The 57,671-nt window shown below is 68.0% G+C and carries 47 protein-coding genes and 1 tRNA gene (1 of these 48 running past the window's edge); 36 read left to right on the forward strand and 12 right to left on the reverse strand.

Annotated elements, in window-relative coordinates; translation table 11 throughout:
- Positions 1-193 precede the first annotated feature (193 nt).
- The 17 genes from G5S38_RS03825 to pyk all read left to right on the forward strand — a co-directional run bounded on the left by G5S38_RS03825 (position 194) and on the right by pyk (position 19,385).
- Positions 194-1,561, forward strand: a complete 1,368-nt coding sequence (locus tag G5S38_RS03825) for an RsmB/NOP family class I SAM-dependent RNA methyltransferase (protein ID WP_235928888.1) — start codon at positions 194-196, stop codon at positions 1,559-1,561.
- Positions 1,562-1,570: 9 nt separating this feature from the next.
- Positions 1,571-2,233 carry a ribulose-phosphate 3-epimerase gene (gene rpe / locus G5S38_RS03830; RefSeq protein ID WP_165064534.1) on the forward strand — a complete coding sequence of 221 codons (663 nt, stop codon included), beginning with the start codon at positions 1,571-1,573 and terminating at the stop codon, positions 2,231-2,233.
- Positions 2,234-2,410: 177 nt separating this feature from the next.
- On the forward strand, positions 2,411-2,779 hold the full coding sequence (locus tag G5S38_RS03835; protein WP_165064537.1) for an FKBP-type peptidyl-prolyl cis-trans isomerase: 369 nt from the start codon (positions 2,411-2,413) through the stop codon (positions 2,777-2,779).
- 129 nt (positions 2,780-2,908) lie between these two features.
- Entirely contained in the window at positions 2,909-3,172 is a 264-nt protein-coding gene (locus G5S38_RS03840; RefSeq protein WP_165064541.1) for a phosphoribosyl-ATP diphosphatase, read from the forward strand.
- A gap of 93 nt (positions 3,173-3,265) precedes the next feature.
- Positions 3,266-4,105: an ATP phosphoribosyltransferase gene (gene hisG, locus G5S38_RS03845; protein ID WP_165064544.1), complete on the forward strand. Its 840-nt coding sequence runs from the start codon at positions 3,266-3,268 to the stop codon at positions 4,103-4,105.
- Positions 4,106-4,107: 2 nt separating this feature from the next.
- Positions 4,108-4,869 carry an imidazole glycerol phosphate synthase subunit HisF gene (hisF, locus tag G5S38_RS03850; RefSeq protein ID WP_165064547.1) on the forward strand — a complete coding sequence of 254 codons (762 nt, stop codon included), beginning with the start codon at positions 4,108-4,110 and terminating at the stop codon, positions 4,867-4,869.
- 27 nt (positions 4,870-4,896) lie between these two features.
- On the forward strand, positions 4,897-5,295 hold the full coding sequence (hisI, locus tag G5S38_RS03855) for a phosphoribosyl-AMP cyclohydrolase (protein WP_165064550.1): 399 nt from the start codon (positions 4,897-4,899) through the stop codon (positions 5,293-5,295).
- Entirely contained in the window at positions 5,292-6,818 is a 1,527-nt protein-coding gene (locus G5S38_RS03860) for an anthranilate synthase component I (protein ID WP_165064553.1), read from the forward strand. The genes hisI and G5S38_RS03860 overlap by 4 nt, the downstream gene beginning before the upstream one ends.
- Entirely contained in the window at positions 6,819-7,508 is a 690-nt protein-coding gene (locus G5S38_RS03865; RefSeq protein WP_165064556.1) for a Trp biosynthesis-associated membrane protein, read from the forward strand.
- A 37-nt stretch (positions 7,509-7,545) separates the two neighbouring features.
- Positions 7,546-7,776 (forward strand): DUF6704 family protein, encoded by a 231-nt coding sequence (locus G5S38_RS03870; protein ID WP_165064559.1) that lies wholly within the window; start codon positions 7,546-7,548, stop codon positions 7,774-7,776.
- Between the two features lie 3 nt (positions 7,777-7,779).
- Positions 7,780-8,553, forward strand: coding sequence for an indole-3-glycerol phosphate synthase TrpC (trpC, locus tag G5S38_RS03875; RefSeq protein WP_165064562.1), 774 nt, complete (start codon positions 7,780-7,782; stop codon positions 8,551-8,553).
- Positions 8,550-9,815 (forward strand): tryptophan synthase subunit beta, encoded by a 1,266-nt coding sequence (trpB, locus tag G5S38_RS03880; protein ID WP_165064565.1) that lies wholly within the window; start codon positions 8,550-8,552, stop codon positions 9,813-9,815. Before trpC ends, trpB begins: the two co-directional genes overlap by 4 nt.
- Positions 9,812-10,609 (forward strand): tryptophan synthase subunit alpha, encoded by a 798-nt coding sequence (gene trpA / locus G5S38_RS03885; RefSeq protein WP_165064568.1) that lies wholly within the window; start codon positions 9,812-9,814, stop codon positions 10,607-10,609. The genes trpB and trpA overlap by 4 nt, the downstream gene beginning before the upstream one ends.
- 110 nt (positions 10,610-10,719) lie before the next feature.
- Positions 10,720-11,736: a prolipoprotein diacylglyceryl transferase gene (gene lgt, locus G5S38_RS03890; protein WP_165064571.1), complete on the forward strand. Its 1,017-nt coding sequence runs from the start codon at positions 10,720-10,722 to the stop codon at positions 11,734-11,736.
- A gap of 123 nt (positions 11,737-11,859) precedes the next feature.
- A complete protein-coding gene (gene gltB / locus G5S38_RS03895; RefSeq protein WP_165064574.1) occupies positions 11,860-16,437 on the forward strand; it encodes a glutamate synthase large subunit in 4,578 nt (1,525 codons plus the stop codon).
- Positions 16,430-17,884, forward strand: coding sequence for a glutamate synthase subunit beta (locus G5S38_RS03900; protein WP_165064576.1), 1,455 nt, complete (start codon positions 16,430-16,432; stop codon positions 17,882-17,884). Before gltB ends, G5S38_RS03900 begins: the two co-directional genes overlap by 8 nt.
- Before the next feature lie 46 nt (positions 17,885-17,930).
- Complete coding sequence (gene pyk / locus G5S38_RS03905; RefSeq protein WP_165064579.1) at positions 17,931-19,385, forward strand: pyruvate kinase; 1,455 nt, start codon at positions 17,931-17,933, stop codon at positions 19,383-19,385.
- 117 nt (positions 19,386-19,502) lie between these two features.
- Here the strand turns inward: pyk and G5S38_RS03910 are convergent, their stop codons facing one another.
- Complete coding sequence (locus G5S38_RS03910; protein WP_165064582.1) at positions 19,503-20,219, reverse strand: DedA family protein; 717 nt, start codon at positions 20,217-20,219, stop codon at positions 19,503-19,505.
- Between the two features lie 79 nt (positions 20,220-20,298).
- A tRNA-Leu gene (locus G5S38_RS03915) sits at positions 20,299-20,381 on the reverse strand.
- A 39-nt stretch (positions 20,382-20,420) separates the two neighbouring features.
- On the opposite strand from G5S38_RS03915, the gene G5S38_RS03920 reads away from it, so the two are divergent.
- Positions 20,421-21,023: an ANTAR domain-containing response regulator gene (locus G5S38_RS03920; protein WP_165064585.1), complete on the forward strand. Its 603-nt coding sequence runs from the start codon at positions 20,421-20,423 to the stop codon at positions 21,021-21,023.
- 41 nt (positions 21,024-21,064) lie between these two features.
- Here G5S38_RS03920 and G5S38_RS03925 read toward each other — a convergent pair whose 3' ends face one another.
- Positions 21,065-21,490 carry a hotdog fold thioesterase gene (locus G5S38_RS03925; RefSeq protein WP_165064588.1) on the reverse strand — a complete coding sequence of 142 codons (426 nt, stop codon included), beginning with the start codon at positions 21,488-21,490 and terminating at the stop codon, positions 21,065-21,067.
- Between the two features lie 96 nt (positions 21,491-21,586).
- On the opposite strand from G5S38_RS03925, the gene polA reads away from it, so the two are divergent.
- The 3 genes from polA to G5S38_RS03940 all read left to right on the forward strand — a co-directional run bounded on the left by polA (position 21,587) and on the right by G5S38_RS03940 (position 26,470).
- On the forward strand, positions 21,587-24,253 hold the full coding sequence (gene polA / locus G5S38_RS03930) for a DNA polymerase I (protein ID WP_165064591.1): 2,667 nt from the start codon (positions 21,587-21,589) through the stop codon (positions 24,251-24,253).
- Between the two features lie 157 nt (positions 24,254-24,410).
- On the forward strand, positions 24,411-24,683 hold the full coding sequence (locus G5S38_RS03935) for an HPr family phosphocarrier protein (RefSeq protein WP_165064594.1): 273 nt from the start codon (positions 24,411-24,413) through the stop codon (positions 24,681-24,683).
- 122 nt (positions 24,684-24,805) lie between these two features.
- Positions 24,806-26,470, forward strand: a complete 1,665-nt coding sequence (locus tag G5S38_RS03940; RefSeq protein ID WP_165064752.1) for a DUF885 domain-containing protein — start codon at positions 24,806-24,808, stop codon at positions 26,468-26,470.
- A 78-nt stretch (positions 26,471-26,548) separates the two neighbouring features.
- Here G5S38_RS03940 and acs read toward each other — a convergent pair whose 3' ends face one another.
- Positions 26,549-28,585 carry an acetate--CoA ligase gene (acs, locus tag G5S38_RS03945; RefSeq protein WP_165064597.1) on the reverse strand — a complete coding sequence of 679 codons (2,037 nt, stop codon included), beginning with the start codon at positions 28,583-28,585 and terminating at the stop codon, positions 26,549-26,551.
- Positions 28,586-28,821: 236 nt separating this feature from the next.
- Here acs and rpsA point away from each other — a divergent pair, with 236 nt between their 5' ends.
- On the forward strand, positions 28,822-30,273 hold the full coding sequence (gene rpsA / locus G5S38_RS03950; RefSeq protein WP_165064601.1) for a 30S ribosomal protein S1: 1,452 nt from the start codon (positions 28,822-28,824) through the stop codon (positions 30,271-30,273).
- A gap of 87 nt (positions 30,274-30,360) precedes the next feature.
- Here the strand turns inward: rpsA and G5S38_RS03955 are convergent, their stop codons facing one another.
- Complete coding sequence (locus G5S38_RS03955; RefSeq protein ID WP_165064604.1) at positions 30,361-30,951, reverse strand: DUF4126 domain-containing protein; 591 nt, start codon at positions 30,949-30,951, stop codon at positions 30,361-30,363.
- Between the two features lie 130 nt (positions 30,952-31,081).
- Between G5S38_RS03955 and coaE the strand changes: the two genes are divergently transcribed.
- From coaE to G5S38_RS04015, 12 genes are all read left to right on the forward strand, one after another.
- The gene (gene coaE / locus G5S38_RS03960) at positions 31,082-31,681 is read left to right on the forward strand and encodes a dephospho-CoA kinase (protein WP_165064607.1); all 600 of its coding nucleotides are present in this window, start codon (positions 31,082-31,084) and stop codon (positions 31,679-31,681) included.
- A gap of 77 nt (positions 31,682-31,758) precedes the next feature.
- Positions 31,759-33,825 (forward strand): excinuclease ABC subunit UvrB, encoded by a 2,067-nt coding sequence (uvrB, locus tag G5S38_RS03965; RefSeq protein WP_165064610.1) that lies wholly within the window; start codon positions 31,759-31,761, stop codon positions 33,823-33,825.
- 170 nt (positions 33,826-33,995) lie between these two features.
- A complete protein-coding gene (gene uvrA / locus G5S38_RS03970; RefSeq protein WP_165064755.1) occupies positions 33,996-36,839 on the forward strand; it encodes an excinuclease ABC subunit UvrA in 2,844 nt (947 codons plus the stop codon).
- Positions 36,840-36,844: 5 nt separating this feature from the next.
- Entirely contained in the window at positions 36,845-38,719 is a 1,875-nt protein-coding gene (gene uvrC / locus G5S38_RS03975) for an excinuclease ABC subunit UvrC (RefSeq protein ID WP_165064613.1), read from the forward strand.
- Between the two features lie 100 nt (positions 38,720-38,819).
- Positions 38,820-39,689, forward strand: coding sequence for an RNase adapter RapZ (gene rapZ, locus G5S38_RS03980; RefSeq protein WP_165064616.1), 870 nt, complete (start codon positions 38,820-38,822; stop codon positions 39,687-39,689).
- 155 nt (positions 39,690-39,844) lie between these two features.
- Positions 39,845-40,825 (forward strand): DNA-binding protein WhiA, encoded by a 981-nt coding sequence (gene whiA / locus G5S38_RS03985; protein WP_165064619.1) that lies wholly within the window; start codon positions 39,845-39,847, stop codon positions 40,823-40,825.
- A 141-nt stretch (positions 40,826-40,966) separates the two neighbouring features.
- A complete protein-coding gene (locus tag G5S38_RS03990) occupies positions 40,967-41,593 on the forward strand; it encodes a superoxide dismutase (protein WP_165064622.1) in 627 nt (208 codons plus the stop codon).
- Positions 41,594-41,722: 129 nt separating this feature from the next.
- Positions 41,723-42,730 carry a type I glyceraldehyde-3-phosphate dehydrogenase gene (gene gap, locus G5S38_RS03995; protein WP_165064625.1) on the forward strand — a complete coding sequence of 336 codons (1,008 nt, stop codon included), beginning with the start codon at positions 41,723-41,725 and terminating at the stop codon, positions 42,728-42,730.
- A gap of 18 nt (positions 42,731-42,748) precedes the next feature.
- Positions 42,749-43,966 (forward strand): phosphoglycerate kinase, encoded by a 1,218-nt coding sequence (locus G5S38_RS04000; RefSeq protein ID WP_165064628.1) that lies wholly within the window; start codon positions 42,749-42,751, stop codon positions 43,964-43,966.
- A complete protein-coding gene (tpiA, locus tag G5S38_RS04005; RefSeq protein WP_165064631.1) occupies positions 43,963-44,757 on the forward strand; it encodes a triose-phosphate isomerase in 795 nt (264 codons plus the stop codon). The genes G5S38_RS04000 and tpiA overlap by 4 nt, the downstream gene beginning before the upstream one ends.
- Positions 44,758-45,017: 260 nt before the next feature.
- A complete protein-coding gene (secG, locus tag G5S38_RS04010) occupies positions 45,018-45,269 on the forward strand; it encodes a preprotein translocase subunit SecG (protein WP_165064633.1) in 252 nt (83 codons plus the stop codon).
- A gap of 8 nt (positions 45,270-45,277) precedes the next feature.
- Positions 45,278-45,637, forward strand: coding sequence for an RNA polymerase-binding protein RbpA (locus G5S38_RS04015; RefSeq protein ID WP_165064637.1), 360 nt, complete (start codon positions 45,278-45,280; stop codon positions 45,635-45,637).
- A 104-nt stretch (positions 45,638-45,741) separates the two neighbouring features.
- Here the strand turns inward: G5S38_RS04015 and pgl are convergent, their stop codons facing one another.
- The 6 genes from pgl to tkt all read right to left on the reverse strand — a co-directional run bounded on the left by pgl (position 45,742) and on the right by tkt (position 54,037).
- Complete coding sequence (pgl, locus tag G5S38_RS04020) at positions 45,742-46,527, reverse strand: 6-phosphogluconolactonase (RefSeq protein WP_165064640.1); 786 nt, start codon at positions 46,525-46,527, stop codon at positions 45,742-45,744.
- Positions 46,524-47,489, reverse strand: coding sequence for a glucose-6-phosphate dehydrogenase assembly protein OpcA (locus G5S38_RS04025; RefSeq protein ID WP_165064643.1), 966 nt, complete (start codon positions 47,487-47,489; stop codon positions 46,524-46,526). The genes pgl and G5S38_RS04025 overlap by 4 nt, the downstream gene beginning before the upstream one ends.
- Positions 47,486-49,027, reverse strand: a complete 1,542-nt coding sequence (gene zwf, locus G5S38_RS04030; RefSeq protein ID WP_165064646.1) for a glucose-6-phosphate dehydrogenase — start codon at positions 49,025-49,027, stop codon at positions 47,486-47,488. The genes G5S38_RS04025 and zwf overlap by 4 nt, the downstream gene beginning before the upstream one ends.
- Positions 49,028-49,097: 70 nt before the next feature.
- Positions 49,098-50,693 carry a glucose-6-phosphate isomerase gene (locus G5S38_RS04035; protein ID WP_165064649.1) on the reverse strand — a complete coding sequence of 532 codons (1,596 nt, stop codon included), beginning with the start codon at positions 50,691-50,693 and terminating at the stop codon, positions 49,098-49,100.
- Positions 50,690-51,871, reverse strand: a complete 1,182-nt coding sequence (gene tal, locus G5S38_RS04040) for a transaldolase (RefSeq protein ID WP_165064653.1) — start codon at positions 51,869-51,871, stop codon at positions 50,690-50,692. Before tal ends, G5S38_RS04035 begins: the two co-directional genes overlap by 4 nt.
- Before the next feature lie 72 nt (positions 51,872-51,943).
- Entirely contained in the window at positions 51,944-54,037 is a 2,094-nt protein-coding gene (tkt, locus tag G5S38_RS04045) for a transketolase (protein WP_165064656.1), read from the reverse strand.
- Between the two features lie 326 nt (positions 54,038-54,363).
- Between tkt and G5S38_RS04050 the strand changes: the two genes are divergently transcribed.
- Positions 54,364-55,284, forward strand: coding sequence for a heme o synthase (locus G5S38_RS04050; RefSeq protein ID WP_165064659.1), 921 nt, complete (start codon positions 54,364-54,366; stop codon positions 55,282-55,284).
- 151 nt (positions 55,285-55,435) lie between these two features.
- On the opposite strand, the gene G5S38_RS04055 is transcribed toward G5S38_RS04050, so the two are convergent.
- Positions 55,436-56,425 (reverse strand): COX15/CtaA family protein, encoded by a 990-nt coding sequence (locus tag G5S38_RS04055; protein WP_328796155.1) that lies wholly within the window; start codon positions 56,423-56,425, stop codon positions 55,436-55,438.
- A 245-nt stretch (positions 56,426-56,670) separates the two neighbouring features.
- On the opposite strand from G5S38_RS04055, the gene sufB reads away from it, so the two are divergent.
- Positions 56,671-57,671, forward strand: the 5' portion of a protein-coding gene (gene sufB / locus G5S38_RS04060) for a Fe-S cluster assembly protein SufB (RefSeq protein WP_165064662.1). Its footprint extends 418 nt past the window's final position; 1,001 of the gene's 1,419 nt are visible here — the first part of the coding sequence; its start codon is at positions 56,671-56,673; its stop codon lies beyond the right edge, outside the window.

The raw sequence follows: 57,671 nt of genomic DNA on the forward strand, positions 1-57,671 counted from the left end.
TGCAACCGGCGGGCAAGAAGCCGAGGGCCGCCCCGGACTGGTGGAGGGGCAGGCCCGCCGGGGCTGGGACAATCGCAGGATGAGCGACACCCGCAACACCCCACCGAGAGCCGGCGGCCGCGGCCCCGCCGCGCCCGACCGCGCCGCCGAGCGCAGCACCGTGCAACCTCCCAGGCGCGTCGCCTGGGAGGTCATGGAGGCGGTGCGCGAATCCGACGCCTACGCCAACCTGCTGCTCCCGGTGCGCCTCGAACGAGCCGGGCTGAACGGTGCCGACGCGGGCCTCGCCACGGAGCTCACCTACGGCACCCTGCGCATGCAGGGCTACTACGACCAGGTCATCGCGATCGCGGCCGGCCGCGACACGAGCAAGATCGACGCGCCGATCCTCGACGTGCTGCGCATCGCCTGCCACCAGCTGCTCTCCATGCGCACCGCCCAGCACGCCGCGGTCGACGAGGCGGTATCCCTCGCCCGCGAGGTGGGGTCGCGTTCCGCGACCGGGTTCGTCAACGGCGTGCTGCGCACCATCACCCGCACCGACCCCGCCGACTGGCACGACCGTGTCATGTCGACCCCGCGCAGCGACGACGAACGCCTCGCGAGCGAGTATTCGCATCCGGTGTGGATCGTCCGGGCGTTCCGGCGGTCGCTGGCCGCCGAGGGGCGCGAGGTCGAACTCGAAGACCTCCTCGCCGCCGACAACGTCGCACCGCGGGTCAGCCTGGTCGCCCTTCCGGGGCTCTCCACCGCCGACGACCTGCCCCGCAGCCGGTCCGCTGAGTACTCACCGATCGGCGTGGTCAGCGAGGGAGGCGACCCAGGCAGGTGGCCCGTCGTCCGCACCGGCAGGGCACGCGTGCAGGACGAAGGCTCTCAGCTCGCCGCGCTCGCCGTCAGCCGGGCACGGCCGGCGACGCCGGGGGAGGCGTGGCTCGACATGTGTGCGGGCCCCGGCGGCAAGGCCGCGCTGCTCGCGGCGGAGGCATCCATCGCCGGCGCCACCCTGGTCGCGAACGAGGTCGTACCGGCCAGGGCGGAGCTCGTGCGCTCGTCGCTCTCCGCACTGCCCGACGCCCCCGAGGTCACGGTGCTCGACGGCACGAAGATCGGCGAAGCGATGCCCGAACGGTTCGACCGCATCCTCGTCGACGCGCCGTGCACGGGCCTCGGTGCCCTGCGTCGCCGCCCGGAGGCGCGCTGGCGCAAGCAGCCGTCCGACGTCGCGTCGCTGCAGGTGCTGCAGGCCGCCCTGCTGGCCTCCGCCGTCGCCGCCCTGAAGCCCGGCGGGATCGTCGCCTACGTCACGTGCTCCCCGCACCTCGCCGAGAGCAGGCTCATCGTCGACCAGCTCATCGGGCGCTCCGACGGCGAGGTGTCTCGGCTCGACACCGCCGCGGTGCTGCAGCAGGTCACGGTCGCGCCCCTCGACCTCGGCACCACGAGCGGGCACGTGCAGCTGTGGCCGCATCGCCACGGCACGGATGCCATGTTCATCTGCCTGCTGCAGAAGGCCGGCCAGCAGAGCGACCAGCCCGGCCACGCCGGCAGGGCTGGCTAGGCTCGATCCATGGTCGTTCGCATCAATCCCAGCATCCTCGCCGCCGACTTCGCGAACTTCGAGAGCGAGCTGCAGCGCATAGCGTCGGCGGACCTCGTGCACGTCGACATCATGGACAACCACTTCGTACCCAACCTGACGTTCGGCCTCACGATGGTCGAGCGCCTGCAGCAGGTGACCCCGCGCCCGCTCGACATCCATCTGATGATCGACGACCCCGACCGGTGGGCACCCGGGTACGCCGAGGCCGGGGCGTTCTCGGTGACATTCCATGCCGAGGCGGCGGCCGACCCCGTCGCGCTGGCCCGTCGGCTGCGATCGATCGGAGCCCGCGCGGGCATCGCGCTCAAGCCGGACACCCCGGTGGAGCCATACCTCGAGCTGCTGGCCGAGTTCGACCAGGTGCTCGTCATGACGGTGGAGCCCGGATTCGGCGGCCAGTCGTTCATGGAATCGACGATGCCCAAGCTCGGGGCCATGCGCTCCGCGATCGCGGCGTCGGGGCTCGACGTCTGGCTGCAGGTCGACGGCGGCATCACCGAAGAGACGGTCGTCACGGCGGCGGAGTCCGGGGCGGACACGTTCGTGGCTGGCTCGTCGGTGTTCCACGCCGATAACCCGGCCACCGCGATCGAGATCCTGAGGTCGGCGGCGTCTGCGCACTCGCACTGAGCGCAGCATCCACCCTGCCTGCCTGCCCTCCCTCGGTCTGCTTGGATGGTCGTATGACTAACAAGACCCGGTCAGCACAGCGTTGAGCCCTCCCTCGGTCTGCTTGGATGGTCGTATGACTGACAAGACCCGGTCAGCACAGCGTTGAGCCCTCCCTCGGTCTGCTTGGATGGTCGTATGACTGACAAGACGAAACCAGAAGTTGAACCATACGACGGCGGCGAGCCGACCGAGCTCGTGACCATCGACATCGAAGAGGGAACCGGCGAGGCCGCCACCGCAGGCGCGACCGTCGACGTGCACTACCTCGGAGTGGACTTCGAGTCCGGCGAGGAATTCGACTCCTCGTGGAGCCGCGGCCAGTCGGTGAACTTTCCACTGAAGCAGCTCATCGCGGGCTGGCAGGAGGGCATCCCCGGCATGAAGGTCGGCGGACGCCGCCAGCTGATCGTGCCCCCGGCCCTCGCCTACGGCCCCGCGGGAAGTGGCCACCGCCTCAGCGGGCGCACCCTGATCTTCGTGATCGACCTGATGGGCGTCAGCTAGCCACGAGCAGGTCATTCCGGGGCGCGCGGCACGCCGCCGCCCCGGGACCCGCCGCCCCACGGGAGCCTCGCGCCGGACCCGCGCCCGGCCCGCACCAGACCCCCGGCGCCGCACAGTACCCTTGAGCCTGTGAAAACGTTCGACGACCTCTTTGCGGAGCTGACCCACAAGGCCAACACCCGACCCGAGGGATCCGGCACCGTCCGCGAGCTCGACGCCGGGGTGCATTCCATCGGCAAGAAGATCGTCGAGGAGGCCGCCGAAGTGTGGATGGCCGCCGAATACCAGTCGACCGACGAGGCGGCCGAGGAGATCTCGCAGCTGATCTACCACCTGCAGGTGATGATGATCGCGAAGGGCCTCGAGCCCGCCGACATCTACCGGCACCTCTAGCAGCCAGCACTGCCGCAGTACCGGCACCACCCATCACCCGTTCCGGGTACCGACCACCTCGCCGCCCGAGGCGCGCGAGAGTAAAGAGCAACCATGCTGCGTATCGCAGTGCCCAACAAGGGCTCCCTCTCCGAGATCGCCGCCGACATGCTCGTCGAGGCCGGCTACACCGGGCGCCGCGACCCGCGCGCCCTCAACGCGGCCGACCCGCGCAATGGCGTCGAGTTCTTCTACCTCCGCCCGCGGGACATCGCCACCTACGTCGGATCCGGCGCGCTCGACGTCGGCATCACCGGGCGCGACCTGCTGATCGACTCCGGCTCCACCGCGCAGGAGATCACCAGCCTCGATTTCGGCGACTCGACGTTCCGCTTCGCCGGTCCCGCCGGGCGCTTCTCCGAGCTCACCGACCTCGAGGGCATCCGCGTCGCCACCAGCTACCCCGGCCTCGTGGGCGGGTTCCTCGCCCGCAACGGGGTCACCGCAGAGCTCGTGCGCCTCGACGGCGCCGTCGAGTCGGCGGTCAAGCTCGGTGTGGCCGACGCCGTCGCCGACGTGGTCGAGACCGGCTCGACGTTGCGCGCCCAGGGCCTCGAGATATTCGGTCCGGTGATCCTCGACTCGACGGCCGTGCTCATCAGCTCCGGAACCGGTACGCCAGGCATCGACACCCTGCTACGCCGCCTCCAGGGCGTGCTCGTCGCACGCCAGTACGTGATCATGGACTACGACCTGCCGGCGCGGCTCGTCGACGAGGCATCCACCATCACCCCCGGCCTCGAGTCGCCGACCGTCTCGCCCCTGCGCGACCCGGAATGGGTCGCCGTGCGCGTGATGGTGCTGCGGGTCGACACCAACCAGATCATGGACCAGCTGTACGCGCTCGGCGCGAAGGCGATACTGGTCAGCTCGATCCACGCCGCGAGGATCTGACCGTGTCGCTCGCCGTCCGAATCATCCCGTGCCTCGACGTCGCCGCGGGGCGCGTCGTCAAGGGCGTCAACTTCCTCAACCTCCGTGATGCCGGCGACCCGGTCGAACTCGCCGCCCGCTACTACGAGCAGGGCGCAGACGAGATCACCTTCCTCGACGTGACCGCGACCGTCGACGAGCGCGACACCATGTACGACGTCGTGACCGCCACCGCTGAGCAGGTGTTCATCCCGCTCACCGTCGGCGGCGGCGTGCGATCGGTCGAGCACGTCGCGAAGCTGCAGGCGCACGGCGCAGACAAGGTCGGCGTGAACAGCGCCGCAATCGCGCGCCCCGCACTGCTCAGCGAGATCGCCGACCGGTTCGGGTCGCAGGCACTCGTGCTGTCGCTCGACGTCAAGCGCGCGGGCGGCACGGACAGCGGCTGGGTGGTCACCACCCACGGCGGTCGCACCGCCACCGACATCGACGCCATCGCCTGGGCGCGCGAGGCCATCGAGCGCGGCGCAGGCGAGCTGCTCGTCAACTCGATCGATGCCGACGGCACCCGCAACGGCTTCGACCTCGAACTGATCCGCGCCATGCGCGAGGTCAGCAGCGTGCCCGTCATCGCCTCGGGCGGGGCGGGTGACGTGAGCCACTTCGCACCCGCCATCCAGGCCGGCGCCGACGCCGTGCTCGCGGCGTCGGTCTTCCACGACGCCGACCTCACCGTCGGCGACATCAAGCGGGAGCTCGCCGCGGCGGGCCTCACCACGAGATAACGCACCACGAGACAAGAGAACGCCACCATGCCAGAACTGCAGACCGACATCGACAGTGTGCTCGCGCGGGCGAGCTTCGACGGCAACGGACTGCTCCCTGCCGTAATCCAGCAGTGGGACACCCGCGAGGTGCTCATGGTCGGCTACATGAACGCCGAGGCCATGCGCCGGACCCTCACCGAGGGCCGCGTGACGTTCTGGTCGCGATCCAGGCAGGAATTCTGGCGCAAGGGTGACACCTCCGGCCACGCCCAGTACGTGAAGGATGCCGCGCTCGACTGCGACTCCGACGCGCTGCTGGTCTCCGTCGACCAGATCGGCGCCGCCTGCCACACCGGAGCGCACGCCTGCTTCGACGTCGACCCGCTCACCCCGGTGGTCGGCCTGGCCCCGGCTGCGCAGCCAGACGGTGTGGCGACCGCATGAACGACACCACGACCCGCGAGCAGTTCGACACGCTCCTCGACGGGCACCGCGTCGTCCCCGTCATCCGCGAGGTATTCGCCGACGGGGAGACCCCGATGGGCATCTACCGCAAGCTCGCGGCGGGCGAACCCGGCACCTTCCTGCTCGAGTCCGCGGAGCCGGGCGGCATGTGGACGCGCTTCTCGTTCATCGGCGTCTCGAGCTTCGGCGTATTGACCCAGGACGTGGATGCCGCCGTCTGGCTCGACTACGGACTCTCCGAGGCCCGCGCGCTCGGCGACGCGTGGCCGACCGCACCCCTCGAGGCCATCGCCCACCTCTACGCGCGCTGGGGCACCCCGCACATCGAGGGTCACCCGCCGCTCACCGGGGGGCTGGTCGGATTCATCGGCTGGGAGGCGATCCGGCAGATCGAACGCCTTCCCGACGTGCCGCCCGCCGACTTCGCGATCCCCGGCCAGGCCATGAGCTTCGTCTCCGAGCTGGTCGTCGTCGACCACCGCACCGGTTCGGTGCTGCTCATCGCCACGACGCTGAACGACGGGGCAGAGGCATCCACCCCCGACCTTCTCTGGGAGCAGGCGCAGGCCCGCCTCGACGCCATGCAGGCGAAGCTCGCCGCCCCCACCGAGGCGTGGCTCGCCGACGTCGACCTCACCACCATGCCGTCGCCGACCCCGCGCATCCGGCAGGAGGAATACCACGCCGCCGTCGAACGGTCGAAGCAGTACATCATCGACGGCGACGTGTTCCAGGTGGTCATCTCGCAGCGGTTCGACCACGAGATCACCGCCCACCCGATCGACGTCTACCGGGTGCTGCGCACGCTCAACCCCAGCCCGTACATGTACCTGCTGTCGCTGCACGAGCCGGGGGGAGAGCCGTACTGGATCGTCGGCTCGTCGCCCGAAGCGCTCGTCAAGGTCGAGAACGACCGGGTGTCGATGCATCCCATCGCGGGCTCCAAACCACGCGGCGCGACGCCCGAAGAGGACCAGGGCCTCGCCGACACGCTCGAGAACGACCCCAAGGAACGCGCCGAGCACCTCATGCTCGTCGACCTCGCCCGCAACGACCTGCTCAAGGTGTGCGCGCCTGGCTCGGTCGAGGTGACCGAATTCATGCAGGTCGAGCGATTCAGCCACATCATGCACCTGGTCTCCTCGGTCGAGGGCGACCTGCGGCCGGAGGCGTCGTCGATGGATGTCTTCACCGCGACCTTCCCGGCCGGCACCCTGTCTGGTGCCCCGAAACCCCGTGCCCTCCAGATCATCGACGAGCTCGAGGTCGCGCAGCGGGGTGTGTACGGCGGCGTGGTCGGGTACTTCGGCTTCGCCGGCGACCTCGACCTGGCGATCGCCATCCGCACCACCACGATCTCCCGCGGCGTCGCGCGCGTGCAGGCCGGCGCCGGGCTCGTCGCCGACTCCGACCCCGTCGCCGAGGGCCGGGAGACCCACGACAAGGCGGCTGCACCGCTCCGCGCGATCGCGGTCGCCAACGCCATGCGGCGGGTGACCTGAGTGAGCGGCGCACGCCTCAAGTCCATCGCCCTGATCGCGGGTATCGCTCTCGGGGGCCTCACCCTCATCTCGTGGACGCAGCAATGGTTCACCGTGACCCTCGTCGCCGACGAGCTCGGCGGCGGCAGCTTCGCCGTCGGGGGAGACATCGCCGCGGGTAGCCTCGCCGCCCTCGGACTGTCGTCGCTGGCCCTGGTGGGCGCGCTGTCGATCGCCGGCCGCCTCTTCCGCATCATTCTCGGCATACTCCAAGTGCTACTCGGAGCGACCGTCACGCTGACCGCGGTGCTCGCCACCACGAACCCCGTCTCGGCCTCTGCCGGGGCCGTCTCCGAGGCCACCGGTATCTCCGGAGCGGAATCCGTTGCCGCCCTCGTCGACAGCACAACCGCCACCCCGTGGCCATTCATCGCCATCGCGCTCGGCGTCGGTGCCGTGATTCTCGGCATCCTCATCGTCGTGACCTCCCCCCGCTGGCCGGACTCGGCCCGCAAGTACCAGGCCGTGCGCTTCGACCACGCCGACGGCGACACCGGGTCCGACACCGTCGACCCGTCTCGGTCCGCACGAGGCGCGGCGGGGCAAGCGGCCGTCGAACCCCGCACCGGCGCCCGCGCGAGCGACTCCCCGCCCGACGCCGTCGCCGACTGGGACGCGTTGAGCGACGGCTCCGACCCAACCGCCCGCTAGACTGAAAAGCCTGCCCGTCCCGACTTACAGGAGCGTCATGAGCGCCGACAACTCAGAGCCAGGCCACGGCAATTCGCCCGCCGCATGGACCGCAATCGTAATCATGCTGGTGGCGTTCTCCGTCGGCACGATCGCCTTCTTCTTCTCCATCGCGTGGCTCGTCTGGGCCTCCGCGGGGTTCGTGCTGATCGGACTCCTCGTCGGCAACGTCCTCGCCCGCATGGGCTACGGCGTCACCGGCGACAAGTCCTTCGGCAAGTCCCACTAGTCCGTGCTCGCCGATCTGACCGCCGGCTCCCTCGCCGACGCCCACGCGCGTCGTGAGCTCCTACCGCTCGCCGACGTCGAGGCGGCCGCGCTGGCCGCGCCTCCCGCCCTCGATGTGCTCGACCTTCTCGCCCCGGCCGAGCGCGTCAAGATCATCGCCGAGATCAAGCGCGCGAGCCCATCGCGCGGTACCCTCGCCGAGATCCCCGATCCCGCCGTGCTCGCGGCGGCGTACGAGACCGGCGGCGCCAGCGCCATCAGTGTGCTGACCGAGCAGCGCCGGTTCGGTGGCTCGCTCGCCGACCTCGAAGCCGTGCGCGACGTGGTCTCCCTGCCGGTGCTGCGCAAGGACTTCATCTCCGATCCCTACCAGGTGTTCGAAGCCCGCGCCGCGGGTGCCGACTTCGTGCTGCTCATCGTGGCTGCACTCGACCAGCCCACCATCGCGGAGCTCTATGCCCTCGCGCTCGACCTCGGCATGGCTGCCCTCGTCGAGACCCACAACGCCGATGAGGTGGCCAGGGCGGTCGACCTCGGCGCCGGCCTCATCGGCGTCAACGCGCGCGACCTCTCGACGTTCGAACTCGACCGCGACCTGTTCGGCACCCTCGCCGACCAGATCCCCTCCGGCGTCATCCGGGTGGCGGAATCCGCCGTTCTCACAGCAGAGGATGTTGCACACTATCGTCACGCCGGAGCCGACATCGTGCTCGTCGGCGAGGCCCTCGTCACCGGTGACCCCATCGACACCCTAGAAAGATTCCTGGACATCTCATGACCCTGTTGCGCAACGAAGTCGGTCCCTATTTCGGTGAGTACGGAGGCCGGTTCGTTCCGGAATCCATCATCCAGGCGCTCGACGAGCTCGACGCGGCCTACCAAACTGCGAAAGCCGACCCGGAGTTCCAGCGGGAGCTCGCCGAGCTGCACAAGACCTACACCGGCCGGCCGTCGATCATCACCGAGGTCACCCGCTTCGCCGAACATGCCGGCGGCGCCCGTATCCTGCTCAAGCGTGAAGACCTCAACCACACCGGTTCGCACAAGATCAACAACGTGCTCGGCCAGGCGCTGCTCGCCCGGGGGCTCGGCAAGACCCGCCTCATCGCCGAGACCGGCGCCGGCCAGCACGGCGTGGCCACCGCAACCGCGGCCGCGCTCTTCGGCATGGAGTGCCTGGTCTATATGGGCGAGGTCGACACCGAGCGCCAGGCCCTCAACGTCGCCAGGATGCGCCTGCTCGGCGCGACCGTGGTTCCCGTCACCGCCGGCTCCCGCACCCTCAAGGACGCCATCAACGAGGCCTACCGCGACTGGGTCGCCAACGTCGACTCGACGCACTACCTGCTCGGCACCGTCGCCGGCCCGCACCCGTTCCCCGCGATGGTGCGCGACTTCCACAAGGTCATCGGCGAAGAGGCCCGCGAACAGGTGCTCGCCCTCACCGGAAGCCTGCCCGACGCCGTCACCGCCTGCGTCGGTGGCGGATCCAACGCCATGGGAATCTTCCACGCGTTCCTCGACGACCCCGGCGTCGCCCTCATCGGCTACGAGGCAGCGGGCGAGGGTGCAAACACCCTCAAGCACGCCGCCACCATTACCAAGGGGCGCCCCGGCGTGCTGCACGGCGCACGCACCTACATGCTGCAGGACGACGATGGCCAGACCGTCGACTCGCACTCCATCTCCGCGGGACTCGACTACCCGGGCGTCGGACCCGAGCACGCCTGGTTGTCCGACATCGGGCGCGCTACCTACCTGCCCGTGACCGACGACGAGGCGATGAGCGCACTGCGCCTGCTCGCCCGCACCGAGGGCATCATCCCCGCCATCGAATCCGCCCACGCCCTCGCCGGAACGCTGGAGCTCGGAAAGACCCTGGGGCCGGATGCCGTCATCCTCGTGAACCTCAGCGGCCGCGGTGACAAGGACATGGAGACCGCGGGCAAGTACTTCGACATCCTCGACACCGAGCAGCTAGCCGCCGAAGCCGTCGGCGACGTGCCGGACGAATCCGGCGCCAGCGGAGACCTCGCGTGAGCACCGTCACCGGGAGCTCGGTCGAGCGCGCCATCGCCGCCCGCACCGCCGCCGGCAGCGGCGCCCTCATCGGCTACCTGCCCGCCGGCTTCCCCGATATCGACACGAGCATCGAGGCGGCCGTCGCCCTCGCGGAGAACGGCGTCGACGTCATCGAGCTCGGCTTGCCGTACTCCGACCCCGTCATGGACGGCCCGATCATCCAGCACGCCACCCAGCAGTCCCTCGCCGGCGGCTTCAAGCTGCGCCACGGCTTCGAGGTGATGGCCGCGATCACCTCGCGCGTCGAGGTCCCCGTCGTCTTCATGAGCTACTGGAACCCGGTCGTGCAATACGGCACGGAGCGGTTCGCCGACGACATGGTCACCGCGGGCGGTGCCGGCATGATCACGCCGGACCTGATCGTCGATGAGGCAGCCGCGTGGCTCGCCGCATCCGAGCGCACCGGCCTCGACCGCATCTTCCTCTCGGCGCCGTCGTCGACCGAGGATCGCCTGCGCTCCGCCGTCGAGCACAGCCGCGGGTTCGTCTACGCGGTCTCCACCATGGGCATCACCGGGGCACGGCAGGACGTCGACATCGCCGCCAAGGCGCTGGTCGCCCGGCTGCGCGCCGTGGGCAGCACGAGCGCCTGCGTCGGGCTCGGCATCTCCTCCGCCGACCAGGTACGCGAAGTGCTCGGCTACGCCGACGGCGCCATCGTCGGCTCGGCACTGGTTTCGGCCCTGCGCGACGGGGGAGTGCGCGGCGTCGCGTCGACCGCGGCCAGCCTCGCCGCCGGCACTAGGCTCTGACCTAGCCGTCGGCGCCCCGGGCGCGCCACAGGCGTGCCCCGCCCGCGTCGTACCCCGCAGCAGTTCGCAGCAACCCCAGCAGAAAGGCGACCAGTCACGTGTTCGCTCCCATGAGTATTCCCAGCCCGAGTGCCGACTGGCGGGTGTTGTTCTCGTTCGACCTCGGCCAGGCCGTGCAGAACCTGGGACTCACGTGGTTCCCCGACATCGTGCTGAGCGTCCACGCCTACGCCATCTGCATCATGATCGGCATCCTCGCCGCAGCGCTGCTCACCCACCACCGCCTCACCGCGCGCGGCGCGGAGCCCGGCATCGTGCTCGACGTCGCCCTCTGGTCTGTGCTGCTCGGTATCGTCGGGGCGCGGATCTACCACGTGCTCACCCATCCGGACGACTACTTCTTCGAGGGGGCCGACCCCTGGGCCGTCATCCGCATCTGGGATGGCGGAATCGCGATCTTCGGTGCGCTCATCGGCGGCGCGATCGGCACCTGGATCGGTTGCCGCCTCGTTGGCCTGCGATTCTGGAGCTTCGCCGACGCCCTCGCGCCCGGGCTCCTGCTCGCGCAGGCATTCGGCCGTCTCGGCAACTGGTTCAACCAGGAGCTCTACGGGCTCCCCACCGACCTGCCGTGGGGGCTCGAGATCGACTCTCCCAACCCCGCACTGCCGATCGGGCTGCCAGAGGGCACGCTGTTCCACCCCACCTTCCTCTACGAGATCGTCTGGAACGTCGCCGGGGTCATCGTCATCCTCGCCGCCGACCGCCACTTCCGGCTGCAGTGGGGCAGGGCGCTCGGCCTCTACCTCGTCTGGTACGGCGTCGGCCGCTCGGTGTTCGAGTCCATCCGCATCGACCCGAGCGAGATCATCCTCGGCCTCCGCGTCAACGTCTGGGCCTCCATCGTCGCGGTGCTCGTCGGCCTCGCGATCATCTATCTCCAGCACCGCCGCCACCCTGGGCTCGAGCCGAGTGTCTACCTGCCGGGTAAGGAGTGGGCACAGTCCACTGGGGTAGACTCCGAAGGCACTTATTCGGACACCGATGATGACGGCAGCGACGCCGCAGAGGACACCGGATCGGCGCCGCAACAGGTTTCCGCCACAAGCGGGGCGGGAGCGAAATAATAGGGTGGGAATGGCGCTACACGCCTGATCGATTCCCACCCACCCAGTGCGTCACTCCCGGGAGGGCGCAGTCCCAGGGCCAGTGACGTCCCACATCCCACACCTTCGTGAGGACGGTTCTCGATGGCTCTTAAGCCACCCTTTTCCCGCTTCGGCACCACCCCACCGGCCGCTGGCCTCTATGACCCCCGCAACGAGCGCGACGCCTGTGGCCTCGCCATGGTCGCCACGCTCCGCGGCACCGCGGGGCACGACATCATCGATGCCGCTCTCGGCGCCCTCCGCAACCTCGAGCACCGCGGTGCCATCGGCTCCGACGCCGGCACCGGAGACGGCGCGGGCATCATCACGCAGGTCCCCGACGCGTTCTTCCGCGCCGTCGTACCGTTCGAGCTGCCCGCGGCAGGACGCTACGCCGTCGGTACCGCGTTCCTGCCCACCGACGACGAGGAACGCGCCGCCACGAAGACCGCCATCGAGGCCATCGCCGCCGAGGAGAGCCTGACCATTCTCGGGTGGCGCGAGGTTCCCGTGCGCCCCGCCGAGGTCGGCAAGCTCGCCCGCGGCGCCATGCCCGCGTTCGAGCAGCTGTTCGTCTCCAGCACCAGAACCGGCGACTCCGGCCGTCCCCTCGAGGGCATCGCCCTCGACCGGCAGGCGTACCGCCTCCGCAAGCGCGCCGAGCGCACCCAGGAGGCCTACTTCCCCTCGCTCTCCAGCCGCACCATCGTCTACAAGGGCATGGTCACCACGCTGCAGCTCGAGCCGTTCTACCCCGACCTGTCCGATGAGCGCTTCGCCAGCCGCCTCGCGCTGGTGCACTCGCGTTACTCGACCAACACGTTCCCGTCGTGGCCGCTCGCCCAGCCGTTCCGCATGGTCGCGCACAACGGCGAGATCAACACGGTGCAGGGCAACCGAAACTGGATGCGTGCCCGCCAGTCACAGCTCGAATCCGAGCTCCTCGGCGACATGGGCCCGATCCTCCCCATCAACACGGCGGGAGCGAGTGACTCCGCCTCCTTCGACGAGGTGGTCGAGCTCCTCGACCTCGCGGGCCGCTCGCTGCCGCACGCGATGATGATGATGGTGCCTGAGGCCTACGAGAACCAGGTCGACATCGACCCGGCCCGCCGCGACTTCTACGAGTACCACTCCATGCTCATGGAGCCGTGGGACGGCCCGGCCGCCCTCGTCTTCACCGACGGCACGCTCGTCGGCGCGACCCTCGACCGCAACGGGCTGCGCCCCGGCCGCTACCTCGTGACCGACGACGGCCTCGTCATCCTCGCCAGCGAGATCGGCGTGCTCGACATCGACCCCAGCCGCGTGGTGCGCAAGGGTCGCCTGCGCCCGGGCAAGATGTTCCTCGTCGACACGGCGGAGGGTCGCCTCATCGAGGACGACGAGATCAAGGGTCAGCTCGCCGCTGCCGAACCGTGGGGCGAGTGGCTCGACGCCGGCCGGATCAACCTGAAGGACCTGCCGGAGCGCGAGCACATCGTGCACACGCCGGCGTCGGTCGTGCGCCGCCAGCGCACCTTCGGGTACACCGAAGAAGAGGTGCGGATCCTCCTGCTGCCGATGGCCAACGCGGGTGCGGAGCCGCTCGGTGCGATGGGCTCCGACACCCCCATCGCGGTGCTCTCGACGCGGCCGCGGCTGCTGTTCGACTACTTCTCCCAGGCGTTCGCGCAGGTCACGAACCCGCCGCTCGACTCCATCCGCGAGGAGGTCGTGACCTCGCTCGCGGTCGGCCTCGGCCCCGAGCGCAACCTGCTCGACGCGACACCAGAGCACGCCAGGCAGGTCATCCTCGACTTCCCCGTGATCGACAACGACGAGCTCGCCAAGATCCAGCACATCGACCCGCACCCCGGCAGCCACACCACCACCACGGTGCGCGGCCTGTACCGGGTCGACGACGGTCCGCAGGCGCTGCAGAAGCGCATCGCCTCGATGTGCGACGAGGTCGACGCGGCCATCGCGAACGGCGCGAGCTTCATCGTGCTCTCCGACCGCGACTCCACCAAGGACCTCGCCCCCGTACCGTCGCTGCTGATGATCGCCGCCGTGCACCACCACCTCATCCGCGAAGAGAACCGCATGAAGGTGGGCATCATCGTCGAGGCCGGAGACGTGCGCGAGGTGCACCACGTCGCCCTGCTCATCGGCTACGGAGCATCGGCAGTCAACCCTTACCTCGCCATGGAGAGCGCCGAGCAGCTCGTGCGCAGTGGCATGCTCACCGGGATCACCCCCGAGGCGGCCGTCAAGAACCTGATCAAGGCGCTCGGCAAGGGCGTGCTCAAGATCATGTCCAAGATGGGCATCTCGGTCGTCGGCTCCTACGGAGGCGCCCAGGCGTTCGAGGCCGTCGGCCTCAGCCAGGAATTCGTCGACCAGTACTTCACCGGCACCTCGAGCCTGCTCGGTGGGGTCGGTATCGACGTCATCGCCGCGGAGAGCGCAGCACGACACCGCGCCGCGTACCCGGAGGTCGGACCGACCAACGCCCACGAACGCCTCGCCGTCGGAGGCGAGTACCAGTGGAGGCGCGACGGGCCGCCCCACCTGTTCAACCCCGACACGGTGTTCCGCCTGCAGCACTCCACCCGCGCGCGCCGCTACGACATCTTCCGCGACTACACGCGGCTCGTCGACGAGCAGTCCGAGCACCTCATGACCCTGAGGGGCCTGTTGACCCTCCAGGAGGGCCTCAGGCGCCCGGTTCCCCTCGACGAGGTGGAGCCCGTCTCCGACATCGTCAAGAGGTTCTCGACCGGTGCCATGAGCTACGGGTCGATCAGTGCGGAGGCCCACGAGACGCTTGCGATCGCGATGAACAGCATCGGCGGCCGCAGCAACACCGGCGAGGGTGGGGAAGACGAGGATCGCCTCCTCGACCCCGCCAGGCGCAGCGCGATCAAGCAGGTCGCATCCGGCCGGTTCGGCGTCACCAGCATGTACCTGACGCACGCCGAGGACATCCAGATCAAGATGGCGCAGGGCGCGAAGCCCGGCGAGGGCGGCCAGCTGCCCCCGAACAAGGTGTATCCGTGGATCGCACGTACCCGGCATGCGACCGCTGGTGTCGGGCTGATCAGCCCGCCGCCGCACCACGACATCTACTCGATCGAAGACCTCAAGCAGCTCATCTTCGACCTCAAGCGCGCCAACCCCAGCGCCCGCATCCACGTCAAGCTCGTCAGCCAGAAGGGCATCGGGGCCGTGGCCGCCGGCGTCACCAAGGCCCTCGCCGACGTGGTGCTGGTATCCGGCCATGACGGCGGAACCGGAGCCAGCCCACTCAACTCGCTGAAGCACGCCGGCACGCCGTGGGAACTCGGCCTCGCAGAGACGCAGCAGACCCTGATGCTCAACGGCATGCGCGACCGCGTGGTCGTGCAGGTCGACGGCCAGATGAAGACGGGGCGCGACGTCATCGTCGCGGCGCTCCTCGGGGCGGAGGAATTCGGTTTTGCGACCGCGCCGCTCGTCGTCTCCGGCTGCATCATGATGCGGGTCTGCCACCTCGACACCTGCCCGGTCGGCGTTGCGACCCAGAACCCCGAACTGCGTGCCCGCTTCACCGGTAAGCCGGAGTTCGTGGTCAACTTCTTCGAGTTCCTGGCGCAGGAGGTGCGCGAGTACCTCGCCAAGCTCGGATTCCGTTCCCTCGACGAGGCGATCGGCCACAAGGAGATCCTGCAGGTCGACCGTGCCATCGAGCACTGGAAGGCCGACGGGCTCGACCTGTCGCCGATCCTCATCGGACCGGAGTTCGCCGACGACGAACCGCGCCTCAACCTGGTGTCTCAGGACCACGAGCTCGAGTCGCACTTCGACGTCGAGCTGATCAAGCGCAGCGCCGAAGCGCTCGAGCACGGCACGCCCGTCTCCATCTCGCTGCCCATCCGCAACACCGAACGGGCCGTCGGCACCATGCTCGGCCACGAGGTCACCATGCGGCACGGCGCCAACGGCTTGCCGACCGGCACCATCACGATCACCCTCTCCGGGTCGGCCGGGCAGTCACTCGGTGCGTTCCTGCCCGCGGGCATCACCCTGCGCCTCGAGGGCGACAGCAACGACTACGTGGGCAAGGGGCTCTCCGGCGGCCAGATCGTCGTGCGCCCCGACCGCCGCAGCGTGTTCCCGGCCGAACGCAACGTCATCGCGGGCAACGTCATCGGCTACGGGGCGACGCAGGGCAGCATGTTCATCCGCGGCATCGTCGGCGAGAGGTTCCTGGTGCGCAACTCCGGGGCGACCGCCGTCGTCGAGGGCGTGGGCGACCATGCACTGGAATACATGACGGGTGGCCTGGCGGTCATCCTCGGGGCCACCGGGCGCAACCTCGGAGCCGGCATGTCCGGCGGCACCGCCTACGTGCACAAGCTGCGCACCGAGCGGGTCAACGCCCAGGCGCTGGCCAGCGGCGAGCTCGAACTGCACCCGCTGGGAAGCGCCGACGCCGAGATCCTGCGCGACGTGCTCGAGAAGCACCGCACGGAGACGGACTCCGCCTTGGCCGCGCGCATGCTCGACGACTTCGAGCAGGCGTTGACCGAGTTCGTCAAGGTACTGCCGCGCGACTACGCGGCAGTACTCGAGACCAGGGCGACCGCCGTCCAGGAGGGTCTCGACCCCGACGGCGACGTCGTCTGGGGACGCATCATGGAGGTAACCGGTGGCTGATCCCCGAGGATTCTTGAAGACGCGCGAGAGGGAACTGCCGCCGCGGCGACCGGTTCCCCTCCGCCTGATGGACTGGAAAGAGGTCTACGAGCAGGGCGACACCGCAACCGTCCGCGCGCAGGCCGGGCGCTGCATGGACTGCGGCATCCCGTTCTGCCACCAGGGCTGCCCGCTCGGCAACCTGATCCCGGAGTGGAACGACCTCACCTGGCGCGGGGAGGGACGCCAGGCCATCGAGCGCCTGCACGCCACCAACAACTTCCCGGAGTTCACCGGCCGACTGTGCCCTGCACCGTGCGAGAGCTCCTGCGTGCTGGCCATCAACCAGCCCGCCGTGACGATCAAGCAGGTCGAGCTCTCGATCATCGACCAGGCCTGGGCCAACGACTGGGTCGACCCGCACCCCCCGGAGCGCCTGACCGGCAAGACCGTCGCGGTCGTCGGATCCGGACCGGCCGGCCTCGCCGCCGCCCAGCAGCTCACGCGCGCCGGCCACACCGTCGCCGTGTTCGAACGTGACGACCGGATCGGTGGACTGCTGCGCTACGGCATCCCCGACTTCAAGATGGAGAAGAAGCACCTCGAGTCGCGGCTGCGCCAGATGCAGGCAGAGGGCACCCGCTTCCGTGCCGGCGTCAACATCGGCGTCGACATCTCCTGGCCCGACCTGCGGTCGCGCTACGACGCGGTCATCGTCGCGACCGGGGCCCTCGAGCCCCGCGACCTGCCGATCCCCGGCCGTGACCTCTCCGGGGTCCACTACGCCATGGAATACCTTGTACAGCAGAACCGGGTCGGCGCGGGCGACTCGATCGTCGACCAGCTCACCGCCGACGGCAAGCACGTCGTCGTGCTCGGAGGTGGTGACACCGGTGCCGACTGCATCGGCACCGCGCACCGCCAGAAGGCGCTGTCGGTCACCAACCTCGCGATCGGCAAGCAGCCGCCGAGCGAACGCACCGACGCGCAGCCGTGGCCGATGTCGCCGAACCTGTTCGAGGTCTCCAGCGCCCACGAGGAAGGCGGGGAGCGCATGTACCTCGCGTCGACGGTCGAGTTCCTCGGCAACGACGTCGGAGAGGTGCGCGCCATCCGCGTGGCCGAGACGGAATACATCGACGGGCGACGGGTACCCAAGGCGGGAACCGAGCGCGAGATCCCGGCCGACCTCGTACTGCTGGCGCTGGGCTTCACGGGCACCGAGGGCGACACCCTGCGCGACCAGCTCGCGCTGCCTGTCGAACGCGGAACCGTCGAGCGGGCCGACGACTACCAGACCAGCGAGGCCGGCGTGTTCGTCGCCGGTGACGCGGGCCGTGGCCAATCCCTCATAGTCTGGGCAATTGCAGAAGGTCGCGCCGCGGCCGCCGCCGTCGATCGTTATCTCGAGGGTGACACCGAACTGCCAGCACCCATCAGACCAACGGATCACGCCATCGCGTTCTGATCCGTGCCCACCAACTCCCGATCATCACACCAGGACAAGGAGCGCCATGAGACGCGCAAAAATAGTCGCAACCCTCGGGCCGGCAACATCCAGCTATGAGAACCTCCGCGCGATCATCGACGCGGGGGTGGATGTCGCGAGGATGAACCTCAGCCACGGCGACTACAGCGTGCACGAAGCGGTCTACACCAACGTGCGCAAGGCAGCAGAGGATTCCGGCCGCGCGGTCGCCGTGCTGGTCGACCTGCAGGGACCGAAGATCCGACTCGGCAAGTTCGCCGACGGACCGCACCACCTCTCGGTGGGCGACATCTTCACCATCACCACCGACGAGATCCTCGGCAGCAAGGAGATCTGCGGCACCACGTTCAAGGGCCTTCCCGCCGACGTCCAGCCGGGCGACCCGCTGCTCATCGACGATGGCAAGGTCAAGCTCCGCGTTCTCTCGAGTGACGCCGTGTCGGTCACCACCGAGGTCGTCGTCGCCGGCAATGTATCGAACAACAAGGGCATCAACCTGCCCGGTGTCGCCGTCAACGTTCCCGCACTGTCGGAGAAAGACGAAGACGACCTGCGCTGGGGCCTCAAGCTCGGCGCCGACTACATCGCCCTGTCGTTCGTCCGCAGCGCCGACGACATCGTGCGCGTGCACGAGATCATGGAGGAAGAGGGCCGCAAGGTCCCCGTCATCGCCAAGATCGAGAAGCCGCAGGCGGTCGACAACCTCGAGGCCATCATCGACGCGTTCGACGGCATCATGGTCGCCCGCGGCGACCTCGGGGTCGAGCTGCCGCTCGAGGCGGTGCCGATCGTGCAGAAGCGCGCCATCGAGCTGTCCCGTCGCATGGCGAAGCCCGTCATCGTCGCGACGCAGATGCTCGAATCGATGATCTCGAGCCCGATCCCGACCCGCGCGGAGACCTCCGACGTCGCCAACGCGGTGCTCGACGGCGCAGACGCGGTCATGCTGAGCGGCGAGACCAGCGTCGGCGACTACCCGGTGATCACGGTGCAGACCATGGCCCGCATCGTCACCTCCACCGAGGAGCACGGCCTGGAGCGCATCCCCGAGCTCGGCACCAAGCCGCGCACCCAGGGCGGGGCGATCACCCTTGCCGCGGCCGAGGTCGCCGACTTCGTCGAAGCCCGCTACGTGTGCGTCTTCACCGAGTCCGGTGACTCGGCGCGCCGTATGTCGCGGCTGCGCTTCCGCATCCCGATGAAGGCGTTCACGCCAGACGCCGCCATCCGCCGCCGCATGGCCCTGACCTGGGGCATCGAGGCGTTCCTCGGCGAGCGGGTCACGCACACCGACGCGATGTACATCCAGGTCGACGACGTACTCCTCGACAACGGCCTGGCCGAGGTCGGGGACAAGGTCGTCGTCATCTCCGGGTCCCCTCCTGGAATCGCGGGCTCCACGAACGACCTGCGCGTGCACAAGGTCGGCGACGCCCGCAACGCCGTCGCGCCCGCCTACGCCGACCCCACGGGCGAGTAGCGCGAACGGGGAGCAGGGCAGCCGAGGGCCCACAGCCCACGGCACGGAAAGAGGGCCACACCGCGATCGCGGTGTGGCCCTCTTCGGTCGTTCTGGAGCTCGCGGGAAGCGTCGCCGTTACGGGCGCTGGTCCTTGAGCTCCTCGGGGATGCTGTTCTCCACCTGCGCGGCGGCGGCGAGGCGTGCCGCCTTGCCCTTCGCGCCGAAGTTCGACCGGGCGGCCTTGCTCAGCTCGAGGAGGATGGGCACGCCCGACAGCAGCACGATGCCGATGATGATGTACTCCGCGTAGTCCTGAACGAACTGGATCTGCCCGAGGAAGTACCCGATGAGCGTGAGGCCGACGCCCCAGGCGAACGCGCCGATGGCGTTGAACGTGATGAAGGTGCGGTACTTCATCTTGCCGATGCCCGCGGCGACGGGCACGAAGGCACGGAACACGGGGAGGAAGCGCGCGATGATCACGGCCTTGCCGCCGTACTTCACGAAGAACTCGTTGGTGCGATCGACATTGCTCGGGTTGAACAGGCGGCTCTTCTCCTTGGCGAACACCGCCGGTCCGGCCTTGCGACCGATGAAGTAGGCCACCTGGTCGCCGGCGAACGCGGCGATGAAGATGATGATGCAGGTCACCAGGATCGGGTAGGGGATGAACCCGGTGGCCGTGAGGAGGCCCACGGTGAACAGCAGCGAATCGCCGGGCAGGAAGCTGAGCACGATGAGCGCGGTCTCGACGAACACGATGGCGGCGACGCCGAGGAGTACGAACGGACCGAACCAGGTGATGAGCCACTCCGCGTCCAGGAAGTCCAAACCGAACAGGTGTGGGGTCATGCGAAATCCTCCGATTGATCGTCGCCGTATAAGCGGTGGCGCTCGGCGGGATTCCGGGTCTGGAGTGGATGCCGAACTGTGCCGGTGGTGGGACTCGAACCCACACGCCCTCTCGAGCAAAGCATTTTGAGTGCTCCGCGTCTGCCATTCCGCCACACCGGCGCACAGTAACGCCGTTCAGAATACCGTAGGCTTTGTCGCGTGGCAGACCAGGAAACCCAACCAGCACCCCGTCGCGTCGTCGTAGCCGAAGACGAGTCGCTGATCAGGCTCGACATCGTCGAGACCCTCCGCGACAACGGCTTCGAGGTGGTGGGGGAGGCCGGTGACGGCGAGACCGCCGTGGCACTCGCCACCGAGCTCCGCCCCGACCTGGTCATCATGGACGTCAAGATGCCCCTCCTCGACGGCATCTCCGCCGCAGAGCGCCTCACCAAGGCGCACATCGCGCCGGTCGTGCTGCTCACCGCGTTCAGCCAGAAGGAACTGGTCGAGCGGGCGAGCGAAGCGGGCGCCCTCGCCTACGTCGTCAAGCCGTTCACGCCGAACGACCTGCTGCCCGCGATCGAGATCGCGCTCAGCCGCTACACCCAGATCATCACCCTCGAGGCCGAGGTCGCCGACCTCGTCGAGCGCTTCGAGACCCGCAAGCTCGTCGACCGGGCCAAGGGCCTGCTCAACGAGAAGATGGGCTTCACCGAGCCCGAGGCGTTCCGCTGGATCCAGAAGGCATCGATGGACCGGCGCCTCACCATGCACGACGTCGCCCAGTCGATCGTCGACCAGCTCAGCGCCAAGAAGTAACAGGCGAAGAAGCGCTGTGCAGCGCTGGTAGGGCGCCGGAGCTAGCTGTCCTTCAAGAAGTTGGTCATGCGCACGGTCGAGAGCCGGCGGCCGGCCTCATCCCGGATCACGATCTCGTGCGTCGCGAGCGTGCGGCCCAGGTTGAGTGCGGTGCAGGTCGCGGTGACGGTTCCGGATGCCACGGACCGGCTGTGACTGGCGTTGATCTCGATACCGACGGCGATCCGTCCGGGACCCGCGTGAATCGCTGACGAGATCGAGCCGAGCGATTCCCCGAGCACCACGTGGGCACCCCCGTGCAGGATCCCCACCACCTGGGTGTTGCCGTCCACGGGCATCGTCGCGACCGACCGCTCGGCCGACAGCTCGATGAACTCGATCCCCATCTTCTGCGACAGGGCACCCCCACCGGAGGAGATGAGCCGCTCGTGCAGCTCGGGGTCGAGGTTCTCGGGAATGACGGTCATGGGGTTCCTTTGCGGTGCGGTGACGGTTTCCTGCGGAGCCCCGACCGGTCGGTACCCGGGGCCAGGGCTGTCGGTACCCGAGGCTAGGCTGGCTCCGTGCCGGACAACGAAAAGCCTACTCTGCTCATAATCGACGGTCATTCCCTGGCGTTCCGGGCGTTCTACGCCCTCCCTGTCGACAGCTTCTCGACCAGGGACGGCCAGCACACCAACGCGATCCACGGCTTCATCGCCATGCTGATCAACCTCCTGCAGAAGGAGAAGCCGACCCACCTCGGCGTCGCATTCGACATCTCCCGCTACTCGTTCCGCACGCGCGAATACCCGGAGTACAAGGGAACCCGCGACGTCACGCCGCCCGAGTTCATCGGCCAGATCCCGTTGCTCGAAGAGGCACTCCACGCGATGGGCATCACCACCATCACCAAGGAGGACTACGAGGCCGACGACATCCTCGCCACCCTCGCCACCCAGGGGGCCGAGCAGGGCTACCGGGTGCTCGTCGTCTCCGGCGACCGCGATGCGATCCAGATGGTGAACGACGACGTCACCCTGCTCTACCCCAATGCACGCGGCGTCTCCGAGCTCAAGCGGTACGACCGCGACGCCGTGTTCGAGCGCTACGGCATCGAACCGCACCAGTATCCCGACGTCGCCGCCCTCGTCGGGGAGACCAGCGACAACCTCATCGGCATCGACAAGGTCGGCGAGAAGACCGCCGTCAAGTGGATCAACCTGTACGGCAGCCTCGACGGCGTGCTCGAGCACGCGGGCGAGATCAAGGGCGTGGTCGGCGACAAGCTCCGCGAGCAGCAAGACCGCGCCGTGCGCAACCGCAAGCTCAACCACCTCATCTGCGATGTCGAGCTGTCTGCCACCCCCGCCGACCTCGAGCGTCGCCCCATTGACGAGACCGCGCTGCGGGCCGTGTTCGGTCGCCTGCAGTTCAAGACCCTCCTCGACCGGGTGCTCACCCTGTCCGGGTCGGCCGTCGATTCCGGCGACGCCGATGCGGTGCAGGATGCCGCGGCCGCCGCCATCCCGGGCGTCCGCACCCTCATCGACGAAGAGCTCGGCCACTGGCTCGCCACCGCGTCCGCCAACGGCCAGACCCCGCTGGCTGTCCGCATCGAGCGGGGGGCCGACGGCATCACGGGCTTCGGCATCGCATCGCAGACCGACTCCGCGTGGGTACCGTGGGCGCCTGGCCGCCCCGACTACACCGCACTCGAGGAGTGGCTCGCCGGCGACGCCCCCAAGATCTGCTACGACTCCAAGGCCGACATCAAGGCCCTCCGCGGGGTCGGCATCGAGATGGGCGGCATCGCATTCGACACCCGCATCGCCGCGTGGCTGCTCAAGCCGGGCTCCGGCGCGCAGGATCTCGTCAAGCAGGTCTACGACTTCCTCGGCCTCACCCTGCCTACGCCCGACCCCAACCAGCTCGTTCCAGACACCGACGAGATCAGCATCGCCACCGAGGCGTGGTACCTGCTGCAGGTCGCCGACTACCTCGCCGACAAGCTCGACGAGAGCTCCCGCCGGGTACTCGACACCATCGAATTGCCCATGGTTCCCGTGCTCGCCACGATGGAGCTCACCGGGGTCACCGTGAACGAGACCGTGCTCTCCCGCCTGTCTGGCGAGCTCGCAGCATCCGCCGCCGACCTCGCCGAGAAGGCATTCGCGGTCATCGGCCGCGAGGTCAACCTGGGGTCGCCCAAGCAGCTGCAGCAGGTGTTGTTCGACGAACTGCAGATGCCCAAGACGCGCGCGAACAAGACCGGATTCTCGACGGATGCCGCCTCCCTCGCCGACCTACAGGAGCAGAACCCACACCCCTTCCTCGACCTCCTGCTCAAGCACCGCGACGCCAGCAAGCTGCGCCAGATCATCGAGACCCTCGAGCGCGCGGTCGAGCCGGACCACCGCATCCACACGCGCTACGAGCAGACCGGCACGAGCACCGGGCGCATCTCGTCGACCGACCCGAACCTGCAGAACATCCCCATTCGCACCGAGGTGGGCCGCGAGATCCGCACCGCGTTCGAATACGGAGAGGGCTTCAGCACCCTGCTCACCGCCGACTACTCGCAGATCGAGATGCGCATCATGGCGCACCTCTCGGGTGACGCCGGGCTGATCACGGCCTTCAACGAGGGGGAGGACCTGCACCGGTTCGTCGGTGCGCGCATCTTCGGCGTGCAGCCGGCTGACGTGACCCCCGCGATGCGCAACAAGGTCAAGGCGATGTCGTACGGGCTGGCCTACGGCCTCAGCGCCTTCGGGCTGTCGAAGCAGCTGCGCATCGAGACCAACGAGGCGAAGCAGCTGATGACCGACTATTTCGCCAGGTTCGGGGCCGTGCGCGACTACCTGCGCAATGTGGTGGCGCAGGCCAAGATCGACGGGTACACCGAGACCATCTACGGTCGTCGCCGCCCGTTCGCCGATCTCAACTCGTCGAACCGGGTGCTGCGCGACAACGCCGAGCGCGCCGCGCTGAACGCGCCGATCCAGGGCTCTGCGGCCGACATCATGAAGTTCGCGATGATGGGTATCGCCACCGATCTCGCCGACCGGTCGCTCGCGTCCCGCATGCTGCTGCAGGTGCACGACGAGCTCGTGTTCGAGGTCGCCGACGGCGAACTCGACGAGGTCAGCGCGATCGTGCGGCACCGCATGGGCTCGGCCGCGACGCTCACCGTTCCGCTCGACGTGCAGCTCGGCACCGGGGCGAATTGGGATGCCGCCGCGCACTGAAACCCGCTGCCGTGCGCCAGAATGAACACGCGAAACCCAACACACGCGGCTGATCACGCAGTACTGGACGCCGCGGTACCGACCCCAGCACATCGACCCCAGCACACCGACCCCAGCACACCGACCACTCCGCACGACCTGACCAGCGGGAGATCCCATGCCTGAACGCTCTGTTGTCGTCGCCTCGGCGCTCGGCCTGCACGCCCGCCCGGCCGCGGTGTTCTCCCGGGCCGCAGCCTCGGTCCCGGTCGTGGTGACCGTCACCAACGCGGGGGGCCGCGGAGTTCCCGCCGCGAGCATCCTCGGCGTGCTCTCGCTCGGGGTGTCGCAGGGCGACGAGGTCACCCTGTCCGCCGAGGGCGACGGGGCAGACGCCGCGCTCGACTCCCTCGTCGAACTGCTCGGCCGCGAACTCGACGACGACGAGTGAGCACCGCAGACGGTACGGCGCCCCGCGGCAGCGCGCCTGACCCCACCGGCGCCGCCGCGACCGGCCCGGCCACGACCGGCCCCGCGCCCGGCACCGCACGCACCCCCTCCGCGGTCGACGCCATCGCCGAACAGTGGGTCACCACCCTCGCCGACCTCGACCCGACCGTCGCCACCTGGATCGGCATCCCCGGGCGGCACGACGAATACGCCGACCAGTCGCCCGAGGGACACGCGCGGATGATGGATGCGGCGCGCGCGACCATCGCGCAGCTCGACGCCGCGGCATCCATCGCCGACGCCGGCGGCGCAGCTCCCCTCGACGACGTCGACCGCATCACCGTGGCCGACCTGCGCGCCGACCTGCAGCTCAGCGTCGAGAGCAGCGAGGCCGGCCTGTACACGCGCGATCTTAACGTCATCGCGTCGCCGGCACAGAACCTCCGCGACATCCTCGACCTCATGCCCACCGCCACCGCCGACGACTGGTCCGACATCGCCGGGCGCCTGCGGTCGATGCCGACCGCGATCGACGGCTACATCGAGACCCTGCGCCTCGGTATCCGAGGCGGCACCACCCCCGCCCGCCGCCAGGTGGACGAGGTGCGCGCCCAGGCCGAGAAGCTGGCCGCCGCAGACGGATTCTTCCCGGGGTTCGTCGCCGACCCGACACTCGACGACGGCACCGGGGTGCCGCGATCGCTCGCCGCCGACCTCGAGGCGGGCGCCGCTGCATCCACCGCCGCCTATGGCACGCTCGCGGTATTCCTCGCCGACGAACTGATGCCGGCCGCGACCGACCACGACGCCGTCGGACGCGACGCCTACGCGCTGCACTCGCGCGGATTCCTCGGCGCGACCATCGACCTCGACGAAACTTACGAGTGGGGCATCGAGGAGCTCCGCCGCATGACCGACGAGCAGGAGGCCATCGCGCGCGCGATCAGCGGTGGCGGCTCGGTCGCCGACGCCATCCGCATCCTCGACACCGACCCGGCGCGCATGTTGCACGGCACCGACGAACTGCAGCGGTGGATGCAGCAGCTCAGCGACACCGCGGTGCGCGAGCTCGCGGGCACTCACTTCGACATCCCTGAGCCCCTCACCCACCTCGAGTGCCTCATCGCCCCGACGCAGGAGGGCGGCATCTACTACACCAGCCCCAGCGACGACTTCTCGCGGCCCGGGCGCATGTGGTGGTCGGTTCCGCCCGGCGTCACCGAGTTCGGCACCTGGCGCGAGGCCACCACGGTCTACCACGAGGGCATTCCGGGCCATCACCTGCAACTCGGGCAGGCCGTGTACAACCGGGCGAAGCTCAACACCTGGCGCCGGCAGCTCGCGGGAACCTCCGGCCACGCCGAGGGCTGGGCGCTCTATGCCGAGCGCCTCATGCAGGAGCTCGGCTACCTCGACGACCCGGGCGACCGCCTCGGCATGCTAGACGGGCAGCGCATGCGTGCCGCCCGCGTGGTGCTCGACATCGGCGTGCACCTCGGCAAGCCCCGCCTCGACGGCACCGGGAGCTGGGACTTCGACTACGCCTTCGAGTTCATGAAGGCGAACGTCAACATGAACGAGCCGTCCCTGCGGTTCGAGGTCAACCGGTACTTCGGCTGGCCGGGACAGGCGCCGTCATACAAGGTCGGGCAGCGCATCTGGGAGCAGCTGCGCGACGATGTGCGCGCGAGCCAGGGTGCGGCGTTCGACCCGCGCGAGTTCCACCGCCGCGCCCTCGACATCGGAGGCGTCGGGCTCGACACGCTGCGGGCGGCCCTGCGCGCATAGCGTCCGGTCGGGCGCGGGGCACGCCGGGCGGTCAGGCGAGTGGATGCCGGTCGCCAGGGTCACCCGGGGGCGCGTGCCTCAGTCGCGCAGGATCGCGCTGATGCGCGGCAGCACCGAATCGTCCTGCAGCGATGTCACGTCACCCGCGACATCGCCAGATACGGCCTCGACAAGCAGCCGGCGCATGATCTTGCCCGACCTGGTCTTCGGCAGGTCGGGCACCACGACCACGGTGCGCGGCTTCGCAATGGGACCGATGGCCACCGCAACGTGGGCGCGCAACTCGTCGGTCAGCTCGGCGCCCAGGCCGCGCCATCCATCGATATCGAGGTCTTCGATCGCGGTGGATCGCTCGGTCGGCCGGTTGCGAGACGGGATCACGAACGCGGCGATCGCCTGCCCGGTCGTCGCGTCGGGCACGCCCACGACGGCGGCCTCGGCGATGCCGGGATGCGACACCAGCGCCGATTCGATCTCGATCGTCGACAGCCGGTGGCCGGAGACGTTGATGACGTCGTCGATGCGGCCGAGCAGCCAGATGTACCCGTCGTCGTCGTACGCCGCGCCGTCGCCGGCGAGGAAGTAGCCGTGCGAGGCGAACCGGCTCCAGTACGCGTCGCGGTATCGCTCGGGGTTGCCCCATACCGTGCGGGCCATCGCGGGCCAGGTCTGGTCGATGACGAGGAACCCGCCGCCGCCCCGCGGCACCTCGACGCCATCGCCGTCGACGACCTTCGCCGACAGGCCGGGCAGCGACCGGGTGGCGCTGCCGGGCTTCAGGGTCGTCACGCCGGGCAGGGGAGCGACGATCGCGGCCCCCGTCTCCGACTGCCACCAGGTGTCGACGATCGGCGCGGTGCCGCCGCCGATGTTCTCGTGGAACCACACCCAGGCCTCGGGGTTGATGGCCTCGCCGACGGTGCCGAGCAGGCGGATGCTGCGGAGGTCGAATCGCGCCGGAACACCGTCGGGAAACCAGCTCATCAGCGTGCGGATCAGCGTCGGCGCCGTGTAGTAGGTCGTCACGCCGTAGCGCTCGATGATCTCGAAGTGCCGGGTGGGGGTCGGGGTGTTCGGAGTTCCCTCGTAGATGACCTGGGTCACGCCGTTCGAGAGCGGCCCGTAGATCTCGTAGGTATGCGCGGTCACCCACGCGAGGTCGGCGGTACACCAGTACACGTCACCCGGCTTCGAGTCGAACATCGCCCAGTGCGTCCACGACGTCTGCGTGAGGTATCCGCCCGAGGTGTGCACGAGCCCCTTCGGCTTACCCGTGGTCCCCGAGGTGTAGATGATGAAGAGTGGATGCTCGGCATCGAACGCCTGCGCGGCATGCTCGGGTGAGGCCGTGTCGACGACCTCGTGCCACCAGACATCGCGTCCGTCCGTCCACGGGATCTCCGGAGTGAGGTCGCCCGTGCGCTTCACCACGAGCACCGTCTCCACCGCCGGGTTGCCGTCGACCGCGTCATCCGCGATCCCCTTGACCGGCACCGCCGAACCGCGCCGGAACTGCCCGTCGGTGGTGACGAGCAGCTTCGCACCGGTGTCTTCCACGCGAAAGCGCAGCGCCTCGGCCGAGAACCCGCCGAAGACGAGGGAGTGCACCGCGCCGATGCGGGCGATGGCGAGGGTGATGATGATGGTCTCCGGAATGACCGGCAGGTAGACGACCACGCGGTCGCCCGCGACGATGCCGAGCGACTCAAGCGCGTTCGCGGCGCGGGAGACCTGGCGCTGCAGCTCGGCATAGGTGATCGAGCGGCGGTCGCCCGGCTCGCCCTCGAAGTGCAGCGCCACTCGCTCGCCGTCACCGGCGTCGACGTGCCGGTCGACGCAGTTCACCGCGACGTTGAGGCGCCCACCGAGGAACCACCCCGCCGCGGGAACGCTCAGGGTGCCGTCGGCGGCCTCGGTGGCGGGCGACCACTCGTGCGCGGTGTGCCACTGCCGGTCCCAGGCGAGCCGGCGGGCCTGCTCCTCCCAGAATGCGACGTGGCCGAGCTCCCGCGCACGGTCGAACGCTGACTCGTCGACGTTCGCTGCGGCGGCGAAGGCCGGCGTCGGGGGATAGGTTCGGTTCTCCGATTGCAGGCTGCTGATTCTCTCGTCCACGCATCTATAGTGTCGCCTTCCCCCGTCAGCGCTGAATCGGTCGCAACACGACGACACGTGCCGGGCGCGATCGGGAACATCGCCGCCCCCGGCCCTGTTGGCACTGTTGCTGGCCCGCTACCGGGGCAGCTAAGGTTGACTGTCAGCCTTGACACCAGAATCATTCATTCGCCAGAGGCAATCCCACTGATAGACGCCGCTGGCCCAACTATGTCCGTACCAGGAGCCACTACTACATGACAATCGCAACGACCGATAGGGCACCCAAGCAGGTCGCCATCAACGACATTGGATCTGCTGAAGACTTTCTCGCCGCGGTCGAAAAGACGCTGAAGTTTTTCAACGACGGAGACCTCATCGAGGGCATCGTCGTCAAGATCGACCGTGACGAGGTCCTCCTCGACGTCGGTTACAAGACCGAGGGTGTCATCCCCTCCCGCGAACTCTCCATCAAGCACGACGTCGACCCCACCGAGGTCGTCCAGGTCGGCGACAGCGTCGAGGCGCTGGTCCTCCAGAAGGAAGACAAAGAAGGCCGCCTCATCCTGTCGAAGAAGCGCGCGCAGTACGAGCGTGCGTGGGGCGATGTCGAGAAGATCAAGGAATCCGACGGAGTCGTGACCGGTTCGGTCATCGAGGTCGTCAAGGGTGGCCTCATCGTCGACATCGGCCTCCGTGGCTTCCTCCCGGCGTCTCTCATCGAGCTGCGTCGCGTGCGCGACCTCACGCCGTACCTCGGCCAGGAGATCGAGGCGAAGATCCTCGAGCTCGACAAGAACCGCAACAACGTGGTCCTGTCGCGCCGTGCGCTCCTCGAGCAGACCCAGTCCGCCAGCCGCACCACGTTCCTCAACGCCCTGGCCAAGGGCCAGGTCCGCAAGGGCGTCGTCTCCTCGATCGTCAACTTCGGTGCGTTCGTGGACCTCGGCGGCGTCGACGGACTCGTTCACGTCTCCGAGCTCAGCTGGAAGCACATCGAGCACGCATCCGAGGTCGTCGAGGTTGGCCAGGAGGTCACCGTCGAGATCCTCGAAGTCGACCTCGAGCGCGAGCGCGTCTCCCTGTCGCTCAAGGCGACGCAGGAAGACCCGTGGCAGGTATTCGCCCGCACCCACGCAATCGGACAGGTTGCACCGGGCAAGGTCACGAAGCTCGTCCCCTTCGGCGCGTTCGTTCGCGTTGCAGAGGGCATCGAGGGCCTCGTGCACATCTCCGAGCTGTCGGGAAAGCACGTCGAACTCGCCGAGCAGGTCGTCTCGGTCGGCGACGAGGTGTTCGTCAAGGTCATCGACATCGACCTCGAGCGTCGCCGCATCTCGCTGAGCCTCAAGCAGGCCAACGAGGGTGTCGACCCCGAGGGCACCGAGTTCGACCCGGCCCTCTACGGAATGCTCACCGAGTACGACGACCAGGGCAACTACAAGTACCCCGATGGCTTCGACCCGGAGACCAACGAGTGGAAAGAGGGCTTCGAGTCCCAGCGCGAGAAGTGGGAGCAGGACTACGCTGCCGCCCAGGGTCGCTGGGAAGCCCACAAGCTGCAGGTCGCCGCGTCGGCGAACGAGCCGCTCAAGGAGGTTGCCCCGGCAGCCGGTTCCACCTTCTCGAACGACGCTGACTCCGCCGGCACGCTGGCAGACGACGAGGCACTCGCTGCCCTGCGCGAGAAGCTCTCGAACAACTCCTAAGCAGTACCAGCAGTAACGGCAACGGCCGGGCCCCTCACGGGGTCCGGCCGTTCGTCGTTCGCGCGGGGCGAACAGCGGGGGAGCGCCCTACGTCGCGAGGGCGCGGCGGCGGGCCAGTCGGCGCACCAGCACGACGAAGCCGACGATCCCCACCGGGATGGCCAGCACGATCAGCACGGGCACGATCACGGCCAGCGCCGTGAGCGCGATGCTCGCCACATCCTCGACGACGCTGACCACCGGGGCTGCGACGCCAGCGGTCGCCATGTTGAGCAGTGGCCTGGTCGACATCTTCGCGAGGTGCACGATGAGGGCGATCACGACACCGGTCGCGATCGGCACCCATGCGTTCGAGCTGAAGAACTCGGCCGGGTCGCTGACCGCCAGGGTCTCCACGGTCGACCCCGACCCGAAGGCCAGCCCACCGGCGGTGGGGCGCACCAGGGTCTGGATCCAGTCGTTCACGGTATCGACGGCTGGGATCTTGTCGGCGACGAACTCGATGAGCAGCAGCACTCCCAGCGTGCCGAGCACCCACTCGTTCTCCAGCCACGCCCATGCCGACGGCAGGGACACGACGTCGAGGAACCGCGCGGCGAGCCCGAGCGCGAGCAGCGGGATGTAGGCGTTCAACCCGGCCGCCATGGCGAGCCCGGCTCCGGTCAGCAGTTCGAGCATGTGACGAACCTCCAGCTTCTGCCCTCGATCGTATGCCAGCTACCGGAGAGGGATCGTCGGCAGGCGCTCGCCCCGGCCAGCGCGGCCCAGCCGGCCAGGCCCGGTCGCACGCCCCGGTTAGCATGGCCGCATGTACCTGATCGGACTCACCGGCGGCATCGCCGCGGGCAAATCCGCCGTCTCATCCCGCCTGGTCGAGCTGGGTGCGGTGCTGGTCGACGCCGACGAGCTCTCCCGTGAGGCCGTCGCCCCCGGTTCGCCCGGGTTCGCGCGCGTGGTCGACACGTTCGGCGAGGCCGTGCTCGCCCCGGACGGTTCCCTCGACCGGGCGGCGCTCGGCGCGATCATCTTCGCCGACCCCGACCGTCGTGCCGCCCTCAACGGCATCGTGCACCCGGAGGTCCGCCGGCTGTCCCGGGAACGAATGGATGCCGCATTCGCCGTCGACCCCGACGCGATCGTCGTGTACGACGTGCCGCTGCTCGTCGAGTCCGGCGCGCTCTCCACGTACGACCTGATCGTGGTCGTCGACGCCCCGGAGTGGGTGCGGCAGGAGCGCCTCGAGACGCTGAGGGGAATGTCGACGGATGACGCGCGCCGCCGCATCCACTCGCAATCGACCGACGCCGAGCGACGGGCGATAGCCGACGTCACCATCGACGCCGGCGGCACCGTCGAGCAGACGCTGGCTCAGGTCGACGAGCTGTGGGCGAGCCTGCCCCGCACCTGAAACGCCCTCGCCAAATGGCCGTTCCGCTGCTGGCAAACACGGGCAGCAGTGTCAGTGGTGCTGCCTAGAGTTGGATCATGCAGCCAACACGCTCCGTGCGCCCGTTCGAGGTCATCAGCGAATACACCCCGAGTGGCGACCAGCCCGCCGCCATCGCCGAACTGACCCAGCGCATCAACGCGGGCGAGACCGACGTGGTGCTGCTCGGCGCCACCGGAACAGGCAAGTCCGCGACCACCGCCTGGCTCATCGAGCAGGTGCAGCGACCGACACTCGTACTCGCGCACAACAAGACCCTCGCGGCGCAGCTCGCCAACGAGTTCCGCGAACTGCTCCCGAACAACGCGGTCGAGTACTTCGTGTCGTACTACGACTACTACCAGCCAGAGGCCTACGTGCCGCAGACCGATACGTTCATCGAGAAAGACAGCTCGATCAACGAAGAGGTCGAGCGGCTCAGGCACTCCACCACCAACTCGCTGCTCAGCCGGCGCGACGTCGTCGTCGTATCGACGGTCTCGTGCATCTACGGCCTCGGCAGCTCCGAGGGCTACCTCGAGGCCATGATCGCGCTGCAGGTGGGCACGCGCATCAACCGCGACACGCTCATCCGCAAGTTCGTGTCGATGCAGTACCAGCGCAACGACGTCGATTTCTCCCGCGGCAACTTCCGGGTGCGCGGCGACACCATCGAGATCATCCCGCAGTACGAAGAGCTCGCGATCCGCATCGAGATGTTCGGCGACGAGATCGAGGCGCTCTACAGCCTCCACCCACTCACCGGAGACATCGTGCGCAAGCTCGACGCTGTCTCGGTGTTCCCCGGCTCCCACTACGTCGCCGGCGACGACGCCATCCAGGCCGCGATCGTCACGATCAAGCAGGAGCTCGAAGAGCGCCTCGGCCAGCTCGAGCGCGAGGGCAAGCTGCTCGAGGCCCAGCGCCTGCGCATGCGCACCACGTTCGACCTCGAGATGATGGAGCAGATCGGCTTCTGCAGCGGCATCGAGAACTACTCGAGGCACATGGACCAACGCGCCCCCGGAGAGGCGCCGCACTGCCTGATCGACTACTTCCCCGACGACTTCCTTGTAGTCATTGACGAGTCGCACGTCACAATCCCGCAGATCGGCGCGATGTACGAGGGCGACGCCTCCCGCAAGCGCACCCTCGTCGAGCACGGCTTCCGCCTGCCCAGCGCCCTCGACAACCGCCCGCTCAAGTTCGACGAGTTCCTCGACAGGGTCGGCCAGAAGGTGTACCTGTCGGCGACGCCCGGCAAATACGAGATGGGCATCACCGACTCCGTCGTCGAACAGATCATCCGCCCGACCGGCCTCGTCGACCCCGAGATCGTCATCAAGCCGTCCAAGGGGCAGATCGACGACCTGCTCGAAGAAATCAGGGTGCGCACCAAGCGCGACGAGAGGGTACTGGTCACGACCCTGACCAAGAAGATGGCAGAAGAACTCACCGATTACCTCGGCGAGGCAGGCGTGCGCGTGCGCTACCTGCACTCCGACGTCGACACCCTGCGCCGGGTCGAGTTGCTCACCGAACTGCGGGCTGGCGTCTACGACGTGCTCATCGGCATCAACCTCCTGCGTGAGGGGCTCGACCTGCCCGAGGTGTCGCTGGTCGCGATCCTCGACGCCGACAAGGAGGGCTTCCTCCGCTCCTCGACGTCGCTCATCCAGACCATCGGTCGCGCGGCCCGCAACGTGTCTGGTTCGGTGCACATGTACGCCGACGTGCTCACCGACTCGATGAAGAAGGCCATCGAGGAGACCAACCGACGCCGCGAGAAGCAGGTCGCCTACAACCTCGAGAGAGGCGTCGACCCGCAGCCGCTGCGCAAGAAGATCGCCGACATCACCGACATCCTGAACCGCGAGGGCGCGGACACCGCCGAGCTGCTGTCCAAGCGCGACGGACGCAAGCGGTCACCCACGCCCAACCTCAAGCGGGAGGGTCTCGCCTCCGCCGGTGCCGGCGACCTCACGGCCATCATCCGCGACCTCAACGACCAGATGCTGCTCGCGGCCCAGGAGCTCAAGTTCGAGCTCGCGGCGCGGCTGCGCGACGAGGTGTCCGACCTCAAGAAGGAGCTCCGGCAGATGGAAGCGGCGGGTCACCTCGTTTGACGGCGACACTGGCAGCCAACCTGAGTGCCGCATGTGGGGCATGGCCCGATCGGTCGGGCAATGTCAGTGGCGTCCGTAGGATATAGAGAGTGTCTATTTCCCGGGTAGAGCCCGTTTCGCCTCCTTCTGAACTGACCTTCGACGAGTCCACTCTCAGCGTTCCCGCCGACATGTCGCGCCTCGCCGTGCGCGGTGCGCGCGTGCACAACCTGCAGAACGTCGACCTCGAGATCCCCCGCGACTCGCTCGTCGTGTTTACCGGGCTGTCCGGTTCCGGCAAGTCGTCGCTCGCCTTCGACACCATTTTCGCGGAGGGCCAGCGTCGCTACGTCGAGTCGCTGTCGGCCTACGCCCGCCAGTTCCTCGGGCAGGTCGACCGACCAGACGTCGACTTCATCGAGGGCCTCAGCCCTGCGGTGTCGATCGACCAGAAGTCGACCAACCGCAACCCGCGGTCGACCGTCGGAACGATCACCGAGATCTACGACTACATGCGCCTGCTCTGGGCGCGCATCGGCATCGCCCACTGTGCCATCTGCGGCGAGGTCATCGCCAAGCAGAGCGTGCAGCAGATCGCCGACCAGCTCATGGAGCTCGAGGCAGGCACCCGCTACCAGGTGGTCAGCCCCGTCGTATCCCAGAAGAAGGGCGAGTTCGTCGACCTGTTCCGCGAACTCGCGGCCGGCGGTTACTCGCGCGCCATCGTCGACGGCAAGACCGTCCAGCTCAGCGAACCGCCGACGCTGAAGAAGCAGGTCAAGCACGACATCTCCGTCGTCGTCGACCGCCTCGTCGCCGCCGACGACATCCTCACCCGCCTCACCGACTCGCTCGAGACCGCACTGCGGCTCACCGACGGCCTGGTCACGATCAACTTCATCGACAAGGAGGGCGACGCGGCGTTCCGCACCTTCTCCGAGAAGCTGTCGTGTCCGAACAACCATCCCGTGCAGCTCACCGAGATCGAGCCGCGCACGTTCTCGTTCAACGCCCCGTTCGGTGCCTGCCCCGAATGCTCCGGCCTCGGTACCCGCATGTCGGTCGACACAGAGCTGGTGCTCGGCGACGAGGAGCTCAGCCTCGCCGACGGCGTCATCCTGCCGTGGACCCAGTCCGGCAAGGGCCTGTTCAACTACTTCCAGCGCCTGCTGCAGGGCCTCGCCAGCGACCTCGACTTCTCCCTCACGACCCCGTGGCGCGACCTCGACGAGAGCGTGCGCAAGGCCATCCTCACCGGCAACAACTTCGAGGTCACCGTGCGGTGGAAGAACCGCTACGGCCGCGAGATGAAGTACTCGACCGGCTTCGAGGGCGTCATGCCATACATCGAGCGCAAGTTCCTCGAGGCGGAGACCGACGCCGCTCGTCAGCGCTACTCCAGCTACCTCCGCGAGATCCCGTGCCCGGTCTGCGACGGAAAGCGCCTCAAGCCCGAGGTGCTGGCGGTCACGGTGCAAGATCACAGTATCGCCGACGTCAGCGAACTCAGCCTCGTCAACGCGTTCGAGTTCATGCAGCAGCTCGAGCTGTCCGATCGTGACGCGGCCATCGCCGCCGCGGTGCTCCGCGAGATCAGGGCCCGGCTCGACTTCCTCATCCAGGTCGGCCTGACCTACCTCAACCTGTCGCGCTCCGCCGGGTCGCTCAGCGGGGGAGAAGCCCAGCGCATCCGCCTCGCCACCCAGATCGGCTCCGGGCTCACGGGAGTGCTGTACGTGCTCGACGAGCCCAGCATCGGGCTGCACCAGCGCGACAACCGGCGCCTGATCGAGACGCTCGTCAAGCTCAAGAACCTTGGCAACACCCTCATCGTCGTCGAGCACGACGAAGACACCATCCGCACCGCCGACTGGATCGTCGACATCGGCCCCGGCGCCGGCGAGTACGGCGGCCAGGTCGTGCACTCCGGCTCCTACGTCGACCTGCTCGCCAACACCCGCTCGATGACCGGCGACTACCTCTCCGGGCGCAAGTCGATCGCGACACCGAAGACCCGCCGCCCCGTCGACCCCGACCGCATGGTTACCGTGCACGGTGCGAGGGCCAATAACCTCCGCAACGTCACCGTCGACTTCCCGCTGGGCGTGCTCGTCGCCGTCACCGGGGTCAGCGGATCGGGCAAGTCGTCGCTCGTCAACGACATCCTCTACAAGGTGCTCGCCAACGAGCTCAACGGTGCGCGCCAGATCTCGGGCAAGCACACCAGGGTCACCGGCCTCGACAACCTCGACAAGGTGGTACACGTCGACCAGGCCCCGATCGGGCGCACCCCGCGCTCCAACCCGGCCACCTACACCGGCGTCTTCGACAAGATCCGCAACCTGTTCGCCGAGACCGGCGAGGCGAAGGCACGGGGTTACCTCCCCGGCCGGTTCAGCTTCAACGTCAAGGGCGGTCGCTGCGAGAACTGCTCCGGCGACGGAACCATCAAGATCGAGATGAACTTTCTCCCCGACGTCTACGTCGTGTGCGAGGTATGCAACGGCGCCCGGTACAACCGCGACACCCTCACCGTGCACTACAAGGGCAAGAACATCGCCGAAGTGCTCGACATGCCGATCAGCGAGGCCGCCGACTTCTTCGAGGCCATCGGCTCGATCAGCCGCTTCCTCAACACCCTGGTCGACGTCGGCCTCGGCTACGTGCGCCTCGGCCAGAGCGCCACGACGCTGTCCGGGGGAGAGGCGCAGCGCGTCAAGCTCGCCACCGAGCTGCAGAAGCGCTCGAACGGCCGCAGCATCTACGTCCTCGACGAGCCGACCACCGGCCTGCACTTCGAAGACGTGCGCAAGCTGCTACTGGTGCTCAATGGCCTCGTCGACAAGGGCAACACGGTCATCGTCATCGAGCACAACCTCGACGTCATCAAGTCCTCCGACTGGCTCATCGACCTCGGGCCGGAGGGCGGGTCGGGCGGCGGCCAGGTCATCGGCACCGGAACGCCCGAGCAACTCGTCAAATCCAAGAAGAGCCACACCGGTACCTTCCTCAAGGAAGTCCTGGCCGGGCGGTAACGGGCATGGCCGACACAGTGCACTACCGGCCGAAGGCCGGCGAGATTCCCACCCAGCCCGGGGTGTATCGATTCCGGGATGCCACGGGCCGGGTGCTCTACGTCGGCAAGGCCAACTCCCTCCGCGCGAGGCTGAGCAATTACTTCGCGCCGCTGCGGAGCCTCCACGAGCGAACCCGCCGCATGGTGCTCAGCGCCGACTCAGTCGAGTGGACCGTCGTCGGCACCGAGTTCGAGGCACTGCAGCTTGAATACACCTGGATCAAAGAGTTCGACCCGCCCTTCAACGTCAAGTTCCGCGACGACAAGACCTATCCGTACCTCGCGATCACCCTCGGTGACCCGGTGCCCAGGGTGTTGGTCACCCGCAACAAGAACCTCAGCGGTGCGCGGTACTTCGGTCCGTACACCAAGGTGTGGGCGATCCGCGAGACCGTCGACCAGATGCTCAAGGCGTTCCCGATGCGCAGCTGCTCCGACTCCACCTACAAGCGGGCCGAGCAGACCGGAAGGCCATGCCTGCTCGGCGAGATCGGCAAGTGCGTCGCCCCGTGCGTCGGCCGGGTCACCAAAGAAGAGCACAAGTCGGTCGCCGTCGACTTCGCCTCCTTCATGGGCGGCAACGACTCCCGCTACCTCGCCGAGCTCAACGCCAAGATGAAGAAGGCCGCGCAGGAGCAGGAGTACGAGGCGGCAGCCCGCTACCGCGACCAGCTCGGCGCACTCGAGGCCGCGCTGTCGAAGAGCACCGTCGTGCTGCACGACGACGTCGACGTCGACATCTTCGGCATCGCCCACGACGAACTGGCCGCCGCCGTGCAGCAGTTCCTGGTGCGCGGTGGGCGCATCCGCGGTGTGCGCAGCTGGGTGGTCGACAAGGAGCTCGACCTCGACCTCGGCGGCCTCGTCGACACGGTGCTGCAGAACGCCTACGAAGACGACGTGCCGCCCCGCGAGGTCATCGTGCCTGAACTGCCCGCCGATGCCGCCCCGCTCGAACTGCTGCTCAGCAGCATCCGCGCCGACCGACTCCCGCGTGGTGCGGGCCGGGTGTCCATTCGCACCGCGCAGCGTGGCGAGAAAGCCGCCCTCGCGTTGACCGTCGCGACGAACGCCAAAAACTCCCTCATGCTCTACAAGACCCGCCGCAGCGGCGACTTCGTGGCTCGCTCGCAGGCGCTCTCCGACATCCAGAAAGCGCTCGGTATGCCTGATGCGCCGTTGCGGATGGAGTGCTACGACGTGTCGCACCTCAGCGGCACCAACATCGTCGCGTCGATGGTCGTGTTCGAAGACGGGCTGCCCCGCAAGGACCAGTACCGCCGGTTCAGCATTCCCGACTCCACCGACGACACCCAGTCGATCTACCAGACCCTCTCCCGCAGGCTCGCGAACGTGGGCGAGGAGACATCGCGGGCGGACGACGCCGACACCGGCGTCAAGAAGTTCGCTTACCGCCCCAACCTGCTCATCGTCGACGGTGGCCAGCCTCAGGTCGCCGCGGCGGCGAAGGCGATGCGGGAGGCCGGCGTGACCGACATTCAGCTGTGCGGAATCGCCAAGCGGCTCGAAGAGATCTGGGTGCCCGACTCCGACTATCCCGTGATCCTGCCGCGCAACAGCGACGCCCTGTTCCTGTTCCAGCGCATCCGCGACGAGGCCCACCGGTTCGCGATCAGCTACCAGCGGCAGAAGCGCTCCAGCGACATCACGTCGCAACTGGCGACTATCCCGGGGCTCGGCCCGTCGCGCATCCGTGAGCTGTTGCGCCACTTCGGGTCGGTGAAGCAGCTCCGTGCGGCGCAGCCCGACGCGATCGCCGAGGTCAAGGGCATCGGGCCCGCCCTCTCGGAGGTCATCTACCGGGCACTGCGGCAGTAGGGGCGGCACCGGGCATCGGTAGTCTTGATGACAACACATGGAACGCATCGTGGGCGCGCAACCGCCCGGTGTTCCGAACCAGGGGCGTGAAAGAGAGCGGATGGCAGGCGAGCAGCAACAGGTCCTGATCGTCACCGGCATGTCCGGGGCGGGTCGGTCGACCGTCGGCAACGCGCTGGAAGACCTCGGCTGGTATGTGGTCGACAACCTCCCCCCGCAGATGCTCCGCCCGCTGGTCGACCTCGTCGAACGCGCGGGCACTTCGCTGCCCAAGATCGCGGCCGTCGTCGACGTGCGCGGGGGCAAGCTGTTCTCCGACCTGCGCGACATCGTCGAGTCGTTGCGGCAGGGAACCCGCCTCCGCGTGCTCTTCCTTGAGGCGACGGATGCTGCCCTGGTGCGTCGCTTCGAGCAGGTACGTCGTCCCCATCCGCTGCAGGACGACGGCACGATCCTCGATGGCATCACCGCCGAGCGTGCCCGCATGCTCGACATGCGGGAGGCCAGCGACCTCATCATCGACACGTCAGACCTCAACATCCACCAACTCGCGACAGTGATCGCGGGCAGCTTCGCCGGCGCCGACACCGCCGCCCTGCAGATCACCGTGCTCAGCTTCGGCTACAAGTACGGGCTGCCCTCCGACGCCGACATGGTCGCCGACATGCGATTCCTTCCGAACCCTTTCTGGCACAGCGAACTGCGACCGTTCACCGGGCTCGACCCGCAGGTCAGCGAGTTCGTGCTGGCGCAGGAGGGAGCGGCCGAATTCGTCACCAACTACGTGGCGGCGATCGCCCCCGTGCTCGCCGGCTACCAGCGGGAGAACAAGAGACACGCTACGATCGCCGTTGGCTGTACCGGTGGAAAGCACCGCTCGGTCGCGGTGGTAGAAGAACTGGCCGCGCGACTCAGGGATCAACCAGGCGTCGCCGTGAGCATCAAGCACCGAGACCTCGGCCGGGAGTGATCCGCGAGCACCGGGTCGCGGGTGCCGTACGCGCACGGCCATAGGACGCGTGCCACGCAGGCGGGCGACACCACGGGGCCGATGACGCAGCCGCGAGGCGCCAGTCGCCATTACGAATTCAGAACGCCGAGACTCGAACAAAGGACCCTCCCACCGTGGCACTTACCGCAGAGGTCAAAGACGAGCTGGCCAGGATCGACGTCCCCAAGACGACGGTGCGGGCGGCAGAGCTGGCCACGATCCTCAGGTTCTCGGGCGGCCTGCACCTCATCTCCGGGCGCATCGCCGTCGAATCCGAGCTCGATACCGCCCAGCTGGCCCGGCGCGTGCGCAAGGACCTCGCCGAGCTGTACGGCGTACGGAGCGAGATCTCGGTGATCACCGCATCCGGGCTCCGTCGCACCAACCACTACCTCGTCCGCGTGCTCGAGGGTGGCGAGACCCTAGCCAGGCAGACCGGGCTGCTCGACGCTCGCCGTCGTCCTATTCGCGGCCTGCCCAACAAGCTCACCACCGGCAACACCGACGAGCTCGCGGCAGTGTGGCGGGGCGCGTTCCTCGCCCACGGGTCGCTGACCGATCCCGGCCGCTCCGCTGCGCTCGAGATCACCTGCCCGGGCAACGAGTCGGCGATGGCACTGGTCGGGGCCGCCGGCCGGCTCAAGATCCAGGCGAAGGCCCGCGAGGTGCGAGGCGTGCACCGCGTCGTCATCCGCGACGGCGATGCCATCAGCGCCATGCTCGTGCACATGGGCGCGAAAGCCACCGTCGTGAACTGGGAAGAGCTCCGCCAGCGCCGCGAGGTGCGCGCAACGGCGAACCGCCTCGTCAACTTCGACGATGCCAACCTGCGACGCTCGGCGCAGGCCGCGGTAGCCGCCTGCGCCAGGGTCGAACGCGCCCTCGAGATCCTCGACGGCGACGTACCGGAGCACCTCCGCTACGCGGGCGAGCTGCGGCTGCGGTTCCGGGATTCCAGCCTCGACGAGCTCGGCCACCACGCCGACCCGCCGATGACCAAGGACGCCGTCGCCGGCCGGGTGCGCCGACTGCTGGCGATGGCCGACAAGCGCGCCGTCGAACTCGGGATCGCGGGCACCGACGCCAATCTCCCCCCTGACTACGAAGACGCCTGAGTAGCGCGGTCCGTGGGCGGCGTCGCACGGGTTTCTGGGTACGCGGGGGAGCAGGTGCAGCCTCCGATTACTAGACTTGACCAGTCATCCGGTTTGCCGATGCTCGGCCTCCGGACACATCGACGCAAGGAGAAATCACCCATGGCTGAATACACCCTCCCAACCCTCGCCTACGACTATGCGGCCCTCGAGCCCAGCATCAGCGGTGCCATCATGGAGCTGCACCACAGCAAGCACCACCAGGCATACGTGACCGGTGCGAACACCGCCCTCGCGCAGCTCGCCGAGGCCCGCGACTCCGGCAACCTCGCCAACGTCAACAAGCTGCAGAAAGACCTCGCCTTCAACCTCGGCGGCCACGTCAACCACTCGATCTTCTGGACCAACCTGTCGCCCAACGGCGGCGACAAGCCGGTCGGCGAGCTCGCAGCAGCGATCGACGACAACTTCGGGTCCTTCGACAAGTTCACCGCGCACTTCACCGCCGCTGCCCTCGGCGTGCAGGGCTCCGGATGGTCCGTACTCGTCTGGGACTCCATCGGACAGCAGCTCATCGTGCAGCAGTTCTTCGACCAGCAGAGCAACTTCGCCGCCGGCACCGTGCCCGTGCTGATGCTCGACGTCTGGGAGCACGCTTACTACCTCGACTACAAGAACGTGCGCGCCGACTACGTCAAGGCGTTCTGGAACATCGTCGACTGGGAGAACGTCTCGCAGCGCTTCGAGACGGCCCGCGTCAAGACGAACGGCCTGCTGGTACTGTCATAGCGGCTGGGTGCCCGGGGCGACCCGGGCACCTCCCCAGCGCGGGCCATGCCCGCGCATCTCATCACCGTTTTCCCCCGTGATACCCGGCTTCACCCCGCGCCCTCAGGCGCCTGAGCAACAGGAGAACCCTTGACTGTCAAGATCGGCATCAATGGCTTCGGCCGCATCGGCCGCAACTACTTCCGCGCGGCGCTTGCCAAGGGCAGCGACCTCGAAATCGTCGCGGTCAACGACCTCACCGACAACAAGTCGCTCGCCCACCTCCTCAAGTACGACTCCATCAATGGGCGCCTCGACGCCACCGTGGAGCTCGACGGCGACCGCATCATCGTCAACGGCAAGCCGATCATCGTGCTCGAGGAGCGCGACCCCGCCAACCTCCCGTGGGGTGAGCTGGGCGTCGACATCGTCATCGAGTCGACCGGACGCTTCACCAAGGCCGACGACGCGCGCAAGCACATCGCGGGTGGCGCCAAGAAGGTCATCGTGTCGGCTCCCGCCACCGGAGACGGCGTCGCAACCATCGTCCTCGGCGTCAACGAGGGCATCTACGACCCTGCAGTACACGACGTCGTCTCGAACGCATCGTGCACCACCAACTGCCTCGCCCCGCTCGCCAAGGTGCTGCTCGACAACTTCGGTATCGAGCGCGGCCTGATGACGACGGTCCACGCGTACACCGCAGACCAGAACCTGCAGGACGGCCCGCACAGCGACCTCCGACGTGCACGTGGCGCGGCGCAGAACATCATCCCGACGAGCACCGGAGCAGCGAAGGCGCTCGGCCTCGTCATCCCCGAGCTCGTCGGCAAGCTCGACGGCTACGCCCTGCGCGTCCCCGTGCCCACCGGTTCCATAACCGACCTCACGATCGAGACCTCGAGCACGGTCACGGTCGAGCAGGTGAACGCGGCATACAAGGCCGCAGCCGAGGGCGAGCTCAAGGGCATCCTCAGCTACACCGAAGACCCCATCGTCTCCAGCGACATCGTGGGCGACCCGCACTCCTCGATCTTCGACGCCGGCCTCACCAAGGTCATCGGCACCCAGGTCAAGGTCGCGTCGTGGTACGACAACGAGTGGGGATACTCCAACCGCCTCGTCGACATGACCGAGTACGTAGCCGAGCGTCTCTAAGCGCCGCGGGGTAATCGGGTGTCTCTTCGCACCATCGAATCGCTCGGATCGCTGGCGGGGAAGACCGTCATCCTCCGCTGCGACCTGAACGTCCCGTTGAAGGACGGCGAGATCACCGACGACGGGCGCATCCGCGCGTCGCTGCCCACCCTCGGCGCCCTCACCGGCGCCGGGGCTCGCGTCGTCGTGATCTCGCACCTCGGACGCCCGGACGGCGAGGTCGTCGAGAAGTACAGCCTCGCCCCGGTCGCGGCGCGGCTCTCCGAGCTACTGGGTGTCGACGTGCCGTTCGCCGCAGACACCTGTGGACCGTCGGCGAAGGCCGTGGTCGCAAGCCTCGGCGACGGAGACGTCGCCGTGATGGAGAACCTGCGGTTCACCCCGGGGGAGACCTCGAAATCGGCAGACGAGCGCCGCGCGTTCGCCGGGCAGCTCGCAGAGCTCGGCGACGTGCTCGTCTCCGACGGGTTCGGCGTGGTGCACCGCAAGCAGGCCAGCGTCTACGAGCTCGCAGAAATCCTTCCGAGCTCGGCCGGACTGCTGATCGCCTCCGAACTCGACGTGCTCGACCGCCTCACGGCGTCGCCGCAGAAGCCGTACGCGGTGGTACTCGGCGGGTCCAAGGTGTCGGACAAGCTCGGCGTCATCGAGCACCTGCTGCCCAGGGTGGATTCCATCCTGATCGGCGGGGGAATGCTGTTCACCTTCCTCGCGGCCCAGGGCCACGCGGTCGGAGCCAGCCTGCTGGAGAACGACCAGCTCGACACCGTGCGCGGTTACCTCGATGAGGCGACGAAGCGCGGTGTCGACATCGTGCTTCCCACCGACGTCGTCGTGGCGTCGACCTTCGCCGCCGACGCCGAGCACGTGGTTCGCCCGGCCGACTCGATCGAGAATACCGAGTTCGGCGATGCCGGAATCGGACTGGACATCGGACCAGACACGGCCGCGGCGTTCGCCGGCGTCATCCGTTCTTCGAAAACCGTCTTCTGGAACGGCCCGATGGGCGTGTTCGAGTTCGACGCGTTCTCGGGCGGAACCAAGACGGTGGCCCAGGCCCTGACCGAGGTCGACGGCCTCTCCGTGGTCGGCGGGGGTGACTCGGCGGCAGCAGTTCGTGCGCTGGGGTTCTCCGACGATCAGTTCGGACATATTTCAACGGGTGGCGGCGCCAGTCTCGAGTTCCTCGAGGGCAAGCACCTCCCAGGACTGGAGGTACTCGGATGGCAAGCATGACGACGACAGGTACGAGGCTGCCCCTCATCGCGGGCAACTGGAAGCTCAACCTCGACCACCTGCAGGCGATCGCATTCGTGCAGAAGCTCGCGTGGAGCCTCAAGGACGCCGCGGTCGACTTCGACGCCGTCGAGGTCGCGGTGTTCCCGCCGTTCACCGACATCCGTTCGGTCCAGACCCTGGTGTCGGCAGACAAGCTGCCCATCGCCTACGGCGCGCAGGATGTCTCGCAGCATGACACTGGCGCCTACACCGGCGAGATCTCCGGGGCATTCCTCAAGGCCCTCGAGTGCCGGTACGTGATCATCGGCCACTCTGAGCGACGCACCCTTCACGCCGAGGGTGACGACGTGGTCGCTGCCAAGACCGCGGCGGCGCTGAAGCACGGGCTCGTTCCCGTCATCTGCGTCGGCGAGACGGCAGACGACCTCGAGACCCACGGGCCGAGTGCCGTTCCCGTTGCGCAGCTGACGGCGGCACTCGCCGACGTCGCGGCCGACGCTGACATCGTCGTGGCCTACGAACCCGTCTGGGCCATCGGTTCGGGCAAGGCAGCCACCCCGGAGCAGGCGGAGCAGGTCGCCGCTCGCCTCCGCGAGGTGGTCGCTGAAGCCCTCGGTGCAGACGCCGCCGCAGCGACCCGCATCCTCTACGGCGGTTCCGTCAAGGCGAACAACATCGCCGGGTTCATGCGACAGCCCAACGTGGACGGCGCCCTCGTTGGTGGCGCGAGCCTCGACATCCAGGAGTTCTCGGCCATCTCGAGGTTCCACCAGCACGTCGGGGTCTGAGCACGCGTCACCAGGCGGCCGACCGGTCGTCGGTTCACCGAGTGGCGAGCACTCCAGGAATGCGCCCCGGGCTTCGCGCCCGGGGCGCATTCCTGTGTTCGGACGCCATCGACTGGCGCAGGCGTGCACTCGGCCGACACCGATTGGCGCAGGCGTGCACTCGGCCGACACCGATTGGCGCGTCCCCTGAGCGGCATCGTCCGGTATGGCACGCCCCGGATATACTTGTCACCGTTCGTCAAGGTTCCGAAAGGCTTTTTGTGGAAATTCTTCAGGTTGTATTGCAGGTTCTGCTCGGTATCACGAGCCTGCTGCTCACCCTCCTCATCCTCCTGCACCGCGGTCGCGGCGGGGGACTCTCCGACATGTTCGGCGGTGGGGTGACCTCGAACCTCGGGGCGTCGGGAGTCGCCGAACGTAACCTCAATCGCATCACGGTGTTCCTCGGTCTGTTCTGGATCACCTGCATCATCGTTCTCGGGCTCATCACTAAATTCGACGCGGCAGGGTAGGTCTCGACATGGCATCAGGTGGCAGCGCTATTCGGGGGTCTCGCGTCGGTTCCGGACCGATGGGCGAACAGGACAGGGGATTCCACGCGGAGCGGGTCGCCGTATCGTACTGGGACGAGCTGGGCAACGAGACGGTGCGGTATTTCTCCGCCAGCGTGCCCGACGACGAGATCCCGGCCACCATCGATTCCCCGCAGTCCGGGCTCCCCGCCGGTCGTGACAAAGCGAACCCGCCGAGCCTGTCGAAGATGGAGCCATACAAGACCCATCTCGCGTACGTGAAGGAGCGTCGCACCGAAGAAGAGGCGGCGCAGCTTCTCGACGAGGCCCTCCGGGCGCTCCGAGCGCGGCGCGGCCTCGCCAACTGAGGCGGCAGGGACAAACCCACCCACACGACAGAAAAGCACCCGCGCAGATCGCTGCGCGGGTGCTTTGTCGTCGGGTCGGAATGAGCCGGGCGACGGCGACGCCGTCAGTACTCCTGGCTGATGAGGTTGTCCGGCACTTCCTGCGCCGCTTCTTCATCGACGAAGAACACCGTGCGCCTCACGCCCTTGGCGCCCGCCGCCGGTACCTCGATGATGCTCGCCCCCGCGAGGGCGAGGCCGAGGGCCGACGCCTTATCGGGGCCCGCCATGGCCAGCCAGATGCGCTCCGACGAATTGATCGCCGGCAGGGTCAGGCTGAGCCGCTCCGGTGGCGGCTTGGGGGAGTTGCGCACCGCAATCGCCGTGGCAGCCTGCTCCCGCACCCCTGGGGCGTCGGGGAACAGCGAGGCGATGTGCCCGTCCGGTCCGACGCCGAGGAACGTGATCTCGAAGGTGGGGAGGGTGGAGCCATCGGCGGCATGCGCGGCGAGCTCGTCGGAGTACCGCGCCGCCGCAGCATCCAATGCCCCATCGTCCGACTCGGTGGCATCGTCGGGTGCCCCATACCGGTGCACGTTCGCCGCGGGGATGCCGACGTGGTCGAGCAGGGCGAGGTCGGCCTGCGTGTCGTTGCGTTCCTCGTGGCCGACGGGCAGCCACCGCTCGTCGCCCCACCAGACGTGAACCCTGGCCCAGTCGATGGAGTCGCGGGCGTGGGACTCGTTGATCGCCCCGAGGATACCGACGCCGACCCGGCCGCCGGTGAGCACGACATGCGCCTCCGGCTTCTCGTCGAGGATGTCGATCATCTTGGTGATGAAGCGCGCGGCGACCGATCCGGTCAGTTCCTGGGCGTCCCTGTGTACGAGAACGCGGCGTTCGTTGGTCATGCTGCCGCCTCGTCCGAGACGGTGACGACCGGGTTGAACCCGTCGAGGCCCTGCGTGATGACCTCGCCGAACAGGTCGTCGGGGTCGAGTCTGCGCAGTTCTTCGGCCAGGCAGTCGCGCATGCTGCGGCGCGGCAGCGAGATGTCGTGCGTCGGCTGGCCGGGCTGCACGAGGGTCACGATGCTCGCCTGCGTGCGTTCCAGTTCGATGGCACCCGAGGCCCGCTCGAGCTTGACACCGTGGATGCCGCTGGAGCCCGTCACCGGCGGGGTGACCTCATGGATTACCGGAAGCTGCAGCTGCAGCTGCAACCACGCGGCCAGCAGAGTCGTCGACGGCGACACCTCGGCGCCGTGCACCTCCGCCGCCGAGATGGACTCGAACGGCGGCTGGTCGAGCACCGCGGCGAGCTGGGCGCGCCACAGGGTCAGGCGCGTCCACGAGAAGTCCGTGTCGCCGGGCGCATACGACGACGCGAGGCCCCGCAGGTAGGCGTGCGGGTCGGGCTGGGCGGCCGCGTCGGTGATGCGGCGCTGCGCGATCCGGCCGAGCGGCGACTCTGAGACCACCGCGGGTGCCTCGGCCGGCCACCATGCGACCACGGGGGCGTCGGGGAGCAGCAGCCCCGTGACGAGCCCCTCCTCGTCGTCGGCCATGTCGCCGTAGGCCTTCAGTACGATGACCTCGCTGGCGCCGGCGTCACCACCGACCCGGATCTGCGCATCGAGGCAGGTGTCTTCGTCGTCGGCGACCGATCCCGCGGTGGAGATCACGATCACGCGCATGGGGTGCTCGCGGGAGGCCTCGTTGGCCGCCTCGATCGCATCCTCCTCGTGGTCGATCTTCGTCGAGATGATGAGGGTCAGCACGCGGCCGAGGGCGACTGCGCCGCCCTCCTCGCGCAGCTGCACGAGCCGCTTCGAGATCTGGCTGGTGGTGGTGTTGGGCAGGTCGACGATCATGGGCGCCTCCAGGTTCGGCCGTCGCGGGCAAGGAGTTCGTCGGCGGATGCCGGGCCCCAGGTTCCTGGCCGGTATTGCTCCGGCTGCCCCTGGGTGGCCCAGAATTCCTCGATCGGGTCGAGGATCTTCCAGCTGAGTTCCACTTCGCGATGGCGGGGGAACAGGGGAGGGTCGCCGAGCAGCACGTCGAGGATCAGCCGCTCGTACGCCTCGGGGCTCGCCTCGGTGAAGGCGTGGCCGTATCCGAAGTCCATGGTCACGTCGCGTACCTGCACGCCGGCGCCGGGTACCTTCGAGCCGAACCGGATGGTGACGCCCTCGTCAGGCTGTACCCGGATCACGAGGGCGTTCTGGCCGAGTGCGGAGGTCTGGCTGGCGGCGAACAGGTGCTGGGGTGCGCGCTTGAAGACCACGGCGATCTCGGTCACGCGTCGGCCGAGCCGCTTTCCGGCACGTAGGTAGAACGGCACGCCAGCCCAGCGGCGGGTGCCGATGTCGAGTCGCATGGCAGCGAACGTCTCGGTAGTGGAGTCCGGGTTCATCCCGTCTTCCTCCAGGAAGCCGAGCACCTTCTCGCCACCCTGCCAGCCTCCGGAATACTGCCCGCGGGCGGTCGCGGTCGAAAGGTCCTCTGGCAGGCGCACCGCCGACAGCACCTTCTCCTTCTCGGCACGGAGGTCGCCGGCGTCGAACGACACGGGCTCTTCCATCGCGGTGAGGGCGAGAAGCTGCAGCAGGTGGTTCTGGATCACGTCACGGGCAGCACCGATGCCGTCGTAGTATCCGGCGCGACCGCCGACGCCGATGTCCTCGGCCATGGTGATCTGCACGTGGTCGACGTAGTTGGCGTTCCACAGGGGCTCGTACAACTGGTTGGCGAAGCGCAGCGCGAGGATGTTCTGCACCGTCTCCTTGCCCAGGTAGTGGTCGATGCGGAACACCGAGTCGGGCGGGAACACCGACTCGACGACGTCGTTCAGTTCGATCGCGGTCTTCAGGTCGCTGCCGAACGGCTTCTCGATCACAACGCGGCGCCACTGGCCGTCCTTCTGCTCGGCGAGGCCGGAGCGGCGCAGCTGCTCGGTGACCTGCGGGAACGACTTCGGCGGGATCGACAGGTAGAACGCGTGGTTGCCCATTGTTCCCCGGTTCTCGTCGAGCTCCTCGACCGTGGCCTTGAGGTTGGCGAAGGCCTCGTCATCGTCGAACTCTCCCTGTACGAAGCGGATGCCCTGGGCGAGCTGCGTCCAGACGTCTTCGTCGTACGGGGTCCTGGCGTACTTCTTGACGGCCTCGTGCACGACCTCCTCGAAGTCCTGGGTCTCCCAGTCGCGACGGGCGAACCCGACGAGGGCGAACCCCGGCGGCAGCAGTCCGCGGTTGGCGAGGTCGTAGACCGCCGGCATCAGCTTCTTGCGCGACAGGTCACCCGTCACGCCGAAGATGATCAGGCCGCTCGGCCCCGCGATGCGGTTGAGCCGCCGGTCGGTCGCTAGTCTCAGCGGGTTGAATTCTGGGGTGATCTCCACCGGAGACATTGTTCTCCTTGCGATATTGGCTGGTGCGTGACCGCCCACGGGAGGCGTCACTGGTCACTGCACGGTGTTCTCACTGCACGGTGTTGAAGATACTGCCTGTCGTCGCCGCGTCGGTGATGGTGAGGGTGAGCACGGGGCGACCATGGTCCGCGAGCACTCCCGCGTCACCGGCCGCCTGCGCCTGGATGAGTTGCCCGAAGGTGAACGGGCGACCGGGGATCTCGAGGTCCCTGGGGGCGTCTGCGGTGATCTGCAGGAACGCTCCGGTCGCGGGCCCGCCCTTGTGGAACTGGCCGGTGGAGTGCAGGAACCGTGGCCCCCACCCGAAGGTGACGGGTCGGCCGAGGCGCGCGGCGAGCAGGGAGCGCAGCTCGGCGAGTTCGGTCATCGCGTCGCGATCGACGTATGCCTGCACCGCGAGGTACCCGTCGGGGCCGACGGCGGCGAGCAGGCGGTCGACCGCGGCTTTTGCCGAGTCCGTACCGTCGACGACCGATGGGGTGCCGCGCACGGCGAGGCCGGCATCGACGAAGGCGGGAGCCGACTGTTCGGGGCGTTCGTCGAGCAGTGCCCGAGCCCTGAGCTTGGCCGACTCGACGTCGGGTTGGTCGAACGGGTTGATGCCGAGCAGTCGCCCGGCCACCGCGGTCGCGAACTCCCAGACCAGAATCTGGGCGCCGATGGTGCCGCTGATCTCGATCTCGCCGTCGATAAGGCTCTCGGTCGCGCGCTTGTCGTGCACGAGGCGCACGACCTGGAGGTCATCGACCCTCGCCGAGAGCTCCGGGGCATCCAGTTCGAGAACGACGGGGAGGATGCCGCGGCCGTCCTTGCCGGTGGACTCTGCGAGCAGCTGCTCCACCCATTCCCCGAACCCGATCAGGTAGGTACCGTCGGAGACGATCCCCAGTGCCGACGGCTGGGGACGCTGGCCAGCGATGGCCGCACCCAGCACGAGGCCGGGGTTGTCCTCGTGGTCGAGGGCGAGCCGCAGGGCGACCGAGTCCGCGTCGTCGAGGAGGTGCTGGATGTCGACACCGGCGAGCCCAGACGGCACGAGGCCGAAGGCGGTCAGTGCCGAGTACCTGCCACCGACGTTCGGGTCGGCGTTGAAGACGCGGTACCCGTCGGCGCGCGCGGAGAGGTCGAGCGGCGACCCCGGATCGGTGACGACCACGATCCGCTCGATCGGATCGATGCCGGCTTCGCGGAACGCGTGCTCGAATGCGCGCTTCTGGCTGTCGGTCTCGATGGTCGACCCGGACTTCGACGACACGACGAGGGCGGTGGTCTCGAGCTGGTGTTCCAGTGCCGACAGCACCTGGCCGGGGTCCGTGGCATCCAATACCGTCAGGGGCACGCCGGCAGTGCGGGTGATCAGCTCGGGAGCGAGCGACGATCCTCCCATGCCGGCCAGCACGATCCGGCTGACGCCATCCTCGCGCAACCGGTCACGCAGGGCGATGATGTCGGGAACGAGCCCCGCGGAGACGGACACCGCCTCGATCCAGCCCAGGCGTCCTCCGGCCTCGGCGGCCGCATCGGCACCCCACAGGCTGTCGTCCTGCGTGGTGATTCCCGATGCGACCATGTCGCTGATCAGCTGGGGCAGAACCCGGTCCACCGCTTCGGCCGCGGCGCCGCTGACAGCGACATCGAATGTCACTGGGCGGACTCCGGGGTGATCGACGCGGGCTCGGAGTTGATGTCCTTCTCGTCGGACTTCGAGGGGGCGGCAGCCTCGAGGGCCGCGGTCACGGTGTCGAGCAGCTCGTTCCACGAGACGACGAACTTGTCGACTCCTTCGCGTTCGAGCAGCTCGGTGACCTCGTCGTACGAGATGCCGAGTGCGTCGATCGCGTCGAGTACGCCGTTCGCCTCGTCGTACGAGCCGGTGACGCGGTCGCCGGTGATGACGGCGTGGTCGAACGTCGCGTCGAGGGTCTTCTCCGGCATCGTGTTCACGACGTCGGCGACGGCCAGCTCGGTCACGTAGAGCGTGTCGGGCAACGACGGGTCCTTGACACCGGTGGATGCCCACAGCGGGCGCTGCTTGTTGGCGCCCGCGGCAAGGAGGCCGGCTGCACGCTCGGTGGCGAACGACTGCTCGAAGGCCTGGTAGGCGAGCTGGGCGTTGGCGACGCCCGCCTTGCTCTTCAGTGCGGTGGCCTCGTCGGTGCCGATGGCGATCAGGCGCTTGTCGATTTCGCTGTCGACGCGAGAGACGAAGAACGAGGCGACGGAGTGGATGGTCGACAGGTCGTGGCCGGCAGCCTTCGCGCGCTCGAGGCCGGTCAGGTAGGCGTTGATGACCTCGCGGTAGCGCTCGAGGCTGAAGATCAGGGTCACGTTGACGCTGATGCCCTCGGCGATGGTGTCGGCGATCGCTTCGAGGCCCTCGACGGTGGCGGGGATCTTGATCATCGCGTTGGGGCGGTTGACCTTGGCCCACAGGCGCTTGGCCTCTTCGAACGTTCCATTGGCGTCGTGTGCCAGGCCGGGTTCGACCTCGATCGACACGCGACCGTCGAATCCGTTCGTGGTGTCGTAGACCTCACGGAAGATGTCGCTCGCGCTGGCGACGTCGTCGGTGGTGATCTCGAAGACCGCGTCGATGACGTTCGTGCCGTTCGCGGCGAGGTCGGCGACTTGCGCGTCGTATGCCTCGCCCTTGGCGAGGGCGCTGGCGAAGATGGTCGGGTTGGTGGTGATGCCGACGACGTTCTTCTCGGCGATCAGCTTCTGCAGCCCGCCCGAGTTGATGCGCTCGCGCGACAGGTCATCGAGCCAGATGCTGACGCCGACGGCGGAGAGTTCTGCGGTGGGGGTGATGTTCTCACTCATGGAATCTTCTTTCCCGTAAATCTTGTGGTGCTGGAGGGTGCGTGGAGGGGCCCGCCTGTTCGGCGGACCCCGCTAGACAGCGGAGAGCGAGTCCTTGGCTGCTGCCACGACGTGTTCCGTGGTCATGCCGAACTCGCGGTACAGCGTTTCGTAGTCGGCCGACGCACCGAAGTGCTCGATCGACACGCTGCGGCCGGCGTCACCGATGAGGTCGCGCCATCCGAGTGCGAGACCGGCTTCGACGGAGACACGGGCGCGAATCGCCGCGGGGAGCACCGACTCGCGGTACTCGGCGGGCTGCTCGGCGAACCACTCGAGGCTGGGGGCGGAGACGACGCGCGCGCCGGTTCCTTCCTCGGCCAGTGCCGCGCGGGCCTCGATGGCGAACTGCACCTCGGAGCCGGTCGCGATGATGATGACGTCCGGCGTTCCATTCGCCGCCTCGGCGAGCACGTAGGCGCCCTTGGCGACGTGGTGTGCTGCCGCGAAAGTCTCGCCCTCAGCGACGTCGGTTCCGCGCTCGAAGACGGGCAGGTTCTGGCGGGAGAGCACGATGCCTGCCGGTCCGCGGCGGCGACCGAGGATGGCGTGCCAGGCGTGCGCGGTCTCGTTCGCATCGGCGGGGCGCACCACGTCGAGGCCCGGGATCGCCCGGAGTGCGGCGAGCTGCTCGACCGGCTGGTGGGTCGGGCCGTCGCCGCCGAGGGCGACCGAGTCGTGGGTCCAGACGAAGATCGACGGCGCCTGCATGAGGGCCGCAAGACGCACGGCCGGGCGCATGTAGTCGCTGAAGATCAGGAACGTTCCGCCGAAGGGGCGGGTGTTCCCGTGCAGCACGATGCCGTTGAGGATGGCGCCCATGGCGTGCTCCCGGATGCCGAAGTGCAGCACGCGACCGTAAGGGTTACCCGTCCATTCGCCGGTGGAGTGCTCGCTCGGGATGAACGATGCGCCCGACTCGATGGTGGTGTTGTTCGACTCCGCGAGGTCGGCCGATCCGCCCCACAGTTCGGGGATGACCTCGCCGAGGGCGTTCAGCACCTTGCCGGATGCGGCGCGGGTGGAGACGTCCTTGTCGGTGGGGAACTGGGGGAGGGCGTTGACGACACCCTCGGGCAGGTCGCCCGCGAGGACCCGGTCGAGCAGCTCGCGCTTCTCGGGGTTCGCGCTCGACCAAGCGGCGAACTGCTCGTCCCACTCGGCGTGGGCGGCCTGTCCGCGCTCGACGGCCTTGCGGGTGTGGGCGAGAACGTCGTCCTCGACCGCGAAGCTCTTCTCGGGGTCGAAGCCCAGCAGCTCCTTGACGGCGCCGAGCTCTTCTGCACCGAGCGCCGACCCGTGGATCTTGCCGGTGTTCTGCTTCTTGGGCGACGGCCAGCCGATGATGGTGCGCAGGATGATCAGCGACGGACGGTCGGTCTCGGCCTTGGCGGCATCGATCGCGGCGTTGAGTTCGACGAGGTCTTCGTTGTAGTCGCCGGTCTTCTTCCAGTCGACGACCTGCACGTGCCAGTGGTACGCCTCGTAGCGCGCCTTGACGTCTTCGGTGAAGGCGATGTTGGTGTCGTCTTCGATCGAGATCTGGTTGCTGTCGTAGATGGCGATCAGGTTGCCGAGCTTCTGGTGCCCGGCGAGCGACGACGCCTCGCTGGTGATGCCCTCCTGGAGGTCACCGTCGCCGGCGATCGTATAGATGTAGTGGTCGAACGGGCTCTCGCCTGCCGGGGTCTCCGGGTCGAAGAGACCGCGTTCGAAGCGAGCGGCATACGCGAAGCCGACGGCCGAGGCGAGGCCCTGGCCGAGCGGACCCGTGGTGATCTCGACGCCGTCGGTGTGGCCGTATTCCGGGTGGCCGGGGGTCTTCGAGCCCCAGGTGCGCAGTGCCTCGAGGTCTTCGAGCTCGAGGCCGTAGCCGCCCAGGTAGAACTGCACGTACTGGGTGAGCGAGCTGTGGCCCACTGACAGGATGAAGCGGTCGCGACCGATCCACGTGCTGTCACTGGGGTCGCGGCGCATGACCTTCTGGAACAGCAGGTAGGCGGCGGGCGCGAGGCTCATCGCCGTGCCGGGGTGGCCGTTCCCCACCTTCTCCACGGCGTCCGCCGCAAGGATTCTGGCGGTGTCGACCGCTCTGCTGTCGATGGCATCCCACTGGAGTTCTGGCACTGGACGGTGACCCTTCGTTGGCAATGGTTTGGCCAGCACCGCAATCCGCCGCCGCACCGCCACCTTCAGGGTGGTGGTGCTTGCACGAGGACTCCGCAGCGGAACACGCTGGGGGAGTTGTGGGGGAGTGGTTTGCTGTAGCTGGCAACTAACTTCCAGTATAGATAAGTTGTTCAGCTAACGGCGAGCTTCGGCCGCCCCGTTGCGCCGCGTCGGCACGGGGGGTAGGCCGGGCGCACTCCCGCGGCGGCTCCGCGCGCACCCCGACAGTTGCCCAGTGAGCATCGCGTAGACTTTATCCTTGAATACGCGTCGTTAGAGGAGTAATGAAAGTAGTCGAACGAACCGATTTCTCCCGCGACAAGCTCGGTTTCACTGATAAGGCGCGTGCATACCTCGCGCTGACGAAACCCCGGGTCATCGAGTTGCTCTTGGTGACTACCGCGCCGGTGATGATCCTGGCGCAGGGGGGCATCCCCAACCTCTGGCTCGTCCTCGCGACTCTCATCGGCGGATCGCTCAGCGCCGGGTCCGCTGGGGCGTTCAACTGCTACCTCGACCGCGACATCGACCGCGTAATGAACCGCACCAAGAATCGGCCCCTGGTCACGGGAGCGCTCACCGACCGTGAGGCACTCGTCTTCGCCTGGGTGGTGGGTTTCGCGTCGATCGCCTGGCTGGCCGTCACCACGAACCTGCTCGCGGCCGCCCTGTCGGCGGCGGCCATCTTCTTCTACGTCGTGGTGTACACGCTGTGGCTCAAGCGCCGCACCTCGCAGAACATCATCTGGGGCGGTATCGCTGGATGCTTCCCCGTCGTCATCGGCTGGGCCGCGGTCACTGGATCGCTGAGCTGGGCGCCGCTGATCCTGTTCGGTGTCGTGTTCCTCTGGACGCCCCCGCACTACTGGCCGCTCTCGATGCGCTACCGCGCCGACTACGCCGCCGTCAACGTGCCGATGCTCGCCGTGGTGCGGGGACGGTCCGTCGTCGGGCTGCAGATCGTGCTGTACGCCTGGGCGACCGTGGTCTGCTCGCTGCTGCTCATTCCCGTCGCCCCGATGGGCATCCTGTACAGCGTCGTCGCCGTCGTCGCCGGTGGCTGGTTCATCGTCGAGGCGCACCGCCTGTACAGCGGAGCGATCCGGCACAGCGAGGTCAAGCCCATGCGCGTATTCCACGGCTCGATCTCGTACCTCACGCTGCTGTTCGTCGCCGTCGGCGTCGACCCGCTACTGCCGTTCTAGCAGCCGGTCCGGTACGCCGGGCGGGGATCGACCGAGCCGGTCCGGTACGCCGGGCGGGAACCGGTTGACGCTGCCGACAGTGTCGCGCCAGAGGTTCGGATTGGCCAGGAGAATAGGCCACACCGCGCTTGGGCGACGATGCAAGTCCCAGTCACACCAGCGTCGACTGCGCCTCGTCACGCACGATGATGCGGGCGCCGTCGTCGTGGCGCTCTCTGATGCTCAACACGACGCCGGTCATGGCCGCCGCGAGAACGCAGGCGAGCACCATGTGGATCCCGACGAGGATCTCCGGGAGGCCGAGGCGTGCCTGCGTCACGCCGACGACGATCTGGGCGACCTCGACGGCGAGCAGCGCCATGCTGTACCGCAGCAGGCGTGAGACGCGCAGCCGCCGGGCGATGAGAATCAGCGCGATGGTGAGCGCGAGGGCTCCGTAGGCGGGGTAGCTGTGCAGGTGTTGCAGCAGCTCGGGGTCGAGGTCGTTGCGTGCCGCGCCGCCGTCGCCCGCGTGCGGGCCCGACCCGGTGGTCAGGATGCCGACGACGATCGTGATCGCGACCAGCACCGCGGTCAGGCGCGCCACCGACAGCACCCAGCGCGGCGTGGTCAGCGCCGAGGTCTTCGGTCCGGAGCGCACCCGGTAGAGCAGAATGGCGGCGAGCACCACGAGGACGGTCGACAGCACGAAGTGCAGGCCGACGACGTAGGGGTTCAGGTTCGTGAGGACGGTGATGCCGCCGATGACGCCCTGGAACGGGATGCCGAGGCCGATAACGAGCGCGAGGCGGAACAGGTCGGGGCGCTGCTTACGCATGCGGATGACGAAGAAGAACATCACCAGGGCGATCGCGATCAGGGCGAAGGTGAGCAGGCGGTTGCCGAATTCGATGACCCCGTGGATCCCCATCTCCGGGGTGTTGATGAAGGACTCCGCCGTGCAGCGCGGCCAGGTCGGGCAGCCGAGCCCCGAACCGGTGAGGCGTACCGCACCGCCGGTTCCCACGATCAGTACCTGCCCGATGAGCGACAGCCGCGCGGCGATGAGCACACGCCGGTCGACCGTCGTCGGCAGCCACCGCCATGCGCGGGCTACGACAGATCGCGGAGACCCCGGCGTCACGGACTTCTGAGGCTTCACAGGCTTCCCTTCCCACACTGCCGAAGACCGCCCTGTAGAATAGGAACGTTCAGAAGCACCGCCTCGGGCGGACAGCTACGTCGACATCGGGGTCGTCTACCCCTCATGCATTCAGTGTAGGCAGCCTGTCTGGGGGTCTCGCTGGGTCTCTGGGGTCCAGCTGGCTGCCAGCTTGACGTATTCGGCTGGTGTCACGGAATAGCGGCGCAATCACCTCGGTTGTCGTCGGCAGGAAAGAGGTAACAATGTCAGACGTACTGATCGAACGACCAGAACTCGATGGCCTCGGCACATACGAGTTCGGATGGAAAGACTCCGACGTCGCAGGCGCGTCAGCGAAACGGGGAATCTCCCCCGAGGTCGTTGCCGATATCTCGAACCTGAAGAACGAACCAGAGTGGATGCTGGCGAAGCGCCTCAAGGGCCTGTCGCTGTTCGGCAAGAAGCCGATGCCGCTCTGGGGCGCCGACCTGTCGGGTATCGACTTCGACAACATCAAGTACTTCGTGCGCTCCACCGAGAAGCAGGCGATGACCTGGGAGGACCTCCCGGAAGACATTCGCAACACCTACGAGAAGCTCGGCATCCCCGAAGCGGAGCGCCAGCGCCTGGTCGGCGGCGTCGCCGCCCAGTACGAGTCCGAGGTCGTGTTCCACTCGATCAACGCCGAGCTCGAAGCCCAGGGCGTGCTGTTCCTCGACACCGACACCGCACTGCGGGAGTACCCCGAGATCTTCCAGGAGTACTTCGGCACCGTCATCCCCGAGGGCGACAACAAGTTCGCGGCGCTCAACACCGCCGTCTGGTCCGGTGGGTCGTTCGTCTACGTTCCCCCCGGTGTGCACGTCGAAATCCCGCTGCAGGCCTATTTCCGTATCAACACCGAGAACATGGGCCAGTTCGAGCGCACGCTGATCATCGCCGACGAGGGCAGCTACGTGCACTACATCGAGGGCTGCACGGCCCCGATCTACAAGTCGGACTCGCTGCACTCCGCCGTCGTCGAGATCATCGTCAAGAAGAACGCCCGCGTTCGGTACACCACGATCCAGAACTGGTCGAACAACGTCTACAACCTCGTCACGAAGCGCGCCATCGCGCACGAGGGCGCGACGATGGAGTGGATCGACGGCAACATCGGTTCCAAGGTAACCATGAAGTACCCGTCGATCTACCTCGTCGGAGAGCACGCGAAGGGCGAGACCCTGTCCGTCGCGTTCGCGGGCCCCGGACAGCACCAGGATGC

This window comes from Marisediminicola senii, from assembly GCF_011057645.1.
Taxonomy (GTDB): Bacteria; Actinomycetota; Actinomycetes; order Actinomycetales; family Microbacteriaceae; genus Marisediminicola; species Marisediminicola senii.

What these genes read in the sequence shown, in the direction of transcription:
- hisI (WP_165064550.1), top strand. Translation starts at nt 4,897, where the DNA reads ATGCCAGAACTGCAGACCGACATCGACAGTGTGCTCGCGCGGGCGAGC.
- tpiA (WP_165064631.1), top strand. Translation starts at nt 43,963, where the DNA reads ATGACGACGACAGGTACGAGGCTGCCCCTCATCGCGGGCAACTGGAAG.
- G5S38_RS03860 (WP_165064553.1), top strand. Translation starts at nt 5,292, where the DNA reads ATGAACGACACCACGACCCGCGAGCAGTTCGACACGCTCCTCGACGGG.
- coaE (WP_165064607.1), top strand. Translation starts at nt 31,082, where the DNA reads ATGTACCTGATCGGACTCACCGGCGGCATCGCCGCGGGCAAATCCGCC.
- lgt (WP_165064571.1), top strand. Translation starts at nt 10,720, where the DNA reads ATGAGTATTCCCAGCCCGAGTGCCGACTGGCGGGTGTTGTTCTCGTTC.
- uvrC (WP_165064613.1), top strand. Translation starts at nt 36,845, where the DNA reads ATGGCCGACACAGTGCACTACCGGCCGAAGGCCGGCGAGATTCCCACC.
- pgl (WP_165064640.1), bottom strand. Translation starts at nt 46,527, where the DNA reads ATGACCAACGAACGCCGCGTTCTCGTACACAGGGACGCCCAGGAACTG.
- gltB (WP_165064574.1), top strand. Translation starts at nt 11,860, where the DNA reads ATGGCTCTTAAGCCACCCTTTTCCCGCTTCGGCACCACCCCACCGGCC.
- G5S38_RS03825 (WP_235928888.1), top strand. Translation starts at nt 194, where the DNA reads ATGGAGGCGGTGCGCGAATCCGACGCCTACGCCAACCTGCTGCTCCCG.
- G5S38_RS03910 (WP_165064582.1), bottom strand. Translation starts at nt 20,219, where the DNA reads ATGACCCCACACCTGTTCGGTTTGGACTTCCTGGACGCGGAGTGGCTC.
- zwf (WP_165064646.1), bottom strand. Translation starts at nt 49,027, where the DNA reads ATGTCTCCGGTGGAGATCACCCCAGAATTCAACCCGCTGAGACTAGCG.
- G5S38_RS03925 (WP_165064588.1), bottom strand. Translation starts at nt 21,490, where the DNA reads ATGACCGTCATTCCCGAGAACCTCGACCCCGAGCTGCACGAGCGGCTC.
- G5S38_RS04025 (WP_165064643.1), bottom strand. Translation starts at nt 47,489, where the DNA reads ATGATCGTCGACCTGCCCAACACCACCACCAGCCAGATCTCGAAGCGG.
- rpsA (WP_165064601.1), top strand. Translation starts at nt 28,822, where the DNA reads ATGACAATCGCAACGACCGATAGGGCACCCAAGCAGGTCGCCATCAAC.
- G5S38_RS03835 (WP_165064537.1), top strand. Translation starts at nt 2,411, where the DNA reads ATGACTGACAAGACGAAACCAGAAGTTGAACCATACGACGGCGGCGAG.
- rpe (WP_165064534.1), top strand. Translation starts at nt 1,571, where the DNA reads ATGGTCGTTCGCATCAATCCCAGCATCCTCGCCGCCGACTTCGCGAAC.
- G5S38_RS03990 (WP_165064622.1), top strand. Translation starts at nt 40,967, where the DNA reads ATGGCTGAATACACCCTCCCAACCCTCGCCTACGACTATGCGGCCCTC.
- G5S38_RS03870 (WP_165064559.1), top strand. Translation starts at nt 7,546, where the DNA reads ATGAGCGCCGACAACTCAGAGCCAGGCCACGGCAATTCGCCCGCCGCA.
- uvrB (WP_165064610.1), top strand. Translation starts at nt 31,759, where the DNA reads ATGCAGCCAACACGCTCCGTGCGCCCGTTCGAGGTCATCAGCGAATAC.
- tal (WP_165064653.1), bottom strand. Translation starts at nt 51,871, where the DNA reads ATGAGTGAGAACATCACCCCCACCGCAGAACTCTCCGCCGTCGGCGTC.
- G5S38_RS04015 (WP_165064637.1), top strand. Translation starts at nt 45,278, where the DNA reads ATGGCATCAGGTGGCAGCGCTATTCGGGGGTCTCGCGTCGGTTCCGGA.
- G5S38_RS04050 (WP_165064659.1), top strand. Translation starts at nt 54,364, where the DNA reads ATGAAAGTAGTCGAACGAACCGATTTCTCCCGCGACAAGCTCGGTTTC.
- uvrA (WP_165064755.1), top strand. Translation starts at nt 33,996, where the DNA reads ATGTCGCGCCTCGCCGTGCGCGGTGCGCGCGTGCACAACCTGCAGAAC.
- rapZ (WP_165064616.1), top strand. Translation starts at nt 38,820, where the DNA reads ATGGCAGGCGAGCAGCAACAGGTCCTGATCGTCACCGGCATGTCCGGG.
- hisG (WP_165064544.1), top strand. Translation starts at nt 3,266, where the DNA reads ATGCTGCGTATCGCAGTGCCCAACAAGGGCTCCCTCTCCGAGATCGCC.
- G5S38_RS03955 (WP_165064604.1), bottom strand. Translation starts at nt 30,951, where the DNA reads ATGCTCGAACTGCTGACCGGAGCCGGGCTCGCCATGGCGGCCGGGTTG.
- trpB (WP_165064565.1), top strand. Translation starts at nt 8,550, where the DNA reads ATGACCCTGTTGCGCAACGAAGTCGGTCCCTATTTCGGTGAGTACGGA.
- pyk (WP_165064579.1), top strand. Translation starts at nt 17,931, where the DNA reads ATGAGACGCGCAAAAATAGTCGCAACCCTCGGGCCGGCAACATCCAGC.
- G5S38_RS03935 (WP_165064594.1), top strand. Translation starts at nt 24,411, where the DNA reads ATGCCTGAACGCTCTGTTGTCGTCGCCTCGGCGCTCGGCCTGCACGCC.